Annotated in this window: 58 protein-coding genes; 44 read left to right on the top strand and 14 right to left on the bottom strand. The window is 65.1% G+C overall.

What is annotated here, in order from left to right:
• Positions 1-36 precede the first annotated feature (36 nt).
• From M1L58_RS21070 to M1L58_RS21165, 20 genes are all read left to right on the top strand, one after another.
• Positions 37-204, top strand: a complete 168-nt coding sequence (locus M1L58_RS21070; RefSeq protein WP_248660380.1) for a hypothetical protein — start codon at positions 37-39, stop codon at positions 202-204.
• Between the two features lie 27 nt (positions 205-231).
• Entirely contained in the window at positions 232-915 is a 684-nt protein-coding gene (locus tag M1L58_RS21075) for a hypothetical protein (RefSeq protein ID WP_227026547.1), read from the top strand.
• Positions 916-934: 19 nt separating this feature from the next.
• A complete protein-coding gene (locus tag M1L58_RS21080; protein ID WP_154884440.1) occupies positions 935-1,126 on the top strand; it encodes a hypothetical protein in 192 nt (63 codons plus the stop codon).
• Between the two features lie 108 nt (positions 1,127-1,234).
• Positions 1,235-1,516: a hypothetical protein gene (locus M1L58_RS21085; RefSeq protein WP_154884439.1), complete on the top strand. Its 282-nt coding sequence runs from the start codon at positions 1,235-1,237 to the stop codon at positions 1,514-1,516.
• 251 nt (positions 1,517-1,767) lie between these two features.
• Positions 1,768-2,940, top strand: a complete 1,173-nt coding sequence (locus M1L58_RS21090) for a hypothetical protein (RefSeq protein WP_154884438.1) — start codon at positions 1,768-1,770, stop codon at positions 2,938-2,940.
• A gap of 44 nt (positions 2,941-2,984) precedes the next feature.
• Positions 2,985-3,710: a hypothetical protein gene (locus M1L58_RS21095; protein ID WP_154884437.1), complete on the top strand. Its 726-nt coding sequence runs from the start codon at positions 2,985-2,987 to the stop codon at positions 3,708-3,710.
• Positions 3,711-3,809: 99 nt separating this feature from the next.
• Entirely contained in the window at positions 3,810-5,648 is a 1,839-nt protein-coding gene (locus M1L58_RS21100) for a cutinase family protein (protein ID WP_248660381.1), read from the top strand.
• Positions 5,645-6,244 carry a hypothetical protein gene (locus tag M1L58_RS21105; RefSeq protein WP_154884435.1) on the top strand — a complete coding sequence of 200 codons (600 nt, stop codon included), beginning with the start codon at positions 5,645-5,647 and terminating at the stop codon, positions 6,242-6,244. Before M1L58_RS21100 ends, M1L58_RS21105 begins: the two co-directional genes overlap by 4 nt.
• 21 nt (positions 6,245-6,265) lie before the next feature.
• On the top strand, positions 6,266-6,553 hold the full coding sequence (locus tag M1L58_RS21110; protein WP_154884434.1) for a hypothetical protein: 288 nt from the start codon (positions 6,266-6,268) through the stop codon (positions 6,551-6,553).
• The gene (locus M1L58_RS21115) at positions 6,543-6,818 is read left to right on the top strand and encodes a hypothetical protein (protein WP_154884433.1); all 276 of its coding nucleotides are present in this window, start codon (positions 6,543-6,545) and stop codon (positions 6,816-6,818) included. The genes M1L58_RS21110 and M1L58_RS21115 overlap by 11 nt, the downstream gene beginning before the upstream one ends.
• A gap of 128 nt (positions 6,819-6,946) precedes the next feature.
• On the top strand, positions 6,947-7,396 hold the full coding sequence (locus M1L58_RS21120) for a hypothetical protein (protein WP_154884432.1): 450 nt from the start codon (positions 6,947-6,949) through the stop codon (positions 7,394-7,396).
• Positions 7,393-7,761, top strand: a complete 369-nt coding sequence (locus tag M1L58_RS21125; protein ID WP_154884431.1) for a hypothetical protein — start codon at positions 7,393-7,395, stop codon at positions 7,759-7,761. The genes M1L58_RS21120 and M1L58_RS21125 overlap by 4 nt, the downstream gene beginning before the upstream one ends.
• 41 nt (positions 7,762-7,802) lie before the next feature.
• The gene (locus M1L58_RS21130; RefSeq protein ID WP_248660382.1) at positions 7,803-8,468 is read left to right on the top strand and encodes a hypothetical protein; all 666 of its coding nucleotides are present in this window, start codon (positions 7,803-7,805) and stop codon (positions 8,466-8,468) included.
• A 31-nt stretch (positions 8,469-8,499) separates the two neighbouring features.
• On the top strand, positions 8,500-9,309 hold the full coding sequence (locus tag M1L58_RS21135; protein WP_154884429.1) for a hypothetical protein: 810 nt from the start codon (positions 8,500-8,502) through the stop codon (positions 9,307-9,309).
• A complete protein-coding gene (locus tag M1L58_RS21140; protein ID WP_154884714.1) occupies positions 9,303-10,880 on the top strand; it encodes a hypothetical protein in 1,578 nt (525 codons plus the stop codon). The genes M1L58_RS21135 and M1L58_RS21140 overlap by 7 nt, the downstream gene beginning before the upstream one ends.
• 6 nt (positions 10,881-10,886) lie before the next feature.
• Positions 10,887-12,344: an SCO6880 family protein gene (locus tag M1L58_RS21145; protein WP_154884715.1), complete on the top strand. Its 1,458-nt coding sequence runs from the start codon at positions 10,887-10,889 to the stop codon at positions 12,342-12,344.
• 32 nt (positions 12,345-12,376) lie between these two features.
• Positions 12,377-13,987: a hypothetical protein gene (locus M1L58_RS21150; RefSeq protein ID WP_154884716.1), complete on the top strand. Its 1,611-nt coding sequence runs from the start codon at positions 12,377-12,379 to the stop codon at positions 13,985-13,987.
• 9 nt (positions 13,988-13,996) lie between these two features.
• Positions 13,997-15,574: a peptidoglycan DD-metalloendopeptidase family protein gene (locus M1L58_RS21155; protein ID WP_248660383.1), complete on the top strand. Its 1,578-nt coding sequence runs from the start codon at positions 13,997-13,999 to the stop codon at positions 15,572-15,574.
• Complete coding sequence (locus M1L58_RS21160; protein ID WP_154883242.1) at positions 15,571-15,882, top strand: hypothetical protein; 312 nt, start codon at positions 15,571-15,573, stop codon at positions 15,880-15,882. The genes M1L58_RS21155 and M1L58_RS21160 overlap by 4 nt, the downstream gene beginning before the upstream one ends.
• Positions 15,879-16,454 carry a hypothetical protein gene (locus M1L58_RS21165; RefSeq protein ID WP_154883241.1) on the top strand — a complete coding sequence of 192 codons (576 nt, stop codon included), beginning with the start codon at positions 15,879-15,881 and terminating at the stop codon, positions 16,452-16,454. Before M1L58_RS21160 ends, M1L58_RS21165 begins: the two co-directional genes overlap by 4 nt.
• A gap of 37 nt (positions 16,455-16,491) precedes the next feature.
• On the opposite strand, the gene M1L58_RS21170 is transcribed toward M1L58_RS21165, so the two are convergent.
• Positions 16,492-16,710 (bottom strand): hypothetical protein, encoded by a 219-nt coding sequence (locus M1L58_RS21170; protein WP_154883240.1) that lies wholly within the window; start codon positions 16,708-16,710, stop codon positions 16,492-16,494.
• Positions 16,703-17,620 (bottom strand): hypothetical protein, encoded by a 918-nt coding sequence (locus M1L58_RS21175; RefSeq protein ID WP_154883239.1) that lies wholly within the window; start codon positions 17,618-17,620, stop codon positions 16,703-16,705. The genes M1L58_RS21170 and M1L58_RS21175 overlap by 8 nt, the downstream gene beginning before the upstream one ends.
• Positions 17,621-17,686: 66 nt before the next feature.
• On the opposite strand from M1L58_RS21175, the gene M1L58_RS21180 reads away from it, so the two are divergent.
• The 3 genes from M1L58_RS21180 to M1L58_RS21190 all read left to right on the top strand — a co-directional run bounded on the left by M1L58_RS21180 (position 17,687) and on the right by M1L58_RS21190 (position 20,319).
• Positions 17,687-18,091: a hypothetical protein gene (locus tag M1L58_RS21180; protein ID WP_154883238.1), complete on the top strand. Its 405-nt coding sequence runs from the start codon at positions 17,687-17,689 to the stop codon at positions 18,089-18,091.
• Positions 18,084-18,458, top strand: coding sequence for a helix-turn-helix domain-containing protein (locus M1L58_RS21185; RefSeq protein WP_308221832.1), 375 nt, complete (start codon positions 18,084-18,086; stop codon positions 18,456-18,458). Before M1L58_RS21180 ends, M1L58_RS21185 begins: the two co-directional genes overlap by 8 nt.
• A gap of 145 nt (positions 18,459-18,603) precedes the next feature.
• On the top strand, positions 18,604-20,319 hold the full coding sequence (locus M1L58_RS21190) for a hypothetical protein (protein ID WP_154883237.1): 1,716 nt from the start codon (positions 18,604-18,606) through the stop codon (positions 20,317-20,319).
• 459 nt (positions 20,320-20,778) lie between these two features.
• Here M1L58_RS21190 and M1L58_RS21195 read toward each other — a convergent pair whose 3' ends face one another.
• Both M1L58_RS21195 and M1L58_RS21200 read right to left on the bottom strand, forming a co-directional pair.
• On the bottom strand, positions 20,779-21,318 hold the full coding sequence (locus M1L58_RS21195) for a thermonuclease family protein (RefSeq protein ID WP_227026411.1): 540 nt from the start codon (positions 21,316-21,318) through the stop codon (positions 20,779-20,781).
• Entirely contained in the window at positions 21,318-21,713 is a 396-nt protein-coding gene (locus M1L58_RS21200; RefSeq protein ID WP_227026410.1) for a hypothetical protein, read from the bottom strand. The genes M1L58_RS21195 and M1L58_RS21200 overlap by 1 nt, the downstream gene beginning before the upstream one ends.
• A gap of 907 nt (positions 21,714-22,620) precedes the next feature.
• Here M1L58_RS21200 and M1L58_RS21205 point away from each other — a divergent pair.
• The 11 genes from M1L58_RS21205 (at position 22,621) to M1L58_RS21255 (ending at position 33,444) form a co-directional block, all read left to right on the top strand.
• A complete protein-coding gene (locus M1L58_RS21205) occupies positions 22,621-23,412 on the top strand; it encodes a hypothetical protein (protein ID WP_154883235.1) in 792 nt (263 codons plus the stop codon).
• Positions 23,405-25,222, top strand: coding sequence for an ATP-binding protein (locus tag M1L58_RS21210; protein WP_154883234.1), 1,818 nt, complete (start codon positions 23,405-23,407; stop codon positions 25,220-25,222). Before M1L58_RS21205 ends, M1L58_RS21210 begins: the two co-directional genes overlap by 8 nt.
• 24 nt (positions 25,223-25,246) lie before the next feature.
• Entirely contained in the window at positions 25,247-25,882 is a 636-nt protein-coding gene (locus M1L58_RS21215; RefSeq protein ID WP_154883233.1) for a helix-turn-helix domain-containing protein, read from the top strand.
• A gap of 349 nt (positions 25,883-26,231) precedes the next feature.
• The gene (locus M1L58_RS21220; protein ID WP_154883254.1) at positions 26,232-26,972 is read left to right on the top strand and encodes a helix-turn-helix domain-containing protein; all 741 of its coding nucleotides are present in this window, start codon (positions 26,232-26,234) and stop codon (positions 26,970-26,972) included.
• A gap of 734 nt (positions 26,973-27,706) precedes the next feature.
• Positions 27,707-27,934 (top strand): hypothetical protein, encoded by a 228-nt coding sequence (locus tag M1L58_RS21225; RefSeq protein WP_154883232.1) that lies wholly within the window; start codon positions 27,707-27,709, stop codon positions 27,932-27,934.
• A gap of 276 nt (positions 27,935-28,210) precedes the next feature.
• Entirely contained in the window at positions 28,211-29,302 is a 1,092-nt protein-coding gene (locus M1L58_RS21230) for a hypothetical protein (protein ID WP_154883231.1), read from the top strand.
• 492 nt (positions 29,303-29,794) lie between these two features.
• Entirely contained in the window at positions 29,795-30,577 is a 783-nt protein-coding gene (locus M1L58_RS21235) for a ParA family protein (RefSeq protein WP_154883230.1), read from the top strand.
• Entirely contained in the window at positions 30,574-30,960 is a 387-nt protein-coding gene (locus M1L58_RS21240) for a hypothetical protein (protein ID WP_154883229.1), read from the top strand. The genes M1L58_RS21235 and M1L58_RS21240 overlap by 4 nt, the downstream gene beginning before the upstream one ends.
• 176 nt (positions 30,961-31,136) lie before the next feature.
• On the top strand, positions 31,137-31,997 hold the full coding sequence (locus M1L58_RS21245) for a DUF2637 domain-containing protein (RefSeq protein WP_227026409.1): 861 nt from the start codon (positions 31,137-31,139) through the stop codon (positions 31,995-31,997).
• A gap of 714 nt (positions 31,998-32,711) precedes the next feature.
• Positions 32,712-32,942 carry a hypothetical protein gene (locus tag M1L58_RS21250; RefSeq protein WP_154883227.1) on the top strand — a complete coding sequence of 77 codons (231 nt, stop codon included), beginning with the start codon at positions 32,712-32,714 and terminating at the stop codon, positions 32,940-32,942.
• A 121-nt stretch (positions 32,943-33,063) separates the two neighbouring features.
• Positions 33,064-33,444, top strand: coding sequence for a hypothetical protein (locus tag M1L58_RS21255; protein WP_227026408.1), 381 nt, complete (start codon positions 33,064-33,066; stop codon positions 33,442-33,444).
• On the opposite strand, the gene M1L58_RS23535 is transcribed toward M1L58_RS21255, so the two are convergent.
• The 3 genes from M1L58_RS23535 to M1L58_RS21270 all read right to left on the bottom strand — a co-directional run bounded on the left by M1L58_RS23535 (position 33,438) and on the right by M1L58_RS21270 (position 37,314).
• Complete coding sequence (locus M1L58_RS23535) at positions 33,438-34,643, bottom strand: MucR family transcriptional regulator (RefSeq protein WP_227026407.1); 1,206 nt, start codon at positions 34,641-34,643, stop codon at positions 33,438-33,440. The two genes, M1L58_RS21255 and M1L58_RS23535, sit on opposite strands and share 7 nt — an antisense overlap.
• A 131-nt stretch (positions 34,644-34,774) precedes the next feature.
• The gene (locus M1L58_RS21265) at positions 34,775-35,980 is read right to left on the bottom strand and encodes a DUF7373 family lipoprotein (protein ID WP_154883224.1); all 1,206 of its coding nucleotides are present in this window, start codon (positions 35,978-35,980) and stop codon (positions 34,775-34,777) included.
• A gap of 35 nt (positions 35,981-36,015) precedes the next feature.
• Positions 36,016-37,314 (bottom strand): DUF7373 family lipoprotein, encoded by a 1,299-nt coding sequence (locus tag M1L58_RS21270; RefSeq protein WP_441316556.1) that lies wholly within the window; start codon positions 37,312-37,314, stop codon positions 36,016-36,018.
• 316 nt (positions 37,315-37,630) lie between these two features.
• On the opposite strand from M1L58_RS21270, the gene M1L58_RS21275 reads away from it, so the two are divergent.
• From M1L58_RS21275 to M1L58_RS21300, 6 genes are all read left to right on the top strand, one after another.
• Positions 37,631-38,023 (top strand): DUF4189 domain-containing protein, encoded by a 393-nt coding sequence (locus M1L58_RS21275; protein WP_227026406.1) that lies wholly within the window; start codon positions 37,631-37,633, stop codon positions 38,021-38,023.
• A gap of 84 nt (positions 38,024-38,107) precedes the next feature.
• The gene (locus M1L58_RS21280) at positions 38,108-39,928 is read left to right on the top strand and encodes a dynamin family protein (RefSeq protein WP_248660385.1); all 1,821 of its coding nucleotides are present in this window, start codon (positions 38,108-38,110) and stop codon (positions 39,926-39,928) included.
• Positions 39,925-41,352, top strand: a complete 1,428-nt coding sequence (locus tag M1L58_RS21285) for a GTPase (RefSeq protein WP_154883221.1) — start codon at positions 39,925-39,927, stop codon at positions 41,350-41,352. The genes M1L58_RS21280 and M1L58_RS21285 overlap by 4 nt, the downstream gene beginning before the upstream one ends.
• Before the next feature lie 33 nt (positions 41,353-41,385).
• Complete coding sequence (locus M1L58_RS21290; protein ID WP_154883220.1) at positions 41,386-43,230, top strand: Hsp70 family protein; 1,845 nt, start codon at positions 41,386-41,388, stop codon at positions 43,228-43,230.
• A gap of 174 nt (positions 43,231-43,404) precedes the next feature.
• Positions 43,405-43,692 (top strand): superinfection immunity protein, encoded by a 288-nt coding sequence (locus tag M1L58_RS21295; RefSeq protein WP_227026405.1) that lies wholly within the window; start codon positions 43,405-43,407, stop codon positions 43,690-43,692.
• A gap of 117 nt (positions 43,693-43,809) precedes the next feature.
• Positions 43,810-44,241, top strand: a complete 432-nt coding sequence (locus tag M1L58_RS21300) for a hypothetical protein (RefSeq protein ID WP_154883219.1) — start codon at positions 43,810-43,812, stop codon at positions 44,239-44,241.
• 76 nt (positions 44,242-44,317) lie between these two features.
• Here M1L58_RS21300 and M1L58_RS21305 read toward each other — a convergent pair whose 3' ends face one another.
• From M1L58_RS21305 to M1L58_RS21320, 4 genes are all read right to left on the bottom strand, one after another.
• Positions 44,318-44,617: a hypothetical protein gene (locus M1L58_RS21305; protein WP_248660386.1), complete on the bottom strand. Its 300-nt coding sequence runs from the start codon at positions 44,615-44,617 to the stop codon at positions 44,318-44,320.
• Positions 44,618-44,648: 31 nt separating this feature from the next.
• Positions 44,649-45,308, bottom strand: coding sequence for an MspA family porin (locus M1L58_RS21310; RefSeq protein ID WP_227026404.1), 660 nt, complete (start codon positions 45,306-45,308; stop codon positions 44,649-44,651).
• A gap of 285 nt (positions 45,309-45,593) precedes the next feature.
• On the bottom strand, positions 45,594-46,295 hold the full coding sequence (locus tag M1L58_RS21315) for a hypothetical protein (RefSeq protein WP_154883216.1): 702 nt from the start codon (positions 46,293-46,295) through the stop codon (positions 45,594-45,596).
• A 213-nt stretch (positions 46,296-46,508) separates the two neighbouring features.
• Entirely contained in the window at positions 46,509-47,282 is a 774-nt protein-coding gene (locus tag M1L58_RS21320) for a hypothetical protein (RefSeq protein WP_154883215.1), read from the bottom strand.
• 883 nt (positions 47,283-48,165) lie between these two features.
• Between M1L58_RS21320 and M1L58_RS21325 the strand changes: the two genes are divergently transcribed.
• The 3 genes from M1L58_RS21325 (at position 48,166) to M1L58_RS21340 (ending at position 50,463) form a co-directional block, all read left to right on the top strand.
• Complete coding sequence (locus tag M1L58_RS21325) at positions 48,166-48,540, top strand: hypothetical protein (protein WP_154883214.1); 375 nt, start codon at positions 48,166-48,168, stop codon at positions 48,538-48,540.
• 17 nt (positions 48,541-48,557) lie between these two features.
• A complete protein-coding gene (locus M1L58_RS21330) occupies positions 48,558-49,112 on the top strand; it encodes an RNA polymerase sigma factor (protein WP_154883213.1) in 555 nt (184 codons plus the stop codon).
• Between the two features lie 676 nt (positions 49,113-49,788).
• Positions 49,789-50,463, top strand: coding sequence for a helicase associated domain-containing protein (locus M1L58_RS21340; RefSeq protein ID WP_154883211.1), 675 nt, complete (start codon positions 49,789-49,791; stop codon positions 50,461-50,463).
• A 72-nt stretch (positions 50,464-50,535) separates the two neighbouring features.
• Here M1L58_RS21340 and M1L58_RS21345 read toward each other — a convergent pair whose 3' ends face one another.
• Entirely contained in the window at positions 50,536-51,177 is a 642-nt protein-coding gene (locus M1L58_RS21345) for a type IV toxin-antitoxin system AbiEi family antitoxin domain-containing protein (RefSeq protein WP_154883210.1), read from the bottom strand.
• A 105-nt stretch (positions 51,178-51,282) separates the two neighbouring features.
• Here M1L58_RS21345 and M1L58_RS21350 point away from each other — a divergent pair, with 105 nt between their 5' ends.
• The gene (locus M1L58_RS21350) at positions 51,283-51,762 is read left to right on the top strand and encodes a lipoprotein LpqH (protein WP_154883209.1); all 480 of its coding nucleotides are present in this window, start codon (positions 51,283-51,285) and stop codon (positions 51,760-51,762) included.
• 114 nt (positions 51,763-51,876) lie between these two features.
• Here M1L58_RS21350 and M1L58_RS21355 read toward each other — a convergent pair whose 3' ends face one another.
• Together M1L58_RS21355 and M1L58_RS21360 are read right to left on the bottom strand one after the other, a co-directional pair.
• Positions 51,877-52,578: a helicase associated domain-containing protein gene (locus M1L58_RS21355; protein WP_154883251.1), complete on the bottom strand. Its 702-nt coding sequence runs from the start codon at positions 52,576-52,578 to the stop codon at positions 51,877-51,879.
• Positions 52,579-52,583: 5 nt separating this feature from the next.
• Positions 52,584-52,829, bottom strand: a complete 246-nt coding sequence (locus M1L58_RS21360; protein WP_248660387.1) for a helicase associated domain-containing protein — start codon at positions 52,827-52,829, stop codon at positions 52,584-52,586.
• Positions 52,830-53,145 lie beyond the last annotated feature (316 nt).

Below are 53,145 nucleotides of genomic sequence, written 5' to 3' on the forward strand. Positions count from 1 at the left end.
ACCGCGGCCGCCTGATCAGAAAAGGACATCAGACGCATGTTGTCCATCGACTACGGGCAACGAGCTGTGGCCTACTGGGCCAAGTCTGAATTGGCCTACGCAGAAGGCGATCCCCAGCTCGGTGACGAGCTCGCCGAAGCCGCTGTCCAATGCGAGGACTGGGCACGCGAAGACCGTACCGGCGTCTACAGCGACGTCGCATAACACCAGCACGAGACAAGGAGCAGGAAGGTGACCGTCATGGCCGAGATCCCCGACGTTGAGCACCAGGCCGACCGGCACCCGCCGGCCACCGCGATCGATCCACTGCCCGAGCTGGAAACTGTCACCCCTGGTGATGACCCCACCCTGGTCGGCGCCATCGGCACCGACACCGAACTCGACGACACCCTCGCTCTGGAACTCGACATGCTCACCGCTCTGGTCTGGGCTCCACCAGAGTTGGCCCGCTCGGTCGTCGACGCTCTGATCGGCACCCACACCGACCGCGAAGCCGGTAACACCACCACCGTGCTCCCCGCCGGCAGTGTGGTGTTCCTGCGTGATGTGCACCAAGAAGTCTTCGACACCGTTGCTGCCTTGCTCGACGAAGGCAGCCCCGCCACACCAGTTCTGGTCAATGCCCGTCTTGCCGATCGAGGACTGACCACCCGCACCCGTGCCGTCATGCTCGAGATCGCCTCACCGCGGCACGGCCGCCCCGTCGCCGACAGCGCCGACCTGCCCTATCTCGCCGCCGCGCTGGTCGACGCCTGGTATCGCCGCGGCTACACCGCGCTCCTGGCGCGCATGACCCAGATCACCGCAGAGCGGCCCACTGCTGAACTCGCCGGCCACTGGACCGCCCTCACCATCCACCAGCAAGCCGCCGAAACCCGCTGGCTCGCCATCCGCGACACCCTAGCCCGCATCTGAGCCGAAAGGACCACCAGCCGTGATCGACGACCCCGACGCCCAGGACCGCGAACTCCAAGAGCTTGCTGCCGACCTGCGAGACCGCGGACACAGCTGGACCGAGATCGCCCACGAACTCGCACTGCCCGAGGCCACCGTCAAACGCGCCGCCGAACAAGCACACCAACGCGCCGCCGACCGCGCCGCCCGTGACCAGATCGCTTTGTTCTGAACTGCGCAGCATAACCAGTAGCAAGCAATAAACTGCGTTATTGGGTTACCGTGAAACTGCGTGCGTAGTTCCGCGCGCGCACTCTCACTCACCCAAGGAGCAGCCATCATGGCCCTCAGTAGACGCATCACCACCATCCTTGTCGGCGGCATCGCCCTCGCCGGCACCGCAGTCGGTGTAGGAACGGCGACCGCTGGACCGCTGGACTCACAGACGCAGACCCGGTACTCCTACGGCCCCTACACCGATCAGCAGTGCCACAACGTGCTCACCTACCACCCCGCTCTGCAGGCGGCCTACCAGCGCAATCCCGTCTCGGGGTCACCCGGTGCCTGCATCAGTCGCGGCGGTGGCTCGTACTACCTCTACACCAACGTCCACCTGACCTAGTCGGAACCCTTCAGCGATCCCCAGATGCCCGGTGCTTGCCCTATCGGTGAGCCCGGGCATCTGTGTTCTCCCTGATCTCTCGCTCCGGCGACGTTTATCGAGCGCACCGCTTGCAATCTGCCGCAAACGCACTATGCTGCGTGTAGATCAGGCATCAAACGACACGCGATAGTGCGTGAGAGGTAGGGGAAATGCGTTTTCCGGTTCGTTCATCAGTTGCCGCCGCCGCCGCGGTTGCGACTCTGGTTCCGGTGGCCACGGCCTATGCTGAGCCGTCACCTCAGCTGCCGCAGTCATCTCCGCAGACCCCGCAGGGGCAGGAGTCGCCGCAGACACCGAGTCAGCCGCAGACGCCGCCGAGCACCAGTCCGGTCAGTCCCGGTAGCCCGGGCCTCGCGCCGGCGCCGCCCAGCGGCCCGGTCGGGCCGTCGGTCGACTATGGGCCCGAGGTCCCGATGGTCGAGCCCAGCGCCTACAACCCGATTCCGTCTGCGCCCCTGCATGCGCCCAAGCCGACTCGCGATGTGCCGCGTAAGCAGTGGCAGGCCGACACCCTCACGTTCGGCAACGTGGTGGTCCCGGTCAAGGACCTGCCGAAGGAGCTGCAAGACAACCCGCGCGCGATCGTGTCCTTCAACGACTGGGCGGCCTACGGCGAGAGCCAGATTGCCCGGTTCCTCATCTCGATCGGTGTTCCCGAGGACGAGGCCACGCGGCAGGCGGCTGCCGCGATCATCGGCGGGGTTGTCGGTGGGGCTGCGGGCGGCACGATCGCCTTCACCTCCACCGCGATCGCCGTTGGCGTCGTGGTCATTCCCGTCACGACGTTGACCGGCCTGGCCATCGGCGGGGCGTTGAGCGCTGTTGTGCCTCCCCAGCCCTTCGCGGGACCGCTGTGGGGCGCCGGTATCGGCGCGGGTGTCGGCGCTGGCATCACGCTCGCCGCTGCCACGGCCGCCGGTATTGCCGGCGCGGTCGCAGGCGGCACGGTGGGCGCGGCGATCACGTGGGCGCTGGGCACCGGCGACCCCGCCACCAACCTCGCTCCGCCCTCACCGGATCAGTACGCCGAGATCGTTCCGAATCCGACGGGAAACCAGTTCGAATTGCATGTTCCCGCCTCGACCGCCCACGCTGCCGGTCTGCCCGGTATCGGGGTCGATTACGTCGTCAGCAGTCGAGGTGACGTCAATGTCACCGCCCAGATCGGCGGCCAGGAGCTGCGCGGTGGGTGGACCGCCGAACAGGCCCAGGCGCCGATCAAGGCTCTCGGGCCGGCCGCGCCGGTCGCAGAGAAGGCCATCACCGATGGGGTGCGTTCCCTGACCGATCAGGCCAAGTCCGCCCTGCCCGGCTTGGAAGTGAGCTGGCCGCAGCTGCACTCGCCCGACGCCGCTGGCCTCGGTGGCAAGCACCGCCGCTGAGATCAATCCACTCGACTGCCACGACGCAGGAAAGGACGTGTTCAGTGAGCTCGGACTGGCTCGATGAATGGAAAACCGCGTCAGGTGCAGCCTGCACGGAGGAACCCGGGAGCCCCGCGGACACCGCCGATCAGCCCCACGCCCAGATCCCGTCTGCTGCACAGCCCTCGCCCGCGGCGGTCGAACACACTTCCGCCGGTCGCGCACGAGGGGTGCGCGACCGGCGGAAGCTCTACCCGCTGCTCGCGTTGGCCGGGTTGCTTCTCGTCGTCGTCGTTGGCGTGCTGGCGCTGACCGGTCGCGGCAACGACGCATCGCAGAGCATCACCATCCCGGCACCGCCCCCGCTGTCGACCATGCCTGCGTCCCCGAGTGTGGCCAGCCCCATGGCGTGCACCGAAACCAACACTCCCACCCGACTGGTGACTGCGAAACCGGGTGATACCCAGACCGCGGCCGGACTTATCGCAGCCTTCGAACACGCCTATTTCACCGAACGCGACCCCATCGCCGCCGCCGAGTACCTCGCGCCGGAGATGCGGGTCTCCGCCGGTGCAATCCGCGGCGTGATGGACGCGAACTTTCCTCCCGGTGAGGCCCCAGTTCCCTACTGCGCCACCGTCACCCCCTGGAACAACCCCAACACATGGGCGGTCACCGTCGACTGGATCGATGAGCGCACCAGCGAAGCCCGTACCTGGAACGCGGTCTACGAGGTCAAAACCGTCAAGGGCCAGCTGCGCATCACCTCCGAACGCACCACCGATTAACCCACCCTCCCGAGAGGACTAGTCGTGACTCAACGTCGACACCGTCTACCTGCGCTCATCGCCGCCAGCGCAATGCTTCTGAGCTGCGCGACCCTAACCGTGACCGTCTCACCGGCGGCCGCCGACGAAGCCCGCTGCCCCGACGTTCACGTCCTGGGCGTGCAGGGCACCAGCCAGTCGTCGGCGAATGCGCCGACCAAGAACGACCAGGGCATGCTTTCCACCGTCATCAGTCCGGTACTGGGCGCGGCGGCCGCCGACAAGTCCTTGCGAGTCGACCGCACGTATGTGCCCTACCGCGCAAACTTCGGCGACCGCGGCGCGGTCAGCACCAACTACCGCGACTCCGCCGGCGAGGGTCTCAATCGGCTCTCTCAACTCGCCAATCGCATCGTCGTGCAATGCCCCGGAACGAAACTCGTTCCTGTCGGCTACTCCCAGGGCGGGCACGTCGTCGACGCCTTCGCCTCGGCTGTCGCCGCCGGGCAGGGCTCGGTCACCCCCGACTCGATCGCCTTCGTCGTCACCTTCGGCTCACCGACACGTGCTGCCGGTGCTGACCTGTTCCCCGGATTCCCCGGCCAGGGAGCTCCCCGGGACGTTCCGGGCATCGGCGACCTCAAACCGTCGAAGTTCGCCGACCAGCTGACCGTCTCTCGTGGTCAGGGCATCGGACCCGAAACCGACCAGATCGACGACTTCGGCCCTCTCAACGGCCGCGTCGCCGACTTCTGCATCGACGGCGATCTCGCCTGCTCGGCGCCGCGCAGCGCGTCGCTGCTTCGGCTGGGGTCCAACATCGTCGAACAATCCAACCTCGACTTCGAGCACGACCCCACCGGCACCGCCGCGCGCCTGGCCGCCGCCGTCGCCGACACCGCCGTGCGCGGCACCTCGACCGTGGTCAACGCCGACATCACCGGTACGTCGCTGGCGGACTTGCAGTTCAACCCGAACCTGTCGATCTCCCAGCGCCTCGCCGAAGTCTCCGCGCCTCGGTCGCTGTCGGCGACCCTCGAATCCGAGCAACCGTCGGCACCGTCCACCGCCCCCAACGCCGTCGCCGGCACTCCCGGAGACTCGGTGACCGGCCAGGCTCGTGCACCCGAAGGTGCCGACAACCCGCTGCGCGCCATTGCCCGGCTCGGCACCATCGCCCTGAACACCGTGAGCACCTTCGCCACCGCGATGCTCACCCCCGAAAACATCGGCTCCATGGTCTCCGCCGGAGTCGCCGCCATCTCCGCATCCGCAGGCAACCCCGCCGGAGCAGTCGCCGGAGCCGCGAGCGGCAGCCAGCTCGCTACTGCCGCGATGAGTGCTGGCCTGGAAGCAATCCCCCCGGCCACTGCCATCAGCGGCGTCAAGACCATCTTCCAAACCCTGCTCAACGAGGTCGAAGCCAACGCCGACTTGCCGCAGCTGGTGTTCGACGCCCGCACCTGGAACCAGGTCGCCTATCACGGCGGCTACACCAAGTCACCGGTGTCGACAACCGGTGCCCCAGCCACCCAGGTCACCGCGAACTGGATCATCACCGCCGCCCGCGCTTACGCCACGCTGCGCGAACAGAACAACCAGCCGCCGCAGACGCCCAAGCCCGGAACCACCGACCCCACCGCGCAATACCGCACCGGTGACGACGCGCGGACTGCACCGGTCGGCGCCATCGAGATCAACAACCGGCCCGCCACCAGAGCCGCTGACCACGTCCTGCTAGCCCGCAATGCCCGACCCACGACCGACACCACACCAGCGGAGCCCACACCCGGCACCAAGCCTGAGCCAGTGCCGGTCGCGGTCGCCAACACCACACTCACCGAAGCGCAGCGCCTCGAAGTAGCCACCAATCCCAGATTCGTCGATCCCAACCAGGCACAGCGTCTTGCCCGCTACGGAACGATCGCCCTACCCAGCCAGCAAGTGAGCCCCGTATGAGTGCCACCGACAACCACTCCCGCGAGCCCCTTCTCTGGGTGACGGCAACCTCGTCCTGGGAAGACGAAGCACTCCTCGCCCGACTCCTACCACCGGCAGCGGTCCTCGGCGGCGATGTGGCCCTGGCAGAAGTCCCCCCGAACCCCTACCTCATCGTCGTCGCACGCGAAACCCAACCATCGTGTGAAGTGCTGCTCCGCCAGTACGGCATGATCACCGACTCCAACGGTGACCGCCGACAGAACGTCGCCGACGGATGGACGATCGCCGCCACCATCCTGCTCGCCACCGCTCCCGGCAAGCAGGACAAGGAGTTTCGCAACTACGCCGACGCGCTCGCCGACGACCCCCAGCGGGTCGTGCTCCGGGTGCCCTTCATGCGCGAGTGGCGACTATCCCCGATTTCAGAACTACCACGCTGGGACTTCACCCCCACCGTGCGCGGCCGCACCGGCGCCCGACCTCGCGCCGACGGCCTCCCTCCGGTCGTAGCCGCTGGTTTCGACCGCCTCATGGCCCACGTCGCAGCACTAAGCGCCGCGCCCCAACCATCCACCACCACCCGCGACGACAACTCCGATCAGCAGTGCGCCTGAGCGCCCAGGGAAGGAATCATCATGAACCACTTGAACTACGCCACTACCCGACTGTTGCTTGCCGTCGAACAGCCCAATCCCGACCCCGGGCCCTTCGGTGAGGTCTGGGACAAGGTCGGCGGTGTTCTCTTCTGGGCGTGCACCATTGGCGGACTCGTAGCAATCGCCTGGGCCGGTGTGATGCTCGGCTGGGAGAAACTTGACCCCTCGCGCGAACAGAAGAGCGGGTCAGCGATCCTCTTCGCGATCCTCGGCGGCGTCATCGCGGCCGGCGGCGCGACCATCATCAACTGGGCCTATGGCACCTAACCGCCCCTCCCTGCTCGTCCTGGCGGAGGGAAAGCCCCTGCCGCCCGAACTCAACGGCATCATCAACCAACTCTTAGGAATCGCCACATGGGCAGCAATCGTCACGTGCGCGGCATCGCTGTTGTGCCTGATCATCCTCATTCAGGTGCGCCGCAGGACCAGCGCCGAGAACTTCGATCACCTGATCACCGGGACCCTCGCAGTCACCGCAACCGCCGGAGTCGTCGGCGTCGCGGCCCCGTTCGTCAACTGGCTCTACGGATAGCGACCCTCGCCGTCGCAGCCACCGCAGTACTAGGTGTGCTCACCGCGTGCGGCGGCTCTTCGACGGACGATCCCGGCAGCTCCACAGCCCCACCAGCGCTGCAAACATTCACCCGCGCCGGAATTGAGTTGCCCCGCACCAAGGACGACGGCCCCGAGACCACCACCCCCTTCCCCCGTGGCTACGCCCAGACCCGCACCGGGGCCGCGCTGGCCGCAGTGAACACCACCGTGGTCCTCGACACCGCAACCGACGACCAGTGGGGACAGGCACTGTCCGCGCTTGTCGAGAACAACGCCGCCTACCAACAGTGGGCCGCAGCACGCCAACAGGTGTCGATCAAACCGCGCACCGCCTCCACCGCGACGGTGACCATCGACGGATTCCTGGTCACCCACTACTCCGAGGACGCCGCCGACGTCGAGGTCTACAGCACCTACCCCGACGGGTCACACACCAAGCTCACCCGGCACGTGCGGTGGTCAGGCACGGACTGGAAAGTCGTGCTCCCCGACGAGAAGTCCGGACCCGTTGTCTTCTCTGTCGACGACTTCCCGAAAGACATGGTGAAAGTGTGAACGACGTTCAGCCCCAGTCCCTTCGGGTCACCGCCACATGGCGCCGAGACCTACGAGTCTGGCTTGCCACTCACGATCTCAGCATCAGCGACATCGCCGAACCCGCAGCACTGGCCCTACTCAACCGCGATCACGGCGACACCGTCTACATCCCGCCGCAAGCCGGGCAGCAACGGGTCTTCTTCTCCATCCCCGACCAGCTGCATACCCACATCACCGACATCGTCCTCAACGCCGAACCCCGCCCGCTATGGCGGCACGGCATCCGCTCTCTGCGCGACTTCTACCTCGTCGCTCTCGACCAACACATCACGGCTCACCGACCCGCCATCGACCACGACACCTGTCTCGACCGGCGGGCCTGACACCACCACCTGCTCAACCCAACTCGTAAGGAGCACCACCCATGTCGAAGCTGTCCACCAAAGAGCAGTGGGACCGCGCCGCGGCCGCCGTCGCCGACCACGCCGACACGCTGCGTGCGGCCACCACCCACCGCGAACTACGCGCGTGGGCCGAAGCCCAGGACCTCACCAACCCGGCCAGTCAGTGGGTCAAAGTCAAAGCCGAGCTGCGTAAGCAGCACGACATCGACTACGACCAGATCCGAGCCGACACCCTCGCCCAGGAGTCGAAGGCACTGGCCGAGGCCGGCGACGATGCGCCCACCATCACCCTGTGCGTAGCCGGGGACGCCGAGGTCAACAGCTTCGCTGTCTGTGCAGCCGACAACGACAGCGAATCCTGGTACGGCGAATACCACCCCAACGACCGCATCTACGCCGAAGGTGACGAGCTGTCGGCAGAAAAGTCCGCTGCCGACAAGGCCGTGTTCCTCGCCGGAAAGGCCCGTGAGGCAATCGGCGCCGACGCTGTGCGTCTGACGATCCTCACCACCCACCCCGACCTCGACGCGGCCGATCTTGCCGCGACCGCCAACCGCTACCGGGTCATCGTCGACGTCGAGCACACCGAGCAGAACCCCGCCGTCGCTCTCACCCGCGCACCCGGCTACCGCACCTGGCGCGAGATCCGCCTCGACCGGCTCGTCACCCACACCACCCCTGCCTGACTACCTGCTGCCCCGAGAAAGGACTGATCCCGTGACGCGCTCCCTGCTTCACCCCGCCCTGCGACTGCCACTGATCACCGGCCTAGTGGCCGCCGTGCTGGCCGGGTGCGGCAGCGGCGGCGACGATTCGCCACCATCGCCACCGATCGGCGGACACAGCTCCACCGCGCCGGTGCCGACCCCGCTGGCACCGACCTGGACCAAGCAGCACCTCACCGAACCGGTTCTCGAGCCCGACGCCGCGAACATCCCGTTCACTCAGGTTCCCGACAACCCCAAAGGCGAACTGCTCCCACCCAATACAAAGCTCGACGGCCCGGTGATGTGGCAGGCCGTGGGCTGCCAAGCACTGGCATTCTCCGCCGACGCCGGCCCCACCCGCCGCACCGACGGCGGCTGGCCCGCAGGGTGGACACGCACCGAGAAAGGCGCAGCACTCGCGGCCTGGTCGATGGCGATCCTGTTCGAGGTCATGCCCGACCGTGCCGAATTCATCACGGCATACCTCGCGCCCGACACCGCTACAGGGTTCGTCGCATCATCGGAGGTTCGCGATCCTCGTGCCGGGGTGCGCGCTGCGCAGTGGCGCGAGGCCGCGCAGTGCTTCCGGTCATCACCGATCCGCCGTGTCGACCTCGACGTTGCGGCGACCCTCAGCGACAACGACACCCGCGCCGCCGTCCGGTTCTACAGCCCCAAATATCAAGCCACCTGGGACTTCCCGCTGGTCTGGGACGACGCCGACAACGACTGGAAGGCCACCAAAGACGGATTCCGCCAGTACTGGAACACCGTCGACGAACCCACCGACCGCCCCATCACCGCGGACTTCTCATGGTGAACAGGCCCTCGGGGCGCCTGGCCGCGACCCTTCTCACCATCGCCAGCGCCACCGGCCTCGCGCTCACTCTCGGCGCAGGACAGGCTTCGGCCTGGCCCTGGGACGACCTCGGTGGAAAGGCCGAGGACGCAGCCAAAGGGCTGCTCTCCCGGATGGTCAACGCCATTCTCTACGCGCTGATCTCGCTGATGAAGTACGTGATGTCGTTCTTCACCACCGAAAAGACCAACCTCGACGCCAACGCCTTCAGCTCCATGGTCGAGTGGGCCAACGACTACACCTACCAGCTGCAATCGGCGTTCCTGCTGTTCTCGGTGGTGTACGTCGCCGCACGATTCGCCATCGCCCAGTGGTCGGGCGGGTCCCAGCAAGCAGTCACCACCGGCATTTCGGTGTCGGTGCGGGCCTTGGCGACATCGTTGGGAGCAGCGACCGTGGTCATCCTGCTCACTCGCGCCTCTGACATCTTCGCCGCCTGGGTCTACGACGACACCGGCGACAAAGTCACCAAGGTCACCGACGAACTCAAGAAGAAGATCGGCACCATTGACGCCGACAACTTCGACGGCTCATCGTTCCTGCTGGTCATCATCGCGCTCATCGCGGTCCTCGGTTGCCTCGACTTGCTGATCCAGCTGTTCTTGCGGCTGTTCTACCTCGCCTTCGGTACTGCCGCACTGCCCGTGGCCGCGGCCGCCACCGGCACCGAGGGCGGACAGGCCACCTACAGCCAGGTGCTGCGGCTGCTGATAGCAATGATCGCCTTCAAGCCCATCTGCGCCTTCGCCTTCGCCATGGCGATGAGCTACCCCCTCGGCGACAAGTCCGACGCGGCCGACGTTTTCATCGCGGTCCTTCTCTACATCGCCCCCATCCTCTGCTTGCCGACCCTGCTGTCGCTGGTCGGTGTCGGTGGCAGCGTGCACGGCCGCGTTTCCGGCTTGGCCGGTGTCGCCGCCTTCGTCGGTGGTACCCGCGTCGCCTCACGCATGGGCAGCAAGACCGGACGCAACGTCGCCGGTGTCGCCGGCCGGCTGGGCGGTGGCGGTGGCCGCAGCGGTCCTGGTGGTTCGGGTCGCCCGTCAGGGACCAGTCCCACACCTCCCCGCGGCGGTGGCGGTGGCCGTCCCGGCGGCGGTGGCGGGGGACGTTTCACCCCCGCCACCAGCGGTGGCGGCGGCGGATCTCCGCGACCAGCGACCAGCGCAGCGACCGCGTCCGCCGGTCCACGCAGCAACGCCCGGTCGGGCGGCGGTGGACAAGGAACACCGCGACACTCGCCGACCACCGGTAGTGAATCCGGCAGCACGGGCGGCCGTCACAGCGCCGGCGGGTCCGGAGGCGGTGGCCCCACTCGCGACCGCCAGCCCAGCCCGGCCGCCGGCCCCGGCCGCGGCGACCGCGCCTCATCCAGCACCGCCGACAGCGGATCACCTCGCGCGCAGCGGCCACCGGCAGCACCGCCCACCCGCACCGTCGGGTCGGCGCGCAGCAGCAGCGGCGACCGGCGAACCAGCGCCAGAAACATCGCTCGCCGCAACCTCGGCACCCACTACATCGGCAGGAGATAACCGCTCATGGCGAACACCATCGCTACCGAGAACACCTACGGCAACTGGTCGACGCGCGAGTCCTCCGGGCACTGGGGACTCGACGCCAAAGCCACCTACGCCGTCATCGGCATAGTCCTCGCCGCCCTGGCCATCATGCGCCTCGCGCAGAGCATTCTGCTGGGCTGCGCAATCGCTGGCGTCGGGCTACTTCTTGTCGCCGGCACTGCTGTTCGAGTCCAAGGCCTGTCGGTCTACGAACGCCTCATCGACTCCACCCGGTTCACCCTGGCAGGCATTCGCGGAGAGACCAAGTACCGCGCAGGCATCCTGAGTCCGCTCGCCGGCGCACCACTGCCTGGCTACGGCGCACACGTCGAGCTGCACAGCTACGTCACCGTCGAAGGCGCCACCGTTGGTCTGCTCATCGACACCAAACAGCACACCATCACCGTGATCTGGCGTGTGGACCCCATCGGAGAAGAGAACATCGACTCCGACGACCGAGACCGCATGGTCGCCTTCTGGGGTGTCTTCCAACGCGACCTCGGCCAGTACGGCGACATCGCGTTCGCCACCGCAACGATCGACGGCTACCCCTCCACCGGCCTGCACCAACTCATCGCCCTCGAATCGGCGCTGCACCCCGACGCACCCATCGAGGCCGCCGACGACATCCGTCTAGTCGAAGAAGAACTACCGGCAGACAGCTTCGACGCCCAACACCGAGTCGCGATCTCCTTCTCCTACTCCGGGGACTGGAAGGACCGCATCGTCGACATCGCCCGCCGGTTCCACCCCATCACCGCGAACCTGCACGCCTGCGACATGGACTGCCGCATCCTTCGTGCCGAAGAGATCATCGAGTTCGTCCGACGTTCCTACGACCCCGCCACCCAGGTCGACTTCGACGACCTGCGCGCCAACAACACCCCCCACGGGCTGAGCTGGACCAATGTCGGACCGATCGCCGCCAACGAACATCGCCTCGACTACGAACACGAAACCGCCACCTCCGCCAGCTACGTCGTCTGGGAATGGCCCAAAGACGGTGTCTCCGACTACATCCTGCACCCGCTCCTCGAAGTCAATCCCCGCGTTCCCCGCAAACGAGTGACCTTGCTCTACCGGCCCGAAACCGCACCGAATGCCCGAACCATCGTCGAGAACCAAGAACGCGACGCCATGCGCGCCAGCCAGCGACTCAAGCGCGGAATCCACGACGTCGACGCACTCAACCGACTCGAAGGTGTCACCCAGTCCCGCGAGGAAGTCTCCCGCGGCGCCGGATGGATAGCTCAGGCCATGATCATCACCGTCACCACCACCGCCGAAACCGACACCGCAACACTCGATTCCATCGTGTCGGACATGGCCACCCAGTGCTCGCTCCGAGTGCGCCCCGCCGCCTGGCATCAGGCCTCGACCTTCCAGTACGGCCTTGGTATCGGCCTGATCCCACCCACGGGCACCTCCAAGAAGTAGTAGCTCACCCTCCGTCGAAGGACCACCCAGACATGGCACTGACTGCCGAAGAACGCGACGAACTGATCGAGCGCTTCACGCGCGAGCGACAGGACGCCTCCGGGATCAAGCGGTGGTGGCGAGGCCAGCAGCTACGGCGACTGGCCTCGGCCAGCACGGACAGCTCTGTCAACACCGACGGGCTCACCCGCCGTGGCGTCGGCGGTCACGGCGGCGGACGAGTCCAGCCGGCGCGCTCCCCCGGCGTCATCATCGAGGGCTCCACCCGTCAGATGCCCGGACTGTGGCCGTGGACCATCGGCGGAGACTCCCCCATCATCGGCGCGCCGCTCGGTCACCACCTCATCCACCAGCGGCCCGTCCATTTCGACTCGCTCGACTGGTCCAATGCCGGTCACATCTCCGCACCTGTTGTCATCATCCTGGCCAGCAATGGAGTCGGAAAGTCCACCCTCGCAGCCCGTTTGATGACCTACGCCATCGCCACCGGCCGCTGCGTCATTGCCGCCGCCGACATCAAACCCGATCACGCAGAACGCCTCGTGCGACTGGGTGGGCAGCACATCAAGTGCAACGTCGACATCATCAACCCCCTGGCTCCTGGCGCTATCGGACGCGCCGCCCTGCGCCTGGACGGGCAAGCACAAGAAGACCTGCGCGCCAACATGCTTCAGTCGCAGATCATCAATATGAAGACCCTCATCCGCCTCCAACGCGGCAACGAACCCATCGGCGACGTCGAAGGCGCCATCCTCGCCGAAGCGATCCGCGAACTCAACAGCCGACCGACTCAGGCCGATGACCTCGACCACGAGCTCAAACACCTCGACGAGCTGCTGGAAAACCCCACACCCGACATGCTGTACAAGGCCGTCGCACGCTCCCACAGCGACTATCACGCAGCGGCACACCGACTCATCGGCTCGGTGCGAGCGATGGTGTCCCCCGACAGCATTTTCGGCCGCATGTTCTCCGGGCAGACCACCACCCCGCTCAACCTCGATGCCGTCGGTATCGACATCGACGTGTCCCGGGTCCCCGAAGGCGACAAAGACGCCCGCTCAGCCGCGATCGCGCTGGGTTGGACCGAGAGCTACGCCGCCGTCACCGCCGCTCACGCACTGTCTGATGCAGGCAAAGCGCGGCCGCGGGTGTTCGACCTCTACCTCGAGGAACTGTGGCAGGTTCTCGGCGCCGGCGACATCGTGCTCGACATCCTCAACAGGGAGTCGCGCACCAACCGCACCAAGGGCACGACCATCACCGCCATGACCCACAGCGTCTCCGATTTCGCCGGATCGGTGGACGCTTCCCAAGCCGACACCGCCCAAGCCATTTTCGAAAAGTGCCAGGCCCGGTTCTATGGCCGCGTCGGTCGCCGCGAGCGCGAACGCCTCATGCACTACGAGAACTTCACCGATGCCGAAGTCTCGATGTTCACCTCGTGGGGTCGTGCCCACGGACTGCACTCCTCTGACCCAGGCCGGGAGAAGCGCCAGGCCCCCGGCGTCGGACACTTCATCCTCAAACTCTCCGAGGACGACGGCGCGGGCATCCCCTTCAAGGTCCACGTACCCGCAGCGCAACGTCACCTGCACCGCACCTCGGCACGGCTGGAAGCGGTCACCCGCGAGGCGAGCTGAGCGCCGAGGATGACCACCGCCACCATTTCGTTCTTCCTCTTCCTGTGGCGTCACAAGGAGAAGATCGCCGCAGTCCTCATGGTGCTGGCCGTCGCGCTGGCCATGAAGATCGATCTGGACAACAAGGCGGCAACCGACTGCGGACCCACCGGCGGCGGCCCCGCCGCGACCGCCGGCGGGTTCGCCTACCCCACCGACAAGAACGCCACCCAACCCACCTCCCCGTATGGGATGCGAGACGGCACGATGCATCGAGGCGCCGACCTCGGCGGCCCAGACGGCACACCGATCTACGCCTTTGCCGCCGGCACCGTCGCCGACGCCGGACCTGCCAGCGGCTTCGGCAACTGGATCGTCATTGACCACACCATCGACGGCAAGCCCTACTCCACCGTCTACGGCCACATGTGGGACAACGGTGTGCTGGTCAAGACCGGCGACCGCGTCACCGCCGGACAACGCATCGGCCTCATCGGCAACAACGGCCAATCTTTCGGCGCGCACCTGCATTTCGAGGTGTGGTCAGGAGGTCGACTCTCCGGCGGTACCGACGAAGATCCCGCCCCGTGGTTGCAGAAGGCGGGCGAAGCGCCCACCACCGCACCACCGGCACAACAGCTCACAGCGCCCTCGGCCGGAGGTCGCGACGTCACCGCACTGCGCGCCCGGCAGATCATCGATGTCGGGCACAAGCGGCTCATGCCGCCCAAGGTCATCGCCTCGGCACTGTCAGTCGGTCTCGTCGAGTCGAACCTGCGCAACCTCGCCTCCGAAGCCGTCCCCGAGTCGAAGAACTATCCCAACGACGGTGTCGCCCCTGGCGATTACGACTCGGTCGGTGTGTTCCAGCAGCGCCGATCGACCCAAAGCGCCGGTGTCGATATCAAGACGGCGATGGACCCGGTTTGGCAAGCCAACACCTACTACGACTACGTCCAGAAGCAGCCCGGCTGGCGTGCTGCCGACCCGGGCGAACTCGCCGCCGACGTTCAGCGGCCCCGCGAGGACCTGCGCGGCAAGTACGCCGCCCGCATGTCCGAAGCGCAAACCTTGCTCACCACCTACGGATCGTCGGCCGACGGAGCCGCAGGCATCGGCGGCCGCTGCGGCACCTCCGGTACTGGAGACCTCCCCGCCGGGCCGGCCGGCAACCTCGCAAAGAAGGCCGTCGCCGCGGCGATGTCGCAGCGCGGGAAGCCCTACGTCTGGGGCGCCGAAGGTCCCAACAGCTACGACTGCTCCGGTCTCATCCGCTGGGCCTACCTGCAAGCCTCCGGCGGAAAGATCGGGCTGCCTCACTACACCGGCGACTCCGGTAACCCGGGACAGCTCGCCGTCGGCGTCGAAGTTCCCGACCAGAAATCCCTGCAACCCGGCGACATCATCCTCTACAACGGCAGCCGCACCCAGGCATCGCACGTCGCGATGTACATCGGAGACGGCCAAGTCGTGCACGCCCAACAGGAAGGAACCCCAGTGTTGGTCACCCCGATCTCCGGCGGCGGACAAGTCGTCATGATGCGCCGCATTCCCGATAACGCCGGGCCTGACGGCAAAGTCACTCTCGGACAGCAGGACCGCTCATGACCTCCATCGAGCTGCACCGCACCAGCAACGACCGCCCCGATCGGGCCGCCGCTCACCACGTCCACGTCAACGCACTCACCGGATACCGAGCCCAACTCACCGCACAAATCAACCAGCACGCCGAGGACGCGGCAATGTGGATCGCACCGGAATCCGCCGGATGGGGACTCCTCACGATCGCTCAACGAGTGGCGCTCACCCGCGAGCACCTGGACCACCTCGACAGATTGAGCGCGCTACGTGATCAGGTCGACCGCATCCTCGCTGACACCCGTCACCGCGACATCACCACCAGGAGGAACCAGTGAACCGACGCCGTGGTCTCGCAACGATCGCCCTGGCCACCGCAATCGCCTGCGTTGGATGCTCGCAGAACGACCACGACGACCACGATCACCTTGACCATCTCGAAGCCACGTCATCCATGGTCATCACCCCACCGAGCCTGACCTATCCCCCGTCGCTCGACGTCGACGCCGCAGATCCCGACAGTGTCACCCTGGGCGCGGTCCGCACCATGTACCGCTGGCGTTTCTCTACCGACGAAGACCCTCGCGACGCAGTACGTCGAGCCGAACCGTTGCTCAACGCGCCGCTGGCGACTCAGCTCGCCGCCATCCCGCCTGAACCATTCATCAACTACCGGCTGTGGGACGACTGGAAGAGGGCCGGTGCGCGCACCGATGTGACCGCCACCATCTCGGCCGAACGTCACCCCGCCGACACCCCTACCCAGCAGCAGCGGAAAGTTGCCACCCGCATCACCGTCACCGACCGGACCGGAAAACAACTCCACGAGTGGGAGTTCGCCGTGCTCGCCGTGATCCAGAAACAAGCCGGTCAATGGCTACTCGCTCACTTCCAGCCCCTCGGCGTCTAGCGACGCGATGACGCGGCTCCTACTCGGAGTCGGGTGGTCACTGGTTGCCGTGCTCGTCGGTGCTGCGGTGGCTCGCCCGAGGGCTTCGTTCGACGAACACCTTCCAAAGCTCTAGGCGGTCGTGGGAGTCCTGAGGGACCACGGTCGCCAGCAGCATCGTGACGCCGAGCAGTGCGAGGAACGGCCATGGTAGTTCGGCGATCGCGGCGAGCGCTGTCGCTGACGTGTTCGTGATGATCTTGGCGAGGTCAGGCATCGGCGTTCCAATCACCTTCGCCAGTGGCGTTTCGCGGTTGCAGTTTGTGGCCCTGGGGAACCATCTCGGCGGGAATTACGCCGCTGTTGATGAGTCGCCCGACAGTTTTGCGGCGGTACTGGTAGAGGCGGCTGCGAGCAGTCGAGCCAGAGATGTTCAGATCGCGGGCGGCGTCCTCGACCTCAAACCCAGCGGCGAGGGCGGCCAGTATCGGTCGGACCGAGTGGGGGGCTTGCAGCAGCAGTTGGTGGAGCAGGACCAGTGATTCCGCATCGTCGTCGGTGGCGCCGGTCTCGCGGAGTTGTTTCAGGCGAAGGGTGTCGACCTCGGCGTTGTTCTGTCGGTGTCGGCGGTCCCAGCTGCGGAGCACAGGGTGGGCGACGAACAGGCACGCGTTGATGAACCAGGTCCCGACCGAGGCGCCTTTGTCGGGGTCCCAGCTCAATCCGGCATCATTCTCGAGTTCCTTCTGGACGAAATCCGGATAGGTTTCGACGATGATCTCGGCGGCCAGGTCCTCGCGGGTGTAGCGGCATTCGCGGAGGGTGTCGAGGGATTGGTCGTGCAACCGGAGAGGCTTGCGCAGGCTGGTGTGCAGAGTGCCTGCTTTCAACATCTCGATCAGCACCGGGTAGGCGTAGTTCCACAGCCGGGAGACGAGTTCATCGATCGCGGTCGATCGCGAGCTGTCGTCGGCTGCGCGAGCGTTGAGCAGTGCTCGGTTCAGGTCTTCGTGGCAGGTCTGCTGAATTTTGGTCATGAAATCCTCGATCGCGCGCTGCCCTGGTGTGATCCCACTTTGTGAGCCGCGCGTGCGTGACGGTTCGCCGGTTAGACCTTTACTGGTCTTACTGTCACGACTTAGGCATTTCGTCGGGCCACGCGTCCTTGGATGTGATGTATCGCACACAGTCAACGAATTTCGAGCATGTTAAAGTCCCTTGACGGAATAGTCCTCCCAGGGAATATTGTATGTGTGATCGTCGACATGCCGGAGGAGTTCTTCGACTATCTCGATCGCTTGGAGGCCCAGGTCGCACGGGGCGATGGGCAGGCGAGGCGAGTGCTGGCCCGGGTGGTGGCAGCGCTGTCCGACCTCGGGGACCTGCCCGGACCGCCGACAACCGAAACCCCAAGCCTCAAGCGGGTACGGCAATCAGGCCGGTATCCGGTATGGCGTACGGCCCACCCGTTTGAAGCCGGGGTCGCAGTGCGGGTGATCTGTTGGTTCCCACCCGGTACCGACACCGTGGTGGTGGCGTTGTTGGCTGCGGACAAGGCCCGCATGGGTGATGTGTTCTACAACAGCGTCGGCGTCCGCGCCGACGCAGCGATCGATCGATGGATCTTAGAAGCAGAAGGTGGTGGACAACGTGAGTGATCTGCAGGACAACCCACCGCGGCGGACGTTTCGGCGCGGCAATGAGCGGATTGCGCAGCTGGCAGCCGACCCGGTGATCGCCGATGAGGTCAAGCAGGTGCGCGCGGAGATAGCCGCCCTGGACCGGGTCTACGTGCAGACCCTGGCAGAGATCCGCAAGGCCGGCGAACTGACCCAGAACGATGTGGCCGCAGCGTTGGGGGTGGAACAGGCAGCGGTATCGAAGATCGAACGCCGTCACGATCTGCTGCTGTCAACTTTGCGGGAGTACCTGGCCGCTACCGGGGCCCAGCATCCACGCATCGTGGTTGAGAAAGACGGGGTGGAGGTCTCCTTGGATCTCGACACCTTCACTGCCAAGGCTTGACCGCGGCGTGGCGAACAAACGAAAGCGGCAGGCGCGCCGAGGTAGAGAGAGGGGGCTGACCTCGCGGGCATCGAATGCGGGTGCGAGTTTCCCGACGCCTGATCTGACAGGGTTGCCGACAGAGGCCGCACAGTTCGTCGAGTCAATGCAGCAGCAGCCGATGGTTATCGGCGCAGGCGCGGTCGGTGTCAACGCGTTGACCGAGCAACAGCGTCAGGAATTGTTGGCAAGGCTCGACGTGCAGGATGCTCTGGCGCGGCTCGCCGACATTCAAATGCAGTGGGACGTAGCGTCCACCACACACTGGAACGTCGCAGCGCTGCAACTAGATCTGCTGCTGCCGACCTCGGCTGAATGGACATCGGCGGTGCGGGCAGAGGTGAACAAAGGCAACGTCTTCACTGCGCCGCAAGCGACCGTGCAGTTGATGCGCGAGCTGATGGAAACCGACCCACCGGCACCGGGCAGGCGAATGACTGCCGAGGAGCTGGTAGTGCTGCTTCTATCGATCAATTCCGAGCAACAACAAACCACCGAGTTCGACAGCGAGAACCCGACCGTCGCTGACTTCGCAGCACTCGATGCGAAATTCCAGAAGATGGCACCGGACGACCTCTACCAGCTGGCGCGAGAGTTCCTCCCAAAGCTGAACGCCGGAATCTTGTTCAACGTGCCCAACAAGATTGAGGTACTCAAGGCTGACATCTGGGACCTGTGGTACTCGCCCTGGTCCGATCGGGCATCGGACACTCTGGGGGACCGGCCCGCCGACTCATTCAAGATGGCGACCGGAATTGAGTTCGACGACTTCCTCCGAGCCGGGAACGTCATCGCGCAGGCGGTAGCCGCGGGGCGCACCATTGTCACATTGGACGAACTCTCTGAGGACCCTCAGGTGCGGGACTTCGTCACCGCCAATATGTCGCTGGATCTCGTGAGTTTCCGCGCGCAGCTTGCCGATGATCGCGCCCGGGGTGACGTCAAGCTGCAGCGGTACGCCTTCACCCGGTATCCCTTCCTCGACCTGGTCGACGGAACGCTGCTGATTCTGCGGGCGCAGTGGGCGGTTGAGAGGTTCTTCGGCGACCCGCCTCAGTTCGACGTGATGGCGGCGTTCGCCGGCCGCGGCGATACCGACAGCTTGAAGCGATTCAGTGAAGGAATCAAGTACCAGTTTGAGGATGTCGTCGGAGGGATCGTCGCACGCATCGCGGCAGGCAGCTCACGCGTGAACGCGGTCGTCGATGAGGCTGAGCTCCAGAGTGAGTGGACGCAGGGCCGGCGCGGGCAGACGCCGTCAGTATGTGATTGGGTTTTGCGGGCCGGACAGGTCAATGTACTGGTGGAGGCGACGCATCATCCGGTGAAAGAGTCTCTGGCCCAGGGGCTTGCCGACGGAGAAGTCTACGACGAGGACGCCAACAGGGTCTTGACTAATCGAAAGTTCATTCAGCTGGCGTCGGTCATGGACCTCGTCCGTGGGCGGGGCTGGTCGGGGCGGCCCCAACCTGATGCCATCTTCATCCCGATCGTTGTCGTGCCGAACTCGGGCACACCGAGTTCGGCGTTGAGCGAGATGGACAACGCCAAACGAGCCGAGCCAGTTTTCGCCGCTTACCAGGGCCGGGTCGCGCGGCCTGCGGTCTTGCAGTTGCGAGACGTGCAGCTACTCGAGGGCATCGGCGACCACCTTCCGGGCGACGTAGTGAGCGCTCTTTACGAGTGGCGCAAGTACCCGATTCCGCTGTCACTGCACGAGTTCCTCGCACTGAAGAACGTGCCTCGACCCGTGTCGAAGTACATCTTCGACACTGCTAGACGACTCGACGAGCAACTCCGAGGGCCAGGCGCAGCGGTGTAGACGACCAGTCGAATAGCCGCGCAAGGTCTGCGGCCGCAAGGCGAAATGAGGAGCCCGACCGGCCAGGCACGCACGACTGATGAGCCGGGAACACCGACGGGCAACGCGATGTCGAGGGTGTCGGCACTCGATGGCGAGACGGCTGCCAGCCCATCGTGATCGCCGAACGCGCGCACCATGCACTCTCCGGCGGCGGTGAACCGTGGGGATGACATTCGACCGCACGAACTCAGGCCACGCACGTCGTGCCTAGGCCTTTTCCTGTGGTGGAGAAAGGTCTGAGTGCTATCCGTTCACCATGGCCAGGATCAGCATCACGACGAATGCTACGAAGATGATGGTCGCGCAGGCATCGAGAAACGATGTCTGCGGTTTCTGTCTCGCCATCTCGCACCCTCCTTTCGAGATGATCTGCGAGTGTTTGGACGTGCAGAGTGTCGCAGCACTGTGCGACATCGGTCATCTGCACGCCCCCCACAACCCTGCCTTGGTTGCCTGCGCGGCGCGTTGCGCACGCTGGAAATCGTGGCGGTACTTGTACTCCTGACGTTGGTAGGTGTACTCGCGGGCGAAGCCTTCAGCGATGAGACGTTCGTTGAACAACTCCCCGCCACCAGTCCGAACGTATCCGAGTTCGCGCCCGTACCGATCCTGTCGACCACTCACCGGATCGCGCTCAATCCAGACCTGGCGGCCAAGAAGTTCTCGTGTCGCGAATGCCGAGGCTTCCGGTCCGAAACACTCGACCGTGCTGTGCGGTTTCTTCACCTCAGGTGTGTCCACTCCAATCAGCCGGATAGTCAGCATGTCTCGTCCTTGAGCGATCGCGACGGTGTCGCCGTCGACAACCCGGACTACCTCATACGGCCCGTCCCCGATCGGGTTGGGCGCGGCCGGCGCGGCCGCTTCTGTCCACGGAGCGACCGCGCATCCGGTCGTCATCAGCACGAGTCCGGCACCGCCGGCGAGAAGCTTCCTGCGTGCAGTCGCGGCGACCATCAGTGAGCCACGCTTGTCTGCTGGTCGCCCTCGCCGGGGTGCGGGTCGGCCGGAACGCCGTGGGTCTGCGGGCTCCCCGCATCGGTTGGAGCCGCCGAGTTCTCGTCGGAGGGTCCGCTGTTGTCGGGGTCTGGGGTGGCTCGAAGTTCGGCCAGGAGACGTGAGATTGCACGTGGTTTCATGCCGAGCTCGATGAGGTCCTGGCGTCGTTGGTTGAACGTTTTCTCGGCGTCGGCGACCGCGGCTTTGCGTGCATCGACGTCGTCGGCGGCGGCCACGAGTGCCCGGCCGGCGTCGGCGAGCCGCTTCTTCTTTGCACGCAGTTCCGCGATCTGCGCGTCGATGTCCTCGGTGAGAAGTTGCCGCACGTCTGCCTTGGTAGAGGTGTTCGTCATGGCGACAGCGTACCGCTGACGCGCAACAAAATGCAGCATCAGACTGCATGACTGCGCGGAAAGTGCGCGACAGGTAGTAGTGTGATGCGTGTGAATGAGTATGTCCCTTACGTGTCCCGGCCGTGTCCGAGACACGTCCATGACTCGACTCGGCTCGGACATCGCGGAGACGAGTGCGGGTCACTTCATCTCTCGCTGACCTGGGTGTTTGGGTCGCCCGCCCGCTCGCTCGCTTTCCTGACCAAACACCCACTGCGTGTGCATTTGGTCAGGAAAGCGAGCGAGCGAGCGGGCTATGGGGAATGGAGTGCAGCGAGAGATGAAGTGAGAGAAGAAGAGTTCAGGAAGAGAGTGGGGTGTGGCGTGGGTTATCGGGGAAGAGATGACGGGGAGAGTGTGAGTACCAACCAGATTCGGTTTGACGATCACAGGAACGGATGGTGGGTCTCACCTTGGGAGGAGTCCCCGTCATCAACATTCCCCTTACCCACACCACACCCCACACAGACTCGTGATGCATCCGCATCACGGACACCGCTGCGCGGCGCTGCGTGTGGGCGTTGCCCACACTGCGTGTCTCCGGCGGCTGTCGCCGCCGGGTGGTCGCCTGCGGCGACCGTGCCGCCGAAGGCGGCAGCGCGTCAGTCGGGTCATCGTTGCGGCTCCGTCGGCGGGCGATGGCGGGCAGGCCGTCAGCATCGCCAACGCGGTCGCAGACGAGCTCTGTCTGCCCTCTCTTTGGGGGTCACTCATGTCTGAGGCACTGGGTCCTCTCGCTGCACTCGTTGGCCCCGCGGCCGCCCCAGTAGCTCATTGGCTCCAACTGGTGAAGGTCGCCGATCCCGAATCCATTCGACGAGTTTGCTCCTCGCACGGCCGAGGGAGCACCACTCGCACTGCGAATCGGGTGATCCGGGAGCTCGTCGACGCCGGCCTGGCCACGGCCGCCAACCGTCCCCATACCAGTCGGGTCGTCATTGCTACCGGAGCGATGCTGTCCCCGCGCACCCTCGGACACGAGTTGATCGTCTCGCGAGTCTCGGCAATCGCGATGGAATGCGGATGGTCATGGGAGCGCGATGTGGCCGATCGCAACGAGCACCTGGCTGACGGCATCCTCACTGACGAAGATGGCCGGCGCATCGGGGTCGAGGTCGAGATGACCCGCAAGACGATCAAGCGGACTCGCCAGATCCTCGCCGACCACGGCCGTGCGGAATTCCGCTACACCGGCGTGATCTACGTCGGTACCGCCGACACCATGCGCTACATCAGCGACATCGCCACCAGGACCGGCACCGCCAACGTGCTGCGGGGTGTCGCACCCGCGGTCGCGAAATGGAACCAGGACATCGACAACGACCTTCTCACCCAGTTCCTCACCGATGTACGACGTACGAGCGCACCCACGCCGCACCAACTCACCTTCGACACACCGGCACCGCCGCCGATCGCGCCACGCACCGCCGAGGCGGCCATCGCCCCGGTCTCCTCGGGCGCTTCGACCAGTGCCCGCCGGTACTCCGACGAAGCATTCGTCGACTTCCGCACGCGCATCGACCCCAGCACGCTCACCGACGACGATCGACGAGCAGGCCGCATCATCCTCGCCAACCGACTCAACCGCGCCGACATCTCCGGGGACGAACGCACAGCCAGCAACGTCCGCCGCCGACAGCAGGAGCTCGGCCTTGCCTAAACCACCGCCACCCGGCACCACGGTCCCGGTCGCTCCCCTACTCTCGCTCCTGGTCCTCGCCGCTCCACCAGTGCTCTACGGCTACCTTCGCTACCGCGACGAGGTCGACGGCCTCGCACCGATCGCCTCCACGGTCCTGCTCATGGCGGCCGTCGGTGCGCCCATCATCGGCCACATCGGTGGCCGCGCGCCTCTGTGGTGGACCACGCGAGTGTGGTTTTGGGCATGGAAGCCCGATCGCATCCTCCTCGGCATTGCTACCGCCGTCGCGGCCGCGCTCGCCGCGATCGGCCTGGCTGTGGCCGCCAGCCAGTACGCACCACTGGTCTTCTACTACCAACACCCGCTCTGGATGGCGACCTGGACCGCAGTCGCCATCACCGCCGCGTTCTGGACTTTCCTCGCTGCGCGACACCGTCTTCGTCGCGTCGCCCGCGACCGACTCCTACCTGACGAGACATTGACCGCCCGAGTAGTACGGGCCATCCGCCGCGCCGAAGCCGTCGATGCCACACGCAGTGTCGGCGTTGCGCTCGACACCGACCGCGCACGGCCGACCCTGACCGCGCACACCACCCACGCACCACATCGCGTCGGCGACACCTATGCCTACGCCATCATCAACCGCGACCGCCTCATCACCCGAGACCAACACCGCATCCTCAACGACTGGACCGACCCCGCCGATCGCTGGCTCGTCATCCCCCGCAACGCCGGAGCCCTGCGCGCTCTCGTCATCGCCGCATCCGGATCCGGAAAGACCTACCTACTGTTCGGACTCATGCTCTGCGCCGCAGCAGCGAAATGGCCAGCCTTGTTCATCGACCTCAAAGGCGACCCCGATGACGCCGACCGACTCGTCGACAACGCACGCGCACGACCACCACACTCCAACGCAGTCTTGCTCGGCGGCGGATTCCGATTCTTCGATGCCCCCAGCACAGCGAGTCTGCGAGACCGCATCCTCGCACTCTTCCCCCCCGCAGTAGGAGCCGACCGCTACTACCAAGAACGCCGACAACAGATCCTCGGCTACGTCCTCGACGACAACCTGCCTAACCCCGTCGCCTGCCTCGAAGACATCGAGAAGCTATTCGACACTCCCGGTCTACTTCCCGATCCCGAACGAGCGACCCGCGCACTGAACAACCCCACCAAGACCGGTGGTACCGATGGGCGCGAAGTGCTCAACGAAGTCGTCAACGCCATCCGCTCCATCCGGCGGCACATCAGCCTCGACAACAACACGGGATGGAGCTACGCCACCATCGAAGCCAGTGAGCAGCTTTGCGCGCTACGTCTGTTCCCCGCGACCGACCCTGTTGACAAAGCGTTCGCCGAACTCCTTCTCGTGGCCTTGCGCCAACACATGCAGCAGCGCATGGCCACCCGCAACAAGGACGCTCCCCTGGTGTGTGTCATCGACGAGTTCCCGCAGATGATCGGCGCAGCCGACGACGCGGCCACCATCGTCGCCATGCTGCATGAGACCGCGCGGTCGGCCAATATCGGTTTGGTACTCGCCGGCCAAACCGTTGCCGGATTCAGCAACGATCCGAACACCCAGACGCGCATGCTCACCACGGGCGCCGCTCTCATTATCGGTCGCACCTCCGACCCCGAACCCGTGGTGAAACTGGCCGGAACCAACATGCAGCTCGAGTCCAGCGCCGACCCCGAAGGTGGGCTCAAATCGGCGCGAGCCCAGCACACCTACCGCATCCATCCCGACGATGTACGCCAGGTTGAACAAGGCGGATTCTGGATCATCGCCGATGGCACCACGCGGAGGTTCAACACACTGCCCTAGGCGCGTGCGAAAGTAGTACCCGCCATGACAAACGATGAGGCCGCCCCTAACACCGCCGCGGGCGAGTACCTGCGCGCAGCTCGACGAGCCGCCGATCTCACCCAACCGGAACTCGCCGAGCGCTCTGGTGTCGGCGTTCGGACGATCTCGTTGCTCGAAACCGGACGCAGTTCCAACGTCCGCATCGGCACACTTGTCAAACTCTCGCGCGCGCTCAGCATCGACGAGAACGACCTCACGAGCGCGTTCTTCGGCGGAACCCAAACACAGCATTCAGCCGACCGCTCTGCGGCTCCGCAGAACGACAGAGTCCACGTTCCAATGCCCGTGGACACGCTCACTGCTGTGTTCAATGCGATCACCACGTTCCTGGCTGATGACGACAGCTCCGCTGCCCGTAACCACGTCGCGGCCGCTGCCGGTGAACTGTTCACTGCCTACGCCATCGCCCTACTCGAACGAGCAGCCGACCGAGACGCAACAGAGCAGCACGGCTACCTCGTCAGCCTTATCAAAATGCAGACCTCCGCGTTTCCCGACGACAGCGACGAACGCAACTACCTGCTCTGGCTCGTTGGAGCGACCCCTGACATCACCGCACAAGAACGACAGCGCTACGAAGACCGGTGGGGCGCAAGAATAGGCGCGGCCCGCTCATAGGAGCCGGCTAACCCACGTCGCGCAGGTACAGCCACCGTCCTTCCGGTGCCGGCAATCCCAGAAGCACCGACAAGCGCTCAGCCAGAGCAATAGTCCGTTCCGGCTCAGTCTCAGGCAAAGTGCCTACCTCCGACACATCAAGTCGTTTCGATGTCCCGTGGTCATCCCTGCTGTCATTGCGACCGGTCACGTTCTGAGTCCTCTCCACCGGGCGGGTAAGGGTTAAGCACCTCCGCTGACCGCCCGGTTCGAGCTGGACGAACTCGATATCGTTCAGCGAGGCGCTCGTCCCACATTCGGTACTGTTCGGGAACAATTACGATACTGAGCCGAAAGTACACCGATGATAATGCGAGGGGAAGACGTACGTTCCGCGCCATCACGCACTCGGCGACCGCAAGCACCTAAAGTGCGACGGGTGGCCGATACATCGCGCTTTGGGCGCTTGGTTCAAAGACGCCGCCAGGAGCTCGGGATGTCGCAATCCGACGTTCGCCTCGCCGGCGGTCCCAGCGATCTCACCCTGCGCAAGATTGAGCGCGGCACGACCACGCGCCCAGATTTCGTTACGTTGGCCAAGCTCGATGACGCGCTGCGGTGGATGCCCGGCAGCGCCGGACGTGCTTTCGAAGGCGGCGATCCCACACCTCTTCCCGACCCGCATCGGGGCGGTGATAGTGCCGACACCGAGCGACCAGCGCAACCCCTCACTGCCACGGAGCACGGCGTGTTTGTCCGCACTGACGCGCTCGCCGATTTGACGAAGAAGGGACGCGCGCTCGACGACCTACCGGACCTGTCTGAGGAGCAGGCTGCGGGTGTGACAGAACTACGTCATGCTCTCGATCGGCTCACCCGCGCGTGGATTGTGCACCAGGCCGAGATCGCCCGACATACGGACTCGCTCAACGACCTCATCCTCGTACTGGATGACCATCTTCGAGCACCGCCCTCAAAAGCCGGTACCGATCAGGATCAGGATGACCTTCGGTACCTTCGGTGGCTAGCGGGATACGAGACACCGAGCCCCGCCGACGCGCAACGCTACGAGACCCGCTTCTCGAAGTCCGTCGAGTCAGGAGATTCATGAATACTCCACCGTTGCACGAGCGTTGAACCGTCTGGTTTCCTTCGCTCACCCCCCGGAATCAGCCGTCGCGGACCAACCGCGAGATCGCCGACAAGGCCTCGACCATTCTCGACGCACCGGTCGACGAAGCCCCTGATCGGCGCGTTGGATAATGGTTCGGTCACAGTGCTGACCGACGATCTTCGCCGGGCACTGGGACAGGTCTTCGGGCCTGTAGGACCTCGGATACCTGAGCTCCGGGGTCCGTGGCAGAGAGCAATCAAATTTGTTGATACACGACCGACTGCCCTCATCTCCGAATCCTGCGATCTCGCTTCAGTAGATCCCGACGCGAGACGTCGTAGAGCCGACCGCCACTCTCAAGGTCGGTAACCCCTCCCCGCGCCACCCACTCTGTCTCTGTGGGGCACGAACGACGCCTCCTTCGATGCCGCGGTTGCAAGAACACCCCTGGTTGTGCGTGATCTGGTGTTCGAGGGTGGTAAGCCACGGGTTCCCGAAACGCACCACGAAGAACTTGCAGGCCAGACCCGACCACGCAGCACATTAGACGTGCTTTGCAGCAGAAACCGCATCTAACCGATAGGTATCAGCACATGTTACCGAGTAGGTGCCGATACATGTCGTGTTAGATTCGTGAAGGATTCGGATTCGGCGTGTCGCTCCCAGGATCGTCCGCACTTGTGACGCAAAGTGGACGGCGACGGGGAACCGTCCGAAAGAAGGAGTCCGCGATGCCTGACCCCCGATACAAAACCCACACCGAGCACATGAACATGCGTCAGACCCCTGAGATCAAGGCGCTCGCCAAGAGCGAGGCCAAGAAGCTCGAGGAGAAGTTCGGCGCGGCTATCTCCATGTCGGAGTGGGTTGCTGCCGCGATCGCGGAGAAGGCAGGACGGCCCGACTTGATCCCCGCAAAGCTTCGCCAGGAGGTGATCCAGCTTCAGCTTGGCGCCTAACTAAATGACGAACGCCCCCGGCGGCAACCGAGGGCGTTCGTGAAGTTTGAGGGACGAGGCGGCAATCTCGTTCCCTAATTCCCCGAAGGGACTGTCGTGTCAGACAGGTCTCAGGGTAGCGCGCACCCTTTGGTAGCCGCAATCCCTGCTAACTCCAGCGTGTCGAATCGTGATCTTCGATCCGCGCAAGCGCTCGCTCGCGCCTGCGGAACGCGGCTCTACCGTGGCTCCTCCCCTGCTCGGCGGCGCCGAGGCGTCATCCGCACCACAGCACCGGTGCGCATTCGTGTCGGCCAGGGCCTGAACGGTGTCGTCCATATCGAGCCGCCCGCTCGGGTCCGGCTCGACCTTCCTGCCACTGCGCACGCCGGCGTGGCGGCTTGGTACACAGACATCGACTACCTCATGCAAATCCAGATCGCCTACGACCTCCACTACCCCACCCTGCGCCCCGCCCTGGCGGATAAGCACGGCCGGGGCGGAGTCAGCAAGCGGGCCGTGGTCAAGGTCGCAGCAGCCCGCGCAGACGCAGCCGACTGGGAAACCGGCCGCAACTCTCGACTCTCGGTCGCAACCATCATGGCCCGCACCGAACTTGGCGAACGCACCGTCCAACGAGCCACCGCGTTCCTCCGGCTCATTGGGGCCGCTACGGAGGTGCTACGTGGCCGGCAGCGCACCCTCCGCGAACGTATGGCGTCCTGGCGCAAAGGAGACAAGGGACGTGGCTGGGCCAGCGTCTACGCCCTACATCCGCCGAACAATGCACAGGTCAGGCGAATCAAACTCGCCACCGACCCACTCGCGACACCCCACCCCCGACAGGGGCCCTTTAGGGCCCCTTCTTCCCTTGGTCACAACTCACTATCAGCAACCGGCAAAGCCGGAGAGAATCAAAGCCGCGCTTCGCGCGACTCCAGGACCACAGGAAGTGGCCAGCTACCACACAAACCTCGCCCGAAGCACAACCAGAAGGGCCTACTGCTGGGCCATAATTGGCGCCACAGCGCTACAGCACCGCAGTGGGCCGCAAAATGCTCCCCCGGCAAACTTGCCGCAGTCCTCGCGAAACCTGCCGCGCACGGATGGACGCCGGCGGACCTCGACCAGCTGCTGCGTGACCACGTCAGCCTCGGTGGTTGGATCGCCGCCGACCCCCGCGACCCGGTGCGCATCCTCGGATGGATCCTCAAAACGCATGGCGATATGGAAGATCGTCCCGCCGCAGCCGAAGAAGCTCGCGAGGCCGAGTTCCGCCGAGCCGCCGCAGCTCGCCGCCGAGCAATCGCCGACTGCGCGCTGTGTGGCGAGGACGGCTATCGAGACCTGGGCCCCGCTGTCACCCGCTGCAACCACACCGAGGTCTGATTCCGAACCACTTGCAGGGCTTGCTATGCCGTCACGCGTAGCTAGGGCAGCTACCCACGCTAGCTGAAATCGCCGAGCTAGGGACGCTAGGTGAGATAGCGATGCGAGCGGAACTAGCACAGCTAGGGTAGCTACGAAAGCTAGGTCCGCGCAGGAACCCCCACGCGGGCGGCCATGTCGAGACGCCACGGCATCCTTTGAACAAAGTCCCCATTCGATAGCCGGATGTCGCCCTAGCCAGGAGAGTTCGCAGGTAGCGGCGGATGTATAGCAGCCCTAGCAAGCGTAGCGAGGCTAGTTTTCCTAGCTACGGGGCACGCACACTGCATGCACTACACGCTGCGTACCGCGCTAGCCCAGCGAGCGGCGATAGCTCGCATAGCTACGTGCGCTACGCAAACTCACGTAGCTATGCCCGCGTGTCTAGCTCAGCTAGCTAGCACAACATTGCTAGGTTGCTAGCAATGTTGCCCGCCGACGAAGGGAATGCACATGCAGCCGCGCAGGATTGCAGTCGCCAACCAGAAGGGCGGCGTCGGGAAGACTGCCACCGTCCTGGGTTTGGCCTCAGCGCTGAGCAGTAGGGGACAGCAAGTCCTCGTGGTCGATATGGACCCTCAGGGAAACGCAACCACCGGACTTGGCGTCGAGCTCGAGGACGGCGCGCTGACAGCGCACGACTTGCTGAAGAACGCCGACGTGGACCTCGTGGACGTGGTCATGGCGTCACCATGGGACGGCGTCGACCTGATCCCGGCCGATGTTCAGCTCGCAGAGTTTGAGTCCAACGGTGACCCCAACCTCGTGTTCGCACTCGCTAACGCTGTCGAGTCTGTGGACCTCTCGCCCTACTCACTGGTGCTCTTCGACTGCCCACCCAGCCTCGGCAAGGTTCTGTATTCGGTCCTCTGCGCAGCGGATGGCGTCATGGCGGTCACCGAACCGACCATCGACAGCGTCAGTGGGGTAGCGAACCTCGAAGAGACGATTCTCAGTGTGCAGCGCCGGCCCAATCCGAATCTGTCCTTCGACAAGATCATCATCAGTCGCAAGCGCAACACGGGGGAGCACACCTTCCGGGAGCAAGAGCTTCGCGCCGCCTACGGAGACCTGGTCGCGACAACCACCATCCCCGAGCTTGCCGCCCGACAGGACGCCCACAGCGCGCACACCCCGATTCACAAGTTCAGGGGAGGGAAGTCCCTCGCTCTGCAATTGGCCTACTCAGATCTACTCGATGAGCTCAATCTCGCAGCGAAGGAGACCGCATCATGAGCAAAGTCGAACGCAGCCCGGCAATTACACGCCGACATCCAGCCGAAAGCCTCCCCGAGCGCCCCGCGCGGCAGACTCGGCTGTCAGCCCCTACGCAGGCAGCGCAGGCGACGGTCGATGAGATTCCACCGGCAGCAGCATCATCCCAGGTGGCGCCACCGCCAGTCGCGACACCCCTGGCCGCACCACAGCCATCACCCGGACTTTCGGAAGGCGAGGAAAAGCTCACCGAACAGCACAACGTCCGCATCCGACCGAGTGTCAAGGCCCGTGCGGTGCGGGCAGTTTCGAAGCTTCGGTACGAGACTGGCGACAAGCACATATCTCTGCAATCGATCACCGACGCCGCCCTGGACGAGTACCTCACCAAGCGAGGCTGCTAGCAAACATAGCGCAGCTAGGCTAGCTAATTCTGCTAACCCAGCTAGCTACGAGGCGGTCCTGGTGGCGATTGCGGCGCCACCAGGACCATCGACCAACAGATTGGAGCTGTTGATCTATGCCTGACCCTACTTCGCGGCCCGAGGAGCGCAATCAAGGATCGACGAGCGCCGCCAGCATGGCCGGTGCTGTCGTCCTGAGCCTGATCGTGGTGGCCGCCTCATTCACCTTGAGCTTCAACGCTCTTGCCGATCTCGCACGCATGTCGGGAGCCATTCCGGACTCCCTGACGCCGCTGTTGCCGGTCGTCATCGACGTGTTCATCCTGCAGGCCACCTGGTGCGTCTACGTCGCCACCAGACGAGGTGACGACGCCGGCAAGCGCTACCACTTCGCCATGCTCGCGATCTTCTCGACCGTGAGCGTGGCAGGTAACGCCACGCACGCCTTCCTCGCCTCCGGACAGGGCACCGTGCACGGACTGCTGGCGGTCGCTATCGCAGTAGTTGCACCGCTGGCTCTGCTGGCGAGCATCCACGGTCTCGTCATGCACGTCTGGACAGACACCGCACCCGCCGACGAGCGGACCCCGCCTGCTGCGACTGAGGACGATGAACGCATCCTGGGCGCCGAAGCCGGTGTCGAGCGCAGTGCACCCCATGCACAGATGCAGGTCAACAGGTCTGACACGGCGGCGACGTCGACAGATTCCTCGGCTGCGCCGGTGAGCGTGAGTTTCGCCGACTTCGACGCGCAGATCACCGAGGACGAACGCGACCTCGCCCGGTACATGTGCAGCCAGTTCCACATCAAGCACGGCGAGGTCGCTGTCGCGCGCGCGCTCGTGTGCGAACGGCTCAATGCACCGAAAGAGGAGGCCGCGCTCTGGATCGGTGTGCACAGAACCACCATCGGCCGCTGGATGACTATCGCTCAGGGATGCGCCGACGCAGTGCATACGCCCACGCCGCCCGTGCGTACGCTCACCGAGCCTGTGCAGACATCAGTCGGTGAGCGTGCGCTCGTCGAAGCCCGCTGACGGCTCGGCCCGGCGTGAGCGCGCTGCGATGCGCGGTGGGGGAGTGGTGATTTTCGGTGGGGACTGTTGAGGTGCTGAGGCTTAGCCGATACTTCGTGTCCGCAACGGAGAAGACGATCTCCGCTTCGCTGCGCTGCCGCCCTTCCTAACCGGTCGGTTGCCATCAAGGCCATGTGGTCGCCCATGAGTGGGCGTGCGTAGAAGATCGTCGAGCGTGGGAACTTACCTGCTGTGTCGGTGCAACGGATCTGTGGAAGGGCCAATCGGCCATGGCTTTCACGGAAGGTATGACCATGAACTCGAAGAAGACTCGCGCCTCGGCGCTGATGCTCGGTGTCGCTGGACTGGGCTTGGCCTGTCCATCCTTGCCGGCCCTGCGGCCGCAGCGACCGACAGCAACCTGCCCCGGGTGCTGCAACCCAAGATCGAGTCGATCCAGCCCAAGCACGAACATCCGCAGTACCCCACTTCCGCGTCGTGCCCCATCTGCAAGGACAACGGCGTTTGGAAGCGCCAGGTGTAGAACACCGCCAGGCAACACCGCTGTCGGCGGGCCGGTCTCGTGAGAACCGGCCCGCCGACGTCGTCTCTGCTTGGTGTTGCTCCGATCCGAATCTCGTGGGAGGGGAGGGAACTTTCCTGGCAGCTGAGTGCAACAGATGTATGCAAGGGCCGCTCGACGGCCACCAATATCACTGCGAATGGAGACATCTCATGGGTAAGACCACTTCTCGAGTTCTGGCCGGTGCTCTGCTGGCCGCCAGCCTCACCGGATTCGGTGCCGGTATCGCCTCCGCACACAGCGGCGCCACCGAAAGCTCCGAACCGCCGCCCGGTCACGGCCTTTCCTTGAGGTACGTCGACCCCGACGATGATGATTTCCGTCGAGGTGGTCACGGCGATCCGATCGGTGATGCGGGCCAGCTGAAGGTCTTCGAGTTCTGATCCAGGGGCGGTGATCTGGCGGTGTTGGGTCGGGCGATGAGGGGTGTTCGGTCCGACACCGCCGGCGGGTGTAGATACGAGAGGAGGGCGAGGAATGGTGAGGGCTTCTGTGCGTAGGCGTATGCACTCTGATGTGCTGAGCTGGCCGACGCTGGTGGCGTTCGTGTTCTGTTTCGCTCTCGGCGCGTACTCGCTGATCCGCGGGATTGGTCTGTTCCTGGACCCGGCGGACTGCAATGGGCAGGCGATGGCCGCCGTTGACCTGTGCTACCACTTCGGCCGCGGATCGGAGGAGCTGATCGTCAACGGTGCCACGACCTTCGGAGCGTCGGGGAAAAGCCTGTCCGAACAGAGCTCGTTGAACACCTGGTTCGGCGGCCCTCTGTACGTGCTGTGCGGGGGCATGTTCGTTGCGGTGAGCTCGTATCTGCTGTTGTTCCAGGCGGTTGCGCTGGTGGATCGCTGGCGGGGCCGCACCGCGGACAGCGACGTCAATCAGTGAGAGCGATTCTCAAAGGCCGGGGGTAGATCGGCCAGGCGTGGTTCATCAGGATTACGGCGAAATCGGTCTGAGAAGCGGGGATTGGTGGCGACGAGGTGTTGGCGCAGCTCGCGAACCTCGGTGGAGACCAGTCCGATGCGTTGCTCGATGCCGTGGCGTTGTTTGTACTCGCGGGCGGTCAGGTCGTGTGTTTCCAGATGGGTGCGGGTCAGGGCGCGGAAGCGTTCGCCGCATTCATGACAGGCGATGGTCTCGCCATCATCGTCGAGGCGGCCCCACCAGCCATATCCTGAACGACGCGGAACCGGGGTGGGGGAGCCCGGCCCGGACGGGTCGAACAGCACCCGCTCACGTCGGCGCTGCATAGCGTGTGCGCTGCACTGATCTTGTTCTACCGCCCACCACCCGCATTCGGGGACAACACATTTACGTGCCTCCCCGTTGCGTTCAAACAGCCGGGTCAGGGCGGCACCGGGATCGTCATCGGCGCGGCCGGCAATGGTATCAAGAGCGACCGACAGCGCGGTCGCCACGATGTGGTGTGCCCGATCAGCGGTGAATCGTCGCTGCCAGAGGCCACCCCAGATGGTGGCCGCCAACAGATCCTCATCGGCGACACCCGCGTCGCGGTAGACGCGGTCGAGAATGGTGCGAACATCGCACACCACAGGACGCAGACGGGCACCACAGGCGGCGATCGCCGCCACGATGGACTCCCGATCGGGGCGATCAGCAGCGGCAACAGCGATGCCGGCGAAATAGCCGGCGAGATCATCGACGAGACGACCACGGTTGTCGTGACCGAGGTCGCGGATCGCCGCGGCCGGGGTGAACACGGGCAGCCCATCGACGATCACCACGTCATCCCACGACAACGCCGTCGACCGATACAGATACCGGGTGGTCGTGGTCGTGCGCCCACCTATAGTCCGGGGCCGGGTGATCGCGAGCTGCGGCAATCCCTCACCGTCCCGGACGAGACCGTGCACCGCCAAGGCGGTCATGCCGGTAACCACACAGTCAGGATGAGGAGCCGAAAGGCGCTGGGCGGGCGTGAGATCGCGCACCGCCGACACCCAGGCCAACTGGGCGGCAACCAGGACACCCTCGCCCGGTCGGTCGGCTTCGCGCATCACCCCGTTGGCGACTGGGACCAAGAGCCCGGTGTTGCGCAGCCGCAGCTGATCGCTGCGGGTCACCCCGTGCTGCTGGAACTGGGCACTGGTGATCAAACCCCACTGCGCAGTCCGCAGCGGTGCGGTGTCGGCCCACTTGCGGGCCAACAGCGGGGGCAGCGGAGACGACGGAACCCTATTCATGCCCGACCAGCTCAGCGGGCGTTCTGGTCGGCGGTGGTCAGGATCAGGTACTGCGCCGACACGGCCTGCTGCGCCGATTGCAGAGTCTGGCCTTCGACCTGGGCGTAGTAGCGGCCCAGCGTCATCATGCACACGAACTGGTTGGACTTGGTGTCGTCTTTCAGACAGGTCGCCGTCGGAAACCCAGGGGGACTGTCGACCTGGGTGAACGTGCCGTCGTTCACCATGTCGTTGGCGAAGGAGTCGAAGACTTTGCGTGCACCCTGCGGGGTTTCGGCACGAACGACCGCCGAGCCCTGGATCGCGGTCAGCGACTTGGTCTCGTCCAAGACAGTGAAGATGTCCTGCGGGTCACCTTGTCGATGCGCCATCCCGCGCGGCCCCCAAACGGCACCGGGTGTGTTGCCCGGCAGGGCGTAGATCAGCAGCGAATGCGGGTCAATCAGCGGTGCTTCGTCGGTCGGGCTGGGCTCGAACTCGTCGATCAGCCTCTTCTGCCGGCTGATGAGGTCACCGATGGTGGCGTCCATCGCCGGCACCTGGGTGACCGGACCGTAGTACTTCTCCACGAGCAGGTAGTCCTTGTACGCGGTGACGTAGACGCGTGGGCTCTGCGGGAACCGGCTGCCTTGGTAGTACCGCACGAAGGTGCCGGGGCTGCCTTCCAGCGGAACGACCACCATGCTGGGCTCTTCCTTGGCAGCGACACCCTGATAGATGCGGTAGATCGAGTCCTGTGCGACGGTCGCGTCCTGCGGTGACCGGTAGCGCAGCACCATGGTGTTCAGAACGTGGCGATTGTTGGTGCGGTTAGTGGACTCGGGGTTGCCGAATGAGCTCACGAATCCGCCGAGCAGGGCGTCGTTTGCCACGATCGTGGGTTTGATGTCGGTCACCGCGCTGAACGCCGACAGGTCCTGCGGGTTGGTGCCGAAGCCGCCGTTGGGCTTTTCGTAGGTGATGAGGTCGGGGTTCATCTCGAAGGGCACGACGACGTAGTCGCCCATGCGTAATGCTTCATGGAGCTGGTGATCGGCTGCTCGGCCGTAGGGGGCACTTGCCCGAGTAGGAAAGTCGCCGGTGTCGAGGGCCGCGGTGTCGACTTTCGGATCGGTCAACGTCGCCGCGACCGGTTGCCCGTCCGTCGAGCACCCAGCCACCACCGCGGCCATCGACAGCGCCACCACAACCCCGCGAGCAAGTGCACCCAGTTTCATCGGCCGTAACTCCTGATTTCGCTTCTGGCGCAGGCCTATTTGGCGTTCTGATCGGCCTTGGTCAGGATGAGGTACTGCGCCGAGGCCTGCTGGTAGACGTCACCTTTGTTGTTCGAGTGCACATCAGCGACATAGCGGCCGACCCGAACGATGCACTGGTAGTTCGTGGACGAGGCAGACGGGATGCTGGTGCAATGTGCTTGGTCCTCGGTCAGGCCCGGCGGCGGGGCGATCGCGACCGGATCATCGTCGCTCTCGGCATACGCATCGGCGAGCGCCTTGGCCTTCTCATCGGTGTCGGCGCGATAGACGAAGGAGCGTTCCACCGCGTTGGCCGTTGAGCCGGCATTTTTGAGGATGGTGAAGGTGTTCTCGCTGTCGGTGGTGAAATGCGCCAACCCGCGAGGACCGTAGACCGCCCGCAGCGCGTGATTGACGAACACCTTGCCCTCGGGGTCGGCGCTGCTGAGCTCTTCATCGCTATGCGGCAGGGCGTAGATCAGGACCTTGTTCTGATCCTCCAGCGGGAACTCAAGGTTCTGTGGATCCAGACCCCGAGCGCGACGTTCTTTGGCAGTCAAGGTGCGCGGGAACTGGTCGATCAGCTTCTCCTGCAACGGGATGGCCTTGCGGGTCATGGCTTCGGCCTGCTGCGCCGACGGTGCCGTGGCCCAGGTGAAGATCACGTACACACCGTGCGGGGTGAAAGTGTGCAGGTAGTTGCTTCCGCCGGTGCTCGTCGCCACGGTCTGGGCGCCGTTGACGCCCGGCAGGGTGCCCACCACCGGGTTCGCACCCTTCTGCCGCGCGTACTGGGCGAACCCGTCGGTGAGCTCGCCAGCAGCCGCTTGCGCTGTTTCCGGGGTGAAGTAGCGCAGCACCATGATCTGCAGCGAACGCATGTTCTTCGGGTCGTCATCGGAGGCCGCCTTGGTGGAGAAACCACTGACCAGTTCCCCATTGGCCTTGATCTTCGACGCCCCGTCGTAGATGAGGCCATCGAGACTGGGCGGACCAGGGATCGGTGTGGTCAGCTGCAGCGCGGCATCGACCAAGCCGGGATCCACTTCCACCGGAAGCACCGTGAACTGTGCCATCCGCTGCCCTTCGACCCGGGCGAAGTGGTTCCAGTCCTTGTCGTCGGCGACACCGAACTCCGGCCGCGGCTCGGTGGGGTAGGGGCCGGGATCGAGAGCGGCCAGGTCCACGGTCGGCTCAGCACTCGAGGAACCGGCGGCTGTCTGGGTCGGTTCACCGTCGGTGGAACAGGAAACCAGTGTCGTGCCGACGATGACTGCTGCTGTCATCGACACCATCGATTGCCAACGCTTCATTACATGTGTCCTCTCCTGCAGCCCCCTGCCACACGGAGAAACACCCCCATAGGCCCGCGACTGCGCATCTCACCAGCGATTCCCTAATGAGTTGCGGTGCGAGCCCCGATCGGTTCCCCCGAGACCGAATCTGCACGATTCTGTTGATCGGCTGCAGAATAGTGCGCCCCGGCATGGCGTGCACAGCGGGGGCCATCCCACCCCAGGCGGTTCATTACCCATTCGAACAACCGAATCCCGGGTCATCGACACCGGTTCCAGCGGTGCGGCCGGGCTACGGTCACAGCATCTGTTTCGGGGATCAGGGGAGAAACGTATGCGCACCAACGGCTTTGCACGCACGTCACTGATCGGGATGGCGGCGCTCGCGGCAGGTGCAGGTTTGCTGTCCGCGCCGGCACCGGCCGAGGCTGCCCCCCAGCACATCTACGGGGCGATCGCGATCAGCATGCGCACCGGTAACACCGCCTATGCCATCAACTACTCCACCGCCGCAGCCGCCCACCGGGCCGCCGAAGCCAGGTGCGCTGCTTCGGACTGTAAATGGGTGGTCCAGATGGACCGCTCCTGCGGTGCGGTCACCCAGCAGCCCCGCACCCGACGGTGGGGCTGGGCGTATGGCCCCACCCGTCGCAGCGCCGAAGTGACCGCCGCCAACCACTCTGGCCCGGGTTCGCGCACCGTCATCTGGGCGTGCACCGACCGCTAAACCGGGGCCCGTTTTGCGCTGACCGACCGCGTCGATCAGCATGAACCCCATGACCGGGTGGGGGGACAGCGGTGTCGTGAACCGATGGAGGTCGCGGTGAACGCGACTGCTGTCCCCACATCGGGGGACGCCGCGACAGTCGTCGCCGACGCGGTGAAGGTGCTGCGCGCCTACAAGAAAGACGCTATCGCCGACCTGGCTGAGGCGAAACTGCACCGCGACCCGCAGCGCATTGTCGTCGTCGCCGGCGAAGTGCAGCGCGGTAAGAGTTCGCTGGTCAACGCACTCGTCGGCCGCCGAGACCTGTGCCCAGTCGGAGTGGATGTCACCTCCTCGGTCGCGGTGTCGGTCACCACCACCGACTCCCTTGAGGCTGGGCAGACCGCCGAGCTGTTCTTCGCGACCGAACCTCGTCCGATCCCGGTCGACGAGCTGGCGGATTGGGTGACTACCGACGGTCGCATGGTGTGCGACCGCAATGTCGAGGAGCTACCCACTTCGGCGGCGATCGGTGTGCGCGAGTCGCGGCTGCCCGATGTGACTCTCATCGACACTCCCGGTGTCGGCGGCCTGGACCCCGGTCTGGCCCAACTCGCCAGCGAGTCCACCCAGCAGGCCTGCGTGCTGGTCCTGGTCTGTGACGCCTCGGCACCCATCACCGCCCCGGAGATGGAGTTCGTGCGCGAAGCCTCCGCCACCGTCGACGCCCTGGTGCTGGTGGTGACCAAGACCGACAAACATCTGGGCCGGTGGCGTCAGATCGTTGACGAGAACGCCCGCCTGATCTCTGAACACCTCGGCCGACACGTGCCGGTCATCGGGGTGTCGAGCCTGCTGGCGGTCATCGCCGCCGAAACCACCGATCCGCAGCTGCAACACCGACTCGAGGTCGACTCCGGCATCACCGCGTTGCGGGAGGCGATCACCACCCGCCTCGAGGCGACCGCCGCCGCACCTCATGTCGATGCGGTGCGCACCTGCATGGAAGCCTTGCGGGTGGTGCGCGGCGGCATCTCTGACGAACTCGCCGCCCTGCAGGCCGGCGAACAGGCGTTGCCGGACCTGACCGCCGAACGTGATCGGCTCACCGAGCTGCACGCACAGTCCCGCCAGTGGGAGCAATACCTCGCCCGCGACCTGACCCTGCTGCGCCAAGGAGCGGTCGACGACCTCGAACGCCGCCTCGATGAGATCCGCGACAAGTGGACGGCCTATATCAACAAAAACGGCATGGAGGTGCTGCGGCGCCGCGAACAGAAGTTCACCGCCGACATGCAAGCCGACCTGCAGATGGCGATGGCCGAAACCCTCTCCGGGTTCCTCCAACAGCTCCACGACACCGTCATCGCGCCGCGGTTCGCCGACGACCCGTCGGTGTGGACCGAGGTGAGCAACCGCATCGTGGAATCGTTGCAGGACAAGAAGATCGAAACCCACCAGGTCGCCAGCAAAACCCAAGGTTTGCTCGACCCCACCCTGCTGACGATGGGTGTCGTCGGATCATCCACCCTCGGTGGCATTCTCGGCCTGTCGGCCCTGCTCGGTGTGGGTGTGGTCGTCGGCACCGTCTGGGTCGGAGTGAACCTCGGCTTTCGGGCGATCCGCGCCGGCAAGACCAACCTGTTGTCCTGGCTGCGAGAAACCCTGGCCGCGACCAAATCCGCCACCGGCCGCCTGCTCGAGGGTGCCGTCGCCCAAGCCCGGCCCGAGATCGTCATCCACTACCGCGACCACCTTCGGTCCAGCATCGAACACCTCCAGACCACCATCACCCAGGTGCAAGAGTCCGCGGCCGCCGATGCCGCCGCCCGCGAGAAGAACGTCGCCCGCCTGACCGCCAACCTCGGCATTGTCGACAAACGCATCACCGCCGCCGAAGCACTGCTGAACGGGCCCACCGCATGAGCGCCCCGGTGATCGATCCCATCCACGCCGTCCTCGACAGCGGACTACGCCATCTGGCCGCTTTGGGCGGTGACTGTGTCGCTCACGCCAATGCGATCGGCACCATCTTGTGGTCACCACCGCGAGTGATCGTCGTCGGCCGCCTCAAAGCCGGGAAATCGACCCTGGTCAACGCCCTGATCGGAGCGCCGGTCGCCGAGACCGCCGCCCTGGAAGCCACCAACGTCGTCACCGTCTACCAAGACGGGGCACCCTCACGCGCCGAAGTCATCGGCCTCGACGCCGCCCGGCACCCGGCACCCCTGCAGCGCGGCACCACCCTCGAGCTACCGCTGCCGACCACCGACATCGCCTACGTCGACCGCTGGCTACCATCGGCCGCGCTACGCGAGCTCACCCTCATCGACACCCCGGGCCTGTCGACGCTGACCGTCGACAACGACTCGGCCACCCGACGGGTGACCATCGACGGGTTCGAACAAACCCGCAACGCCTCCATCGACGCTGACGCGGCGGTGTTCCTGTTCGACGCCGCACCCCGGGTCGACGAGATCGAGTTCCTGTCCCGGCTGCCATTCACCCCACTGACCATGCTCGGCGTGCTCTCACGAGCCGACTCCTTCGGCGAAGGTGCCTGGGGCCGCAGAGATCCCCTCGACCACGCCGCCCAGCACGCCACCCGCCTCGCCGGCCGCCTCGCGGATGTGGTGCACGCGGTGACCCCGGTGTCAGGGTTGATGGCCCAGACCAGTCACACCGGGATGCTCACCGAACGCCACGCCGCCTTGCTGACCCGCCTGAACGGCCTCGCACCCTTAGATGTGTTGCACATCTTCGATTCCGACGACCCGGTCACCGGGCCGATCACCCGACCCGAACGGGCCGAACTGTTGAGCCTGTTGGGGGAGTACGGCATCCTCAACGGCCGCAGGATCGCTGCCACCGGCGGGGCCGCCGCCCTCAACGCCTGGCTGGCCGAACGTTCCGGCATCGCCGCGTTGCGCCAGGCCCTGCACGCCTCCACCACGCGCTACGCCGTCCTACACCGGGCGCACCGCATCCTCGCCCGCCTCGACCAGCTGGCCTTCACCCACCCGGTCCGCGACCAGATCCGCGCCATCACCGCCCGCTTGCGTGGCGATCCGGCACTGCTGCTGGTGACCGTGCTCGAGGACTACCAGCGCATGCTCGACACCGACCCGCACGCGGTGGTCACCGAAGAACTGCACACCATCCTCACCGCCACCAACCCCGCCGAACGGGTCGGTCTCGACGACCACACACCACCGCCGGCTGTCGCCGCCGAGGCACAGCGGCACCTTGTCGCCGCCCAACAACGCACCCTGGCCACCCGATCGGCCGCCGAGGACGCCGCCCTGGTCACCCTGATCCGCACCTACACCGCTCTGGCCGCCGGCCACTGAGCTCGCCACTTCACCAAGAAAACACCGAACACCATGACCTCTGCATCCCACACCTGGACCCTGGCCATCGACTTCGGCACCTCCAACTCCGCCGCCGCACACTCCGGTGCCACCAGCGGCAGCATCGAAGCCCTGTCGCTGAACCACACCAGCCACCTGATGCCCTCAGCGGTGTTCGTCGACAACCCGAACAACATCCTCGTCGGCGCAGCCGCCGTCAACGCCGCAGCACAAAACCCGACCGGGTTCATCGCCTCACCGAAACGCCTCATCGGCCACCAAGCAGGAGTGCCGGCCAACGGACACACCGTGCCCACCTACGCACTCGTGTCGGCGGTGATGCGCACCATCATCGGCCGCGGTCTCGCCGCCCACGCAGGCGTCATGCCCGAACGGGTCGTGCTCACCCACCCCGAAGCCTGGGCACCCCAACAGATCCAAGTCCTCATCGACGCCGCAACGGCCGCCAACATCCCCCGCGAGCGGATCACCACCATCTCCGAACCCCGCGCCGCCGCCGGACACTACTCACGCTCACACGCCCTGCAACACGGCGCCCGGATCGCCGTATTCGACTTCGGTGGCGGAACCCTCGACATCGCCGTCCTCGAAGTCACCACCACCAACAGCTTCCACGTGATCGCCGCCCGCGGCGACAACGGCCTCGGCGGCAAGAACTTCGACGCCCTGCTGCAACGCTGGGTCGAAGACCGCATCGCCGACCGCGACCCCGACCACGCCACCTGGCTACGCCGCACCGCACCAATCGACGCCATCCAAGGCCTGCAGAACTCAATCCAGCAAGCCAAAGAGCTACTCTCAGAAACCCCATCGGCCACCATCACCGTCCCCGGCCCCGGCGACCGCACCACCCTGCAAATCACCCGCGACGAGTTCGACGAACTCATCGCCCCCGCCGTCGACTCCGCAGTACAGCTCACCCGCGCCACCCTCATCGACGCCGGACTAACCACCCCCGACCAACTGCTGGCCCTGTACCTGACCGGCGGCTCCTCACGCATCCCGCTCATCCAGCAACGCCTCGGTGAACTCGGCCCGGTCGCCACCCTCGACGACCCGAAAACCGTTGTCGCCCAAGGCGCACTGCTACAGGTATTGGCGGATTCGGCTCCCACCCAACCCCGGCCGGTGCCCGCCGCCGCGGACCTCATGCCGTCCTGGAACACCCAGCCCCGCACCCTGGTCAACCCGCAAGCAGGGACCGGGACGTCGCGACGCCGATGGAAGCGAGTTGCGGCCGCGGTCGTCGCTGCCGCCGCAGTGCTCGCGATCGCCGCCACCGTCATCGCAACCAGCAGTGGCGACGACACCCAGGACCGGCCGCTGGCGTCTAACGCCACCGAAACCCTCTCCCGGAACACCGATCCCAAGGCGTCCTGGCCCACCGGCGAAGACGGTGGATCGATCCTCACTGACGAAGAGCAAGCCCGCGCTCAACTTCCCACCACACTGCAAAATCAAATCACCGGCGACTGCCGCAGAACGAAAGGAACCTCGAACGGAGCTGGCAGCTGGGACTGCGACCTCAACCCCGACGGAAGTCTCGCCGAGTTCGCGCGGGACCCCAACGACTTCTCTGTAGGCTTCAACGTCGACATCAACGAGGCCAACCGGGAAATCCTGAACTACCGCAACGGATTCTGGGCCAAGAGCTACCCCGAAGGACAGACCGCACTCGTCGAGGACTCCGCCCGCACCGCCGCCGCCGAAATCATCCCCGAAGTCCGAGACGACCCCCAGTACGGCTACACCATCTACTACGCCAACCCCAAAAGCGGCGTGGTCATGACAGTGCACCGCGTCAAAGACATCGACTCAGCCCGCACCTTCCTCAACCGAGCCGGCCTCATCGACTAACGCCGTCGTCCACTTCGCGCTCAGCAGGTACACGCCCTGACTGTGCGATCCGTCTCCTCTAATTGGCATCTAAGGGGTCGTCGTCCGCACGCGCGTAAGTAGCGACGTCGCCACCTAAGCACGTGCTCTTCGGCCCGGCATATAGTCAACTAGTTTGTTGAGTCAAGGAGTGAAGTGGAAGCAGCAGTCCAGCTTTTGTTCATGATCGGCCTGTACCTTTTGCCGTCGATAGTCGCCGAGCTACGGAAGGCGCCGAACAAGGGGTCGATCATCGTCATCAACGTGCTTCTTGGATGGACCAACATCGGTTGGGTCGTGGCACTGGCAATGGCCGCGCGGGACGTGCCGCCCGCGCCTCAGCCCGGCCAGTTCGCACAGCCACCTCAGCCCGGCCAGTTCACGCAGCCACCCCAGCAGCGCACGTACCGACGTCCGAACCCGCTGAGGTACCGAGGTAACTGACCCACGAGAGCCCCCGCTACGGCGGGGGTTTTTCGTCTCGGTCAGGACACGTGAGCAGCCTGGACCATACAGTCTGATTGCCCCACCGAGAGAGGATGGCTCGCTACACTGCGGGCTGTGAGCAGCGGTGATGATCTGTTGAAATCGATGGGTTACCAGCCGGCCAGCTTGGTGAACTCGATGGTGGCTCCGACTCCTCGGGAGATCGCGCAGCGTGCCGCTGACATCGTTGCCACCGTGCAGGATTCGAGGGACGCCGTCAGTGAGGCCGCCAACTGCCTGCCCGGCTACATCGAGGCCGGCATCGCCTGGGACCTGGTCGCCGTCGTCGAATGGATGGCCGATCAGATCGCTCGCAGCCGACACCCATTACTCGGCGAAATGCTCGGCGCGGGCCCGGTTCCCTGGGAGTGCTGGCAACGAGAGTTAATCGAACCCTGGCCCATCCTCGCCGACGCCGCAGCGAAGCTCGGACGATCATTACCTGCCCGGCGATCGCCAGCGGGAAGCACGTCCATCGTGCCGGTCACGACTTGGCCGAGAGCATAAGGCAGGGCGTCAACGTCGATGAGGCCGTGGCGGGCGGCCCAACGGCTCGAGACGGCACTCCGGACGGGGTGGGAGATCAGTGCATCCTGAGTCGCTGGGCGAAGCTTGCGAGGTAGACCAGCTTGACGGTGCGTTGTGCCTCGGCCTGGATGCGCGAGTTGCTGTCGGCCAGGAACCCTTCGAGAACCTCGGCTAGATGGTCAAGAGTTGGACCGCACTGGGTGCATGCAGCTCGCAGTGAGGGATCGGCGAGCTGAGCGACGATCCTCTGCAACGCCAAGGGAACATCCCCACCCTCACTGCTGGCATTTCTAGCCGATGGATCACCCGCGTCGATCTGCGGGAAGGAAGGTCGACGAGAGTTGTTGCTAGACATGCAATTCCTTGTCCGGGTCAGATGGTCTCGCCTAGAGATACACAACGCGGCCGTAGACAGCGGAACCGTCGTTGGTCTTCGGGGTGCTGGTCTTGAGGATGGCGTAGGAGCGCACCGCAACCGGCCCGGCGCAGCCGTCGATGCTGATGTGGCCCTCACGAGTGGTAGTGGAGGCTTTGCCTGCACCTACGGCCTTTTTGTCGAAGGTGACGGTGGTGATGTTGCCCGGTGACATCGTGATCGACAGGCTCGGCTGGATCAGTGCCTGCGGGCTGATCGACAGCGACCCGCTGGGGCCGGCGCCGCTGACACCGCCACCGCCGCTGCCGCCGATGCCCAGGCTTGCTCCGACGCTGCCGGTGACCGCTTCGAGCTGCACCGCGCAGCCGATCATGTAGCCGGCCTCGACTTCACCCTTGATCGGTGCGGTGGCCTGCCTGGCGGGCGGGGTCAGCGTCGAGGTGGCCTTCATCGACATGAATGCCTCACGTGAAGTCGGCACCGACGACAGCGGAGGGACCTTGCGGACCTTCTCGTTGGTGGAGGCGATCGTGGCCTTCCAGCCGTCGTCGGTGACGAAGGTGCGCTGGTGGCCCGGCTGGGCGTCGGCGACACCGGCAGCGAGCCCGCCGGCCAGCGATCCCAGCGACACAGCAGCAACGGCAACGCTCATGGCGGTCTTAGTCATCATCAGAAGAAATCCCTTTCCCATCGCGGCGAGCACCGCGGGCGGTGGTGGTCCGGGCAGTGGTGCCTGCCGGGTGAAATCTGTGCTCTGCGTGAGCAACTGAAGATTGGTTGCCACCACCATGGCGAAAGGTTCCCGATCCGGGTCAACTTGGTCTGCCCATTTTCAGAGCGAGATGTTCGGCCACCGATGCAGAGATGCCCGATCCCCTACGAGAAGGGTCGGGCATCACAAGAAGAAGACCAGGCCAGGTGCCGCCGCGACGAGATCGTCGCCACCTGCGAGGGGTTAGACGACGAGATCGCTGTCGTAGCCGCCGGCGTTGGTGACGTCGTGCTGGGTCGAGGGATCGTCGCCGTAGGTGTCGGTGCCATCGCTATAGATGTCCACGGTGCCGTCACCGTCGATGTCCTGGCCGTACACGTCGGGGGTGCCGTCGAAATCGGTGTCTACCGCTGCGGTGTCGAGCTTGCCGTCGCCGTCGGTGTCGATCGCGACGGCGTCAATCTTGCCGTCACCGTTGGTGTCGACCGACAAGGTGTCGGGACGCCCGTCGCGGTCGGTGTCGGAGACGATGGTGTCGGCGCGGCCGTCACCGTCGAGGTCATGGATCTGGGCTACCAGCTTCCCGTCGTCGTAGGCATCGATCTGGGTGATGTCGCCGTCAGCGTTGAAGTGGGTCACCTCATCGACGGTGCCGTCCTTGTCGATGTCCTGGGCAACCATCGAGCCGCCGTCGGCGGTCGGCGCGGCAGCGGCATCGACGCGGCCATCACCATCGGTGTCGGCCTCGACCAGGACCACGTTGCCGTCCTCGTCGTAGTGCACATCGACCGAGTTGCCGGCGCTGTCGGAGGTGTGCACGACCCCGTCGCGACCAGCCGGTTCCGGCGCAGGAGCCGGTGTGCTCGAGTCCGAGGTGGGAGAGGGTTCGGTGTACAGCTCATCGGGGCTGATGTTCGGAGTGTCGTTGCTGGGGTTGCCGGACATGCTGGTGGCCTTTCACTCGATCGTGGAGCGTGTCGAGGATCTGTTGCCACCAGGCACGAGAAAAGTTCCCCGCATCCCTGATGCGCGCGACACCCCCGCAAACGCGCTGCTCTCAGGTCAGGAGTACACCACACACCCGACCCCGACACCCTGACCGAGTGACAGCCCGACAATGCACGGTGGGGAGAATGCACGCTGAGACGTGGGTCGTCACTACCGACTCAAACGGTCCACGCCAGCGAGCAGCGGCACAGGCACCCAGGCGGGGTCGATCGGCACCCACGTAAGCGGCCGCTGAACACCAGGCTCTGGATTCTCCCTGAGCGGGACCGGCCGGATCTCGGGGCCGAGGGCCAGCCCGTGCGCTCTGGCATCACCGATGCTCGCTGCGGTCAGGATCGGACGATCACCCAACGGTTCCTTCAGAGATCGGCGCACCAACCTGGCCTTGCCGGGGACTTCATCGCCGCAGCGGTATCTGTACACGCCCTCGCTATCGCTTTCCTCCCATCGAGTCACCGAGACGACGATTGCGTTGCTGTGCTCATACACCCCAGTCACCGTCGAGCACCCGCCCAAGATGGTGGCTGATCGTGCGCCCGAAACCACCAGTCTCACCGTCAACTCGCTGGGATGGTCGTAGCCGATGATCGTGCCCGGACCAACCTCCCGCCGCTCATACTTCGATTCGTAGAGCGGAGGTCGCTTCGTCGACGACGATGCCGAAGCCGAAGCCGTCGATGAGGACGATTTCGAGGACCTGGTGTTGTCCAGGCCGGTCAGCATCAGACCGCCGACAATGAGGACTACCAGCACGAAGATCGCGCCGACCTGAGCAACGCCATGGGCCTCGGCGCTGGGTTCATTGGCTTCGGGATTGCGGTACTTCCACGACTGCGTCACACCCCACCAGCCGCGCGGATCGACGATCTGCCACAACAACAACGGCGCCGCGACGCACCCGATGATCACCCAATACGCGACCACTCGCCGCCCCTTCCATTTGCGACCCAATACTTGTCGTGGCCGACATAACGTGCGGCCGGGTCACACATGAGTTGCACCCGACTCCGGCGGTTGTTCCCCCACATGCGACAAGTCCCCGACGAACGGAGTGCCAGAATCTCCAACGGTGGGGAGGGGGAGACGTGTCGCGAACACCGGATGAGATCGTCGAGCAGTGGCGGCAGAAACGTGCTGAGGGTTGGACGACGAAGGCCATCGCCGAGCACTGGGGCGTCGCACAGGACACCGTGCGTCGACGGTTGGGCAAAACCGGCCGCCGGCGCATCAAAGATGACGATGTCGCGCAGTGGCGACAAAAGATGCTTGAGGGATGGACGCTCAAAGACATTGCTGCCGAATGGAGTGTTTCGGTGAGCACCATCCACCGCTATCTAGGTGCCGTCGGCCTACGTACCCGCAACTACCACCCGTTGACCATCGACGACGCGGTCGCGGCCTACCGGCAGTACGGCACCCAGCAAGCTGCTGCCGAAGCCCTCGGGGTGGGTATATCGGTGCTGCGGATGCGGCTGTATGAGTCAGGGCTAGGCCTATCTGCCTATCTGCCTATCCGGGCGGTCGGCCGTCCAAGGAACCCGGTGTGCCCAACCCGCCCCGTGGCGTGCGTCGAAATGAAACAAGTCAGGAGTAGGGAACAAACCCGGGCGACCTCTGCATCCCATGTGGGACTGAGAAGGTCGCGATCTGGACGGACGGCACCCGCCGACGTTCCGCCCGTCCCTCAGGGGTCGAGGACCCGAGGAGTCTCACTCCGCGAGATCGCCGGAACCGCCGGTTACGATCACAGGCGGTGGCGGCCTGGTCCTACGGCTGGGCTTCGGCACACACGATTGGAGAACCGAGCATGCCTGACGACGAGTCGCCCATCCTGGCGGCGCTCGGCCTCGACACCGCGGATCTACCGGCACCGCCGGCCGACCTGTGGGACGCCGCACTAGCTGCGGCGTTCGATCCCGCGGCGACCGCCGACCCAGAAACTGTGCCCGACATGGACGACACCGTCCCCACCGAGGACGATCTGCAGCTCGTCGTCGATGAACCCGACGACACGACCGCCCTTCATGCCGACGGCCCGACCTCGACCACTGGCGGCGAGGGTTTCGGCGACGCCTCTGTCGACCCCACTGTCGTCGACGACGGAGGCCATAGCGGCGACGACCAGCCCTATCTCGACCAGGGGCACGACGACACCCACACCGACGGAAGCCACGATCTGTGATGGGCGGGGCCACACCGATGACAGACGACGCCACCCTGCTGCTGGCTGCCCGCAACGGCGACCAGCACGCCTTCGCCCAGCTCGTCAGTGCACACCGCACCCACGTCTGGGCCGTGTGCCTCAACATCTGCACCAACCAGCACGATGCCGAAGACGCCTTGCAAAACACCCTGGTCGCCGCCTGGCAGAACCTGCACAAGTTCCGTGGGGAATCCCGCTTCTCCACCTGGCTGCACCGGGTCGCCGCCAACAACGCCCTGATGGTGGTGCGCAAACGCAAGGCCAACACCACGATCACCGACTTCTCCAACCCTGACCAGCCCGTTCAGCTCGTCGACGACGACGGTGGACAGCCCTTCGACGACACGCTTGCTCTCCGCGATGCTGTGCGGCAGGCCCTGGCCCAGCTCTCCGAGGACCAACGAGAAGCTGTCGTCCTCCGGGAGTTCGGTGACCTCACCTACGCCGACATTGCCGCCCACCAAGGCGTTGGTGTCCAAACAGTGAAATCGCGCCTCAACCGCGCTCGCACCCACCTCGCCCAACTTCTACGGGACCACGCCGTCACCTAGACCGCGATTCGCACATACATTCGAGTGCGCGCTATACTCGTGGTGGATGGGGTGAGTGAGCGTCGGGAAGCGTCTCGCGCACCCCATCCACACTTCCCGCGAGTAGAACCGCCGCCCTCCAGGGAGTGGCTGAGCACCGAGGTCGAGCATGTTCGAGACGTGGCCTGATCACAGGACACTGCGGGTGTTCGATCCAGCCCGGCCCGTCGTCGTCGACATGGTGCGCGCTGATCCCTCGTGCGGTCGGCCGTACTCGGCCGCGACCGGGGGAGTGTCCCTACGGGTGCGGGCATCTGGGGCAAAGATCGAGCCGACCATGCCGGCACGACAACTCGCCTGGCTCCAGCTGTCCAACGGGCTGTGGCGCGGGATCTGTGAACTAGACGTCCGTAGCGCCAACCATGCCTCTTCGATGACGATCACCCTCTGGGTGCCACCCGAAGCCATACAGGTTCAGGAGAACCAATGAGCGACAACGACAGTGGGGGACTGACCAACCGCCTCGCGCCCAAACGGGGCGCGTCACCCTCGACGACCTGACCTTGATCGTGCGTCCACCCGGGCGGCCCGCCGACATCCAGACCTTCACCAACGACGAGATCGCCGAAGCCGCGGCCTACGCGAAAGCGAACAACGCCGAGGTTGAGCAGCTTCCGTAGCACTACGATCACCCGACATGACTGGGGCCAGCCGATTCGACGCGGGGATCGCCCACCTCCACGAATACGTCGCCGTCCACGGCACCAGCAACGCCCGTGCCAGCGACCGCATCGACGGCTTTCCAATCGGTCGATGGGTCAACAGCCGCCGCACTGAGTACCGCGCCGGCCAACTCTCAGCCGACCGAGCGCAGCGACTGGAGGACGAGTTCCCCGACTGGTGCTGGAAGATGAACGCACGGACGAGTTTCGACGACGGGATCGCTTACCTGCGCCGATACGTCGAGTTGCACGGTACGAGTAACGCTCGGCAGCGTGACACCGTCGACGGCTTCCCGATCGGCACCTGGGTAGCCTCCCGTCGCGCCCAGTACCGGGACGGCCGGCTCTCGGCAGACCGGGCCGCCCAGCTCGAGGAGTTCTCGGACTGGCAGTGGGAGATGCGCACCCGGACGACCTTCGACGAAGCGATCACCTACCTGCACCGCTATGTCGCCGTCCACGGCACCAGCAATGCGCCCCGAACGGCGACTATCGACGGATTCCCGATCGGCACCTGGATAGCCAAACGCCGCACCGAATACCGAACCCACCGACTACCGACCGACCGGGCCAAGCGACTCGAAAACGAGTTCCCCGACTGGAAGTGGGATATCCGCGGCAGTGACCGGCGCCGGACTGAGTCTCGATAAGAGACGCGGCCGAAGTTGTATGGATGAAGGCAGCTCGCGATGGCACGGTGGTCCCGCTGCACACGCACGTCATTAGTGTTCGATCACAGACGCGATGGCCTCCATAATCACGTCATGATCAGGGTGGTCAGCGGCGGTTTCGGCGATCTTGTGCAGGTAACCGGTGAGGTCGTCGAGCAGGTGTCGGCCTTCGGTGCCAAGCACAGTGATAGCTGAAGCAGGGGTGGCGACGGGAAGGCCGTCGAGAACGGTCACATCGTGGTGCCAAGACAATGGCTGGGAGACGCCGAGCAGTTCGGCTGTGGTCGTTCGTCGGTGCCCGGAGCTGGTTCTGATCACGGCCAGCTGTGGAAGAGGGCAGGATGCCTCGCCTAGTCCGTGGAGCTCAAGAGCCGTCATCGCGGTCACGACGTAGTCAGGCCATTGGGCCGACAGTCGTTCGCTGGGAAACAGGTCTTTGCCGGCGGCCACCCAGGCCAGTCGTGCTGTGTCAGTAACCCTGTCACCCAGATGGTCGGGTTGGCACATCACGCCGTGCACGACCGGCGCGAGATACCCGTTCTGCCGCAACCGTTTCTGGTCGGTGCGTGTCAGTTCAAGCCGCGCACACTGGCCGCTGGTGATGAATCCCCACTGATCGGCCAGAAGGTCCGCGATGTCTAGCCACCGCAGCGTCAGCTGAGTGTTCAGTCGAGGTAGGGGAGTTAAGGCCACGCTCACCATTCTCTCTGGCGAACCCGGGAGATCCCTTGCAGCCTCCATCGGTAAAGTGCCCGGAAAAACAGCAGCTCGTCATGTGCACGTCTGGTTGGGGGAGAAATGGGTAACCGTCGGCGTTTTGTGATGTCGCTCGTGGTGGCATCGTGTGTAGGTCTCACGGCAGTGGGATGCTCGGACTCGGACACGGACACACCGCAAGGTGATCAGTCTCGTCCGAAGCTGTCGAAGATCGAGATTCCTGATGCCGAGCTCAGCGCCACCGTCGAGGGGCAACCACTCCCAGACGTCGACCTCACCACATTTCAGTGCTACAACGAGAGCGATTTCATCAGTCTTCACGGGCAAGACCCCACCAACGGTCAGCCCGGGCTCGCGGTGAATCTGCAACCAGGAAATCCGCCGAAAGTCGAGAGCGTGTCGTTCGGACTCGATGGTGTTCTCTACACGGCCAAGGCCGGCAAAGGCACCGCCGAGATAACCCAGGACGGTTCCCGGATCACGATCAGCGGCACCGCGGAAAGTTACGACCTCGCCGAACCGCTCACCAAGCGATTTGAGGTCTCGGCGACCTGCAACTGAACACCGACCCATACCGATGGCCTGCTCCGTCGCTTCCTGTGGAGTAGCTACGACGAGAACTCGCACTGGAAGGGTTTTGAATCCGTTTCCTCAACCCGGCGGACTTCTGTCCGGTCAGGAGCGGCCTCGCACGGTCCACCGCCAGTCGGAGAACTCGGTTTCGATGCGGCGGATCCGCTCGGCCGACAGTCGCCCTTTGCGGTAGTCGGCGCGACGGTTCGCCACCCACTGGCCGATGGGGAATCCGTCAATCGCGTCTCGCTGAGGGGGGTTGCTGGTGCCGTGCGCGTCACGATAGGCGTGCAGATGTGCGAGCCCGGCCTCGAAGGCGGCGCAGGATGCCGCGGCCTGCGGGTTCCACTGCCAGCCCGGAAACATGTTCTCGAACAGCATGATCCGGTCGACTGGGAGTCGATGTTTGCGGTAGTCGGCGCGGCGGTTGGCGACCCACTGGCCGATCGGGAATCCGTCGATCACGTCGTGCTGGCGCGGGCTGCTGGTGCCGTGCGCGGCAAAGTAGCGGTGCAGGTACTCGATCCCGGTCGCGAAGGCGGCATCGAGCACATTCCACCGCCAGTCGGGGAACTCGAATTCGATACGCGCGATCCGCTCAGCGGACAGCCGACCCAACCGGTAATCGGTGCGGCGGCTGTCGACCCAACTGCCGATTGGGAAGCCGTCGATCGTTGCGGTGCGGGATGGCGAGCTCGAGCCGTGCGCGGCAAAGTAGCGGTGCAGGTGCCTGAGCCCGGCCTCGAATCGAGAATCGTCGGCACGACCGCGGCCAGCGGTCGTGAAGTCATGCTCGCTGGACATTGAGGTCATAGCCTGTCCGTAGCGGTGGACCGTACGGTCCACCGCCAGTCCGGGAACTCGGTCTCGATGCGGCGGATCCGCTCGGCCGACAACCGACCCCGGCGGTACTCGGTACGCCGGCTGCCGACCCAACTCCCGACGCGAAATCCGTTGATCGTCGCCCCGTGCGGCGGCGAGCTCGAACCATGCACGGCGACGTAGCGGTGCAGGTGCTCGATCCCGGCCTCGAACCGCTCCTCGTAACTACTCATCGCAGCTCAGGATAGATTTGGGAGCCGTGATCTCAGTTGCCAGCGGTCCGTCCACCTCTGTGGCGCCGCCACCCGTCAACCACACCGAGCTCACACACACGGTCTGGTCCTTCTTTACTTCAGCCGGGTTCGGTGGGATGGCTACACTCCTCGCCGCGATCGTTGCAGGTGGAGTAGCGCTTTTCAGCGTTCGGCGGACGAGGCAGCAGCATGAAAGACAGCTTGCTGCCCAGGAGCGTGACCGCAGGATCGCTCGGTGCTGGGAACGCCTCACGTGGATAGCGAATACCTCGTTTGCGTCAACCGCGGACTCCGG

The sequence above is a fragment of the Gordonia sp. C13 genome (assembly GCF_023218005.1).
Lineage (GTDB): Bacteria > Actinomycetota > Actinomycetes > Mycobacteriales > Mycobacteriaceae > Gordonia > Gordonia namibiensis.

Coding starts and splice junctions, on each gene's coding strand:
- M1L58_RS21330 (WP_154883213.1), top strand. CDS start 48,558: ATGACAGACGACGCCACCCTGCTGCTGGCTGCCCGCAACGGCGACCAG.
- M1L58_RS21355 (WP_154883251.1), bottom strand. CDS start 52,578: ATGTCCAGCGAGCATGACTTCACGACCGCTGGCCGCGGTCGTGCCGAC.
- M1L58_RS21360 (WP_248660387.1), bottom strand. CDS start 52,829: ATGAGTAGTTACGAGGAGCGGTTCGAGGCCGGGATCGAGCACCTGCAC.
- M1L58_RS21160 (WP_154883242.1), top strand. CDS start 15,571: ATGACCTCCATCGAGCTGCACCGCACCAGCAACGACCGCCCCGATCGG.
- M1L58_RS21200 (WP_227026410.1), bottom strand. CDS start 21,713: ATGACGAACACCTCTACCAAGGCAGACGTGCGGCAACTTCTCACCGAG.
- M1L58_RS21290 (WP_154883220.1), top strand. CDS start 41,386: ATGACCTCTGCATCCCACACCTGGACCCTGGCCATCGACTTCGGCACC.
- M1L58_RS21130 (WP_248660382.1), top strand. CDS start 7,803: ATGTCGAAGCTGTCCACCAAAGAGCAGTGGGACCGCGCCGCGGCCGCC.
- M1L58_RS21170 (WP_154883240.1), bottom strand. CDS start 16,710: ATGCCTGACCTCGCCAAGATCATCACGAACACGTCAGCGACAGCGCTC.
- M1L58_RS21350 (WP_154883209.1), top strand. CDS start 51,283: ATGGGTAACCGTCGGCGTTTTGTGATGTCGCTCGTGGTGGCATCGTGT.
- M1L58_RS21245 (WP_227026409.1), top strand. CDS start 31,137: ATGGCCGGTGCTGTCGTCCTGAGCCTGATCGTGGTGGCCGCCTCATTC.
- M1L58_RS21255 (WP_227026408.1), top strand. CDS start 33,064: ATGCACTCTGATGTGCTGAGCTGGCCGACGCTGGTGGCGTTCGTGTTC.
- M1L58_RS21275 (WP_227026406.1), top strand. CDS start 37,631: ATGCGCACCAACGGCTTTGCACGCACGTCACTGATCGGGATGGCGGCG.
- M1L58_RS21085 (WP_154884439.1), top strand. CDS start 1,235: ATGGCCCTCAGTAGACGCATCACCACCATCCTTGTCGGCGGCATCGCC.
- M1L58_RS21145 (WP_154884715.1), top strand. CDS start 10,887: ATGGCGAACACCATCGCTACCGAGAACACCTACGGCAACTGGTCGACG.
- M1L58_RS21140 (WP_154884714.1), top strand. CDS start 9,303: ATGGTGAACAGGCCCTCGGGGCGCCTGGCCGCGACCCTTCTCACCATC.
- M1L58_RS21240 (WP_154883229.1), top strand. CDS start 30,574: ATGAGCAAAGTCGAACGCAGCCCGGCAATTACACGCCGACATCCAGCC.
- M1L58_RS21305 (WP_248660386.1), bottom strand. CDS start 44,617: ATGTCTAGCAACAACTCTCGTCGACCTTCCTTCCCGCAGATCGACGCG.
- M1L58_RS21190 (WP_154883237.1), top strand. CDS start 18,604: ATGCAGCAGCAGCCGATGGTTATCGGCGCAGGCGCGGTCGGTGTCAAC.
- M1L58_RS21270 (WP_441316556.1), bottom strand. CDS start 37,314: ATGAAGCGTTGGCAATCGATGGTGTCGATGACAGCAGCAGTCATCGTC.
- M1L58_RS21115 (WP_154884433.1), top strand. CDS start 6,543: ATGGCACCTAACCGCCCCTCCCTGCTCGTCCTGGCGGAGGGAAAGCCC.
- M1L58_RS21215 (WP_154883233.1), top strand. CDS start 25,247: ATGACAAACGATGAGGCCGCCCCTAACACCGCCGCGGGCGAGTACCTG.
- M1L58_RS21250 (WP_154883227.1), top strand. CDS start 32,712: ATGGGTAAGACCACTTCTCGAGTTCTGGCCGGTGCTCTGCTGGCCGCC.
- M1L58_RS21265 (WP_154883224.1), bottom strand. CDS start 35,980: ATGAAACTGGGTGCACTTGCTCGCGGGGTTGTGGTGGCGCTGTCGATG.
- M1L58_RS21195 (WP_227026411.1), bottom strand. CDS start 21,318: ATGGTCGCCGCGACTGCACGCAGGAAGCTTCTCGCCGGCGGTGCCGGA.
- M1L58_RS21310 (WP_227026404.1), bottom strand. CDS start 45,308: ATGATGACTAAGACCGCCATGAGCGTTGCCGTTGCTGCTGTGTCGCTG.
- M1L58_RS21150 (WP_154884716.1), top strand. CDS start 12,377: ATGGCACTGACTGCCGAAGAACGCGACGAACTGATCGAGCGCTTCACG.
- M1L58_RS21105 (WP_154884435.1), top strand. CDS start 5,645: ATGAGTGCCACCGACAACCACTCCCGCGAGCCCCTTCTCTGGGTGACG.
- M1L58_RS21155 (WP_248660383.1), top strand. CDS start 13,997: ATGACCACCGCCACCATTTCGTTCTTCCTCTTCCTGTGGCGTCACAAG.
- M1L58_RS21340 (WP_154883211.1), top strand. CDS start 49,789: ATGACTGGGGCCAGCCGATTCGACGCGGGGATCGCCCACCTCCACGAA.
- M1L58_RS21285 (WP_154883221.1), top strand. CDS start 39,925: ATGAGCGCCCCGGTGATCGATCCCATCCACGCCGTCCTCGACAGCGGA.
- M1L58_RS21325 (WP_154883214.1), top strand. CDS start 48,166: ATGCCTGACGACGAGTCGCCCATCCTGGCGGCGCTCGGCCTCGACACC.
- M1L58_RS21315 (WP_154883216.1), bottom strand. CDS start 46,295: ATGTCCGGCAACCCCAGCAACGACACTCCGAACATCAGCCCCGATGAG.
- M1L58_RS21070 (WP_248660380.1), top strand. CDS start 37: ATGTTGTCCATCGACTACGGGCAACGAGCTGTGGCCTACTGGGCCAAG.
- M1L58_RS21235 (WP_154883230.1), top strand. CDS start 29,795: ATGCAGCCGCGCAGGATTGCAGTCGCCAACCAGAAGGGCGGCGTCGGG.
- M1L58_RS21280 (WP_248660385.1), top strand. CDS start 38,108: ATGGAGGTCGCGGTGAACGCGACTGCTGTCCCCACATCGGGGGACGCC.
- M1L58_RS21110 (WP_154884434.1), top strand. CDS start 6,266: ATGAACCACTTGAACTACGCCACTACCCGACTGTTGCTTGCCGTCGAA.
- M1L58_RS21225 (WP_154883232.1), top strand. CDS start 27,707: ATGCCTGACCCCCGATACAAAACCCACACCGAGCACATGAACATGCGT.
- M1L58_RS21220 (WP_154883254.1), top strand. CDS start 26,232: ATGCGAGGGGAAGACGTACGTTCCGCGCCATCACGCACTCGGCGACCG.